Genomic DNA, 56822 nt, shown 5'->3' with positions numbered 1-56822 from the left:
TGGTTCCAGTTCGGCAGCTTCACCAAGCCGGACGGGTCGGTCGTGCACGGTGACATCAACATGTTCCTGGCGGGCGATCCGAACGCGGGCCAGTTCACGTCCGGGTTCTTCCCCATCATGATGTTCGCGCTGCCGGCCGCGTGCCTGGCCATGACGCACTGCGCGAAGCCGCATCGCCGCAAGGAGATCGGGGGGCTGATGCTGTCGATCGCGCTGACCTCGTTCGTCACGGGCATCACGGAACCGATCGAGTACTCGTTCGTGTTCATCGCACCGCTCCTGTACGCGATCCACGCGGTGCTCACCGGTGTCTCCATGGCGGTGACGTGGGGGCTCGGGGTGCATGACGGTTTCAGCTTCTCGGCCGGCCTGATCGACTACGTCATCAACTGGAACCTCGCCACGAGACCCTGGGCGATCATCCCGATCGGGCTGTGTTTCGCGGTCGTCTACTACGTGGTCTTCCGCTTCGCGATCACGAAGTTCGATCTGCGGACGCCGGGGCGGGAGCCGGAGGACGAGGTCGAGGACGTGACGAAGGCGTAGCGCGCGGGCGAGGACCCCGTGCCCAGTGAAGGGCCCCCGGCCGACCGGTCCGGGGGCCCTTCGGCGTGCTCCCGGTTCGCGTTCATAACGATCTGAGCCGAGCCTCCCGCTATCGCCGGGGCCACAAAACTGGCGGGTTCCTTATCTCACCTTCACCGTGCTACAACAGGTCTACACCACTGAGTGGTGTAGACCACGCGGATGCTGTCCATCCCTCGTGCACCCTCTTGCTCTCCCTTTCTCTCTCCCTTTTCGTCCCCGGCAGCACGCAGCACATGGAGGAACAATGACCACCGCCACAGCTCCGGCGGCCCCCACGAAGAGGTGGGGCTCCGGCCTGCTCCAGGGCCTGCAGAAGGTCGGCCGCAGCCTGCAGCTCCCCATCGCCGTGCTGCCGGCCGCCGGCATCCTGCTCCGGCTCGGCCAGCCCGACGTGTTCGGCGCCGACGGACTCGGCTGGGACAAGGTCGCCTCCGTGTTCGCCACGGCCGGTGACGCGGTCTTCGCCAACCTGCCGCTGCTGTTCTGCGTCGGCATCGCCATCGGCTTCGCCAAGAAGTCCGACGGCTCCACCGCCCTCGCGGCGCTGGTCGGCTTCCTGGTCTACAAGAACGTGCTCACCGCGTTCCCGATCACCGACGCCAAGGTCCAGGACGGCGCGGACGTCGCCGCGACCTACAACGACCCCAAGGTCCTCGGCGGCATCGTGATGGGCCTGATAGCCGCCGTCACCTGGCAGCGGTTCCACCGCACCAAGCTGCCCGACTGGCTCGGCTTCTTCAACGGCCGTCGCCTCGTCCCGATCCTGATGGCCTTCATCGGCACCGCGGTCGGCGTCTTCTTCGGTCTGGTCTGGGAGCCCGTCGGCGACGTCATCACCAACTTCGGCGAGTGGATGACCGGCCTCGGCGCGGTCGGCGCGGGCATCTTCGGCGCGATCAACCGCGCGCTGCTCCCGGTCGGCATGCACCAGTTCGTCAACACCGTCGCCTGGCAGGAGATCGGCTCCTACAAGGACTCCGCGGGCGCCCTCTGGCACGGTGACCTGCCGCGCTTCTTCCACGGTGACCCGACCGCCGGTCAGTTCATGACGGGCTTCTTCCCCATCATGATGTTCGCGCTCCCGGCCGCGGCCCTCGCGATCACGCACTGCGCCCGCCCCGAGCGCCGCAAGGCCGTCGGCGGCATGATGATCTCCCTCGCGCTGACCTCGTTCGTCACCGGCATCACGGAGCCGATCGAGTTCTCGTTCATGTTCATCGCACCGCTCCTGTACGTGATCCACGCGGTCCTGACCGCCCTGTCGATGGCGATCACCTGGGCGCTGGGCGTGCACCACGGCTTCAGCTTCTCCGCCGGTGCCATCGACTACTTCCTGAACTGGAACCTCGCCACCAAGCCATGGCTGATCATCCCGATCGGTCTGGTCTTCGCGGCGGTCTACTACGTGACCTTCCGCTTCGCGATCATCAAGTTCAACCTCGCCACCCCGGGCCGCGAGCCCGACGAGGAGGTCGAGGACCTCACCAAGGCGTGAGTCCTCGCACGGCGTGACACAGCACAGGGCCCCCGGAGCGGATCTGCTCCGGGGGCCCTGTGCTGCGTCCGACCGTCCTCAGATGTCGTACGTCGCCCGCGGTGTCGCCAGTTCCACCGGGCCGGTGAAGACCTCTCGGGCGTGGTCCAGGTTCGCCTGGGGGTCCGTCCACGGGGGGATGTGGGTGAGGACCAGGCGGCGCGCGCCCACACGGGTCGCGGTCTCGCCGGCCTCGCGGCCGTTGAGGTGCAGGTCCGGGATGTTCTCCTTGCCGTGGGTGAACGCGGCCTCGCAGAGGAACAGGTCCGTGTCCCGGGCCAGTTCGTCGAGCGTGTCGCACACGCCCGTGTCCCCGGAGTAGGTCAGCGACCGCCCGCCGTGCTCCACACGGATGCCGTACGCCTCCACGGGATGGCTGACCTTCTCGGTGTGCACCGAGAACGGGCCGATCTCGAAGGAGCCCGGCTTGACCGTGTGGAAGTCGAAGACCTCGCTCATGGAGGAGGCGGAGGGGGTGTCCGCGTACGCGGTGGTCAGGCGCTGCTCCGTGCCCTCGGGTCCGTAGACCGGGATCGGATCGCAGCGCCCGCCGTCATGGCGGTAGTAGCGCGCGACGAAGTACGCGCACATGTCGATGCAGTGGTCGGCGTGCAGATGGCTGAGGAAGATCGCATCGAGGTCGTAGAGACCGCAGTGGCGCTGCAGCTCGCCAAGGGCACCGTTGCCCATGTCGAGAAGCAGCCGGAAGCCGTCGGCCTCGACGAGGTAGCTCGAACAGGCCGATTCCGCGGACGGGAACGACCCCGAGCAGCCGACGACGGTGAGCTTCATAGAGCGGAAACCTCCGCGGGCGGGGAGTGAAGACGGGGGTCGTGACAGGGGTCTTACGGTCCGTCGAGCGTAAGGCGCGAAAGGGCGGGTCGCTCCTCCGTCGAGGGCTGTTGTGGGGGAACTCACCTGCGCTGTCACCGGTTCGGGGGCGTGCGGGCGTGGGCTCGGGCATCCCGGGTACCGTCGTACGCATGAACATGTCGTGGTGGCTCGCGCTGGCGGGTGTGGTGCTGCTCGCGGCCGTGGCGACGTTCGTGGACGGGTGGGGACGGGGGCGCAAGCCGTCCGCCCGACGGCGTCCCGCGCAGCGCCCCGGGCAGCGGCCCACTCGGCGTCCGCCCGGGCGGGCCGACGGTGTACGGCGTCCGTCGCGGCCTCAGCCCGCCGAGATCTGGTGGGCGAACGTGCCGTTCGAGGACGGGCCCGGCGCGAAGGACCGGCCCTGCCTGGTCCTGTCGGTACGCGGGCGCAAGGCCGTGGTCGCGAAGATCACGACGAAGTACCACGACGACGGGCGGGACGGGGTCATCGCGCTGCCCGCGGGGTCGGTGGGGGATGCGCGGGGGCGCACGAGTTTTCTTGAGACGGGTGAGTTGCGGGGGGTGCCCGTGCGGGAGTTCCGGCGGCGGGTGGGGGAAGTGGACGCGCGGGTCTGGGACCGGGTGCGGCACCTTGCCCGGTAGGGCGTGTTCCCGTCACCGACTCGGGGGCCGGCCCCCGAACCCCCCGGTCCTCAAACGCCGGACGGGCTGAAACGTATTCAGCCCGTCCGGCGTTTGAGGACACAGTGACGGGACGGGTAGGGGCGGCGGGGGCGAGAAAATCCCTACGCCCAGAGCTGCCCCTGCAGCGTCGCGATCGCTTCCTCCGTCGTCTCCGCCGTGTAGACGCCCGTCGACAGGTACTTCCAGCCGCCGTCGGCCACCACGAACACGATGTCGGCGGGCTCGCCCGCCGTCACGGCCTTGCGGCCGACGCCGATCGCGGCGTGGAGCGCGGCCCCCGTGGACACACCGGCGAAGATGCCCTCCTGCTGGAGGAGCTCCCGCGTGCGGGTCACCGCGTCGGCCGAGCCGACCGAGAAGCGGGTGGTCAGCACGGACGCGTCGTACAGCTCCGGTACGAAGCCCTCGTCGAGGTTGCGCAGACCGTAGACGAGGTCGTCGTAGCGCGGCTCGGCCGCGACGATCTTCACGTCGGGCTTGTGCTCGCGCAGGAACCGGCCCACGCCCATCAGCGTCCCGGTGGTACCGAGTCCAGCGACGAAGTGCGTGACGGACGGCAGGTCGGCGAGGATCTCGGGGCCCGTGGTCGCGTAGTGCGCGCCCGCGTTGTCGGGGTTGCCGTACTGGTAGAGCATCACCCAGTCGGGGTGCTCGGCGGCCAGCTCCTTCGCCACGCGCACCGCCGTGTTGGAGCCGCCCGCCGCGGGCGAGGGGATGATCTGGGCGCCCCACATGCCGAGCAGGTCCCGCCGCTCCTGCGAGGTGTTCTCGGGCATGACGCACACCATGCGGTAGCCCTTGAGCTTCGCGGCCATGGCGAGCGAGATGCCGGTGTTGCCGGACGTCGGTTCGAGGATCGTGCAGCCGGGTGTCAGCCGGCCGTCCTTCTCGGCCTGTTCGACCATGTGGAGCGCGGGACGGTCCTTGACCGAGCCGGTCGGGTTGCGGTCCTCGAGCTTCGCCCAGATACGGACGTCGGCGGACGGCGAGAGCCGCGGCAGGCGCACCAGAGGGGTGTTGCCCACCGCGGCCAGCGGGGAGTCGTAGCGCATCAGCGATCAGAGCCCGGCAGCCCGGTCAGACCATGCCGCCGGCGACGGCCGGCAGGATGGTGACGCTGTCGCCGTCGGTGAGCTTGGTGTTGATGCCGTCGAGGAAGCGGACGTCCTCGTCGTTCAGGTACACGTTCACGAAGCGGCGCAGTTCGCCCCCGTCCACGATGCGGGCCTGGATGCCCGTGTGGCGGCTTTCGAGGTCGGCGAAGAGCGCGGCAAGGGTCTCCCCGCCGCCCTCGACGGCCTTCTGGCCGTCGGTGTAGGTGCGGAGGATGGTGGGGATGCGGACCTCGATGGCCATGGTTGCGGGCTCCTGTCGGAAAGCGGAAGTCGGAAGGCGAGTCGGGTCTGGGTGGGCTTGCCTGAGGTTGCGCGGCGTTGCGCGAGGCGGTGCGTGCGGAGACCGTGCCGGGGCGGGCAGGGGGACGCCGGTCGCGGCCCCGCGCGGAGCCGAGGCTCTCACGGCCGTACGGCGGCAGGGTTCAGCGCGTACAGATGGCGCTCTGCAGCCTGCACAGGTCGACGTGCAGCCGCGCCACGAGCAGCATGCCCGGCGTCTTGTCGCTCACGTCGTGGGAAACCATGGGCTCATCGTATCGATTCCCGGTCCGGGTCCCGGAATGTGATCTCAGATAGTGGATGAATTCTGCCCGAAGTATGGGATCGGGCGGAATCCGGCGCGGACCGGACGTGAACCGGGGGGTCCGTGAGGGGGCTCAGTACGCCTCCACCACCGTGACCTCCTCCTCCGTGACCTCGCCGTCCACGATCCGGAACGAGCGGAACTGGAAGTCCCCGAGTCCGTCGGTGTCGGCGGTCGAGACGAGGACGTAGTGGGCGTTCGGCTCGCTCGCGAGGTTGATGTCCGTGCGGGAGGGGTGGGCCTCGGTGGACGTGTGCGAGTGGTAGACGACGACCGGTTCCTCGTCGCGGTCGTCCATCTCGCGGTACAGCTTGAGCAGGTCCCCCGAGTCGAACTCGTAGAACGTGGGCGACATCGCCGCGTTCAGCATGGGGATGAAGCGCTCGGGGCGGCCGGTGCCCTCCGGGCCCGCGATCACGCCGCACGCCTCGTCGGGATGGTCCTGGCGCGCGTGCGCGACGATCTGGTCGACGAGGGCCTGGGTGATGGTCAGCATGGGGCCAGGATAGGCAGACGGCAGCCCCGTACCGGAGAGTGGTACGGGGCTGCCCACATGCTGGGCGTCCGGGGCGACGAGGAGTGCCCCGTCCGGGACGGCAACCCGCGGATTGCCGTCAGTTGGCCTTCTCGAACTCCGGCTCGCGGCGCTCGGTGACCTGCGGGTTACGGGACTTCAGCACGGCCCAGCCGATGCCCAGCGCCGCGGCCCAGCCGGCCATCACGTACAGGCAGACGCGGGACTCGGCGTCGTACGCGATGAGGCAGGTCACGAAGAGCAGGAACACGACGGCGACCCAGCTGAACTTCGAGCCGCCCGGGGCCGGGAAGGGCGAGGCGGGCAGGCGGCCCGCGTCGACGGCACGGCGGTACAGGATGTGGCTGATGAGGATCATGAGCCAGGTCCAGATGCCGGCCGCGGTGGCCACCGAGACGACGTAACCGAAGGCCTTCTCCGGGACGATGTAGTTCAGGATCACTCCGACGCCCATGAAGAGCACGGAGAGAGTGATGCCGAACGCGGGCGTCCTGGTGGAGGACAGCTTGTTGAAGATCCTCGGGGCCTCACCGTTGTCGGCCAGGGTGCGCAGCATGCGGCCCGTGGAGTACATGCCGGAGTTGCAGGAGGACAGGGCCGCCGTCAGCACGACGAAGTTGACGATGCCGGCGCCCGCCGGGATGCCGATCTTCGCGAAGGCCGCGACGAAGGGGCTCACGCCCGGCGCGAACTCCGTCCACTTCACCACGCAGAGGATCACCGTGAGCGCGCCGACGTAGAAGAGGGCGATGCGCCAGGGCAGGGTGTTGATCGCCTTGGGGAGGGTCTTCTCCGGGTTCTCGGACTCGCCCGCGGTGACGCCGACGAGTTCGACGGCCAGGTAGGCGAACATCACGCCCTGGAGGGTCATCAGGGACGAGCCGATGCCCTTGGGGAAGAAGCCGTCGACGGCCCAGAGGTTGGACACGGCGGCGGTGTCGCCCGCGGAGCTGAAGCCGAAGGTGAGCACGCCGAGGCCGATCACGATCATGCCGATGAGCGCGGTGACCTTGACCATCGAGAACCAGAACTCGATCTCGCCGAAGAGCTTGACGGAGATCAGGTTCGCCACGAAGAGCACGACCAGGAAGACCAGGGCCGTGACCCACTGCGGGATCTGCGGGAACCAGTAGTTGACGTAGATCGCGGCGGCGGTGAGTTCCGCCATGCCGGTGACGACCCACATCAGCCAGTACGTCCAGCCGGTGAAGTAGCCGAAGAACGGGCCGAGGAACTCACGGGAGTACTCCGCGAAGGAGCCCGAGACCGGGCGGTAGAGCAGCAGCTCACCGAGGGCTCGCATGATGAAGAAGATGATGACGCCCGCGAGGGCGTACATGAGGATGAGGCTGGGGCCCGCCTTGGCGATGTTCGCCCCGGCTCCCAGGAAGAGGCCGACGCCGATCGCGCCGCCGATCGCGATCATCTGGACCTGACGGCTGCCGAGCCCGCGTTCGTAGCCTTCTCCGGGGGCGTCGCCGTCGGCGGCGCCGTTGCCGCCCTGCTCGTCGTCGTGCTTACCGACCTGCACCGAGGTCATGTCTGATGCGCCTTTCTCCATACCGGTCCGAGCCTTCGTCGGCTTCGGTCCGGTTTCCGAATCCCCCCGGATCACTGGAGTCGAGCGGGCTCCCCGAGCCCGCCGCACGGCCTTCCCGAGGCCGCGCGCGCCTGGCCGGCTGTGGCCGGATCAGTGGCGCACCCGGCAGGACGTGGGTGGTGTCCCGCCGAGCGATCGAGAAGATTTATCACGGCCGCAACATTCGCCGTTCGGGCCGCTTGTAGCGCATGCCACAGGAAGAAGCGGACATACGACACCCGGGCCCACATTGCAGGCCCGGGTGGTGATGTGATCGTTATCCGGATTTGAGCGTCCGCTGAGCAAACGTTCGATGCCCCGTCACCGACGGCTTCGCGTCAGGGCATCAACGTCTCGACCAGCGTCTCCTGCAGTCCGCCGAGCCACAGGTACGCCATCACCATCGGCTTGCGCGGGTCCTCGTCGGGGAGCCGGTAGAGAAGGTCCGTGTCCTCCTCGTCGACGACGTCCAGCCGGGAGCCGATCGCGAGGCGCAGGTCGTTGAGGCAGCTGAGCCACTGCTTCGATTCCTCGGACGTCAGCTTCAGGACCGCTCCCCCCTCCCCCACGGCCGCGACGCCGTCCAGGGAGCGGATCACCACAAGGGCGTTGTCCCGCTTGCCGGCGCGCAGGTCGTTCTCGGTGAAGCGGCGGAACTCCGAGGAGTACGCACGCTGCTCCTCGGCCTGCTCGGGCGAGGTGGCCTCGACGTCGGGGCCGCTGTACGCGTCCGGGAAGAGGCGCTTCAGCACGGGGTCCGAGGGCGGCTCGCTCGGCCCCTCCGCGAACAGTTCGGCGAGCGGGTCGTCGGAGACGTCCCCGCCGGGGCCCGGTCCGATGAGCTCCAGGAGCTGTACGGCGAGGGAGCGGATGATGGAGATCTCGACCTCGTCGAGCGCGACGGCCGCGCCGCCGCCGGGGAGCGGTTCGAAGTGTCCTGGCATCAGGTTGCGTCGCTACTTCCAGTGCTGCGCGGGCGTCGGGTGCTGCGCCGGCGTCGGGCGGGTGCCGGTCCTGCCGTGGCCGGTTCCGCGGTTTCCGGTTCCGCGGTCTCCGGTCCTGCGATGTCCGGTCTCACGGTCTGCGGTCTCGCGGTCCTCGGCCGGGTCATTTCCGGTCGTGCTGGAGGGTGGCCCACAGACCGTAGCCGTGCATGGCCTGCACATCGCGTTCCATCTCCTCACGGGTGCCGCTGGAGACAACGGCCCGGCCCTTGTGGTGTACGTCCATCATCAGCTTGGTGGCCTTGTACTTCGAGTACCCGAAGTACGACTGGAAGACGTAGGTCACGTAGCTCATCAGGTTGACCGGATCGTTGTGGACGATGGTCACCCAGGGGACGTCGGGCTCGGTTACGGCGAAGACCTCCTCAGCCGACTCGGTCTTTTCGGTCTCTAGGGGTGCGGGAGCCGTCACACGGCCCATGCTGCCACCACAGGCGGCTGCCCGGCCAAACGAGGCCCGCAAATCATGCGCATCGCGGGCGAGCCGCACATCACACGACCTAGAAATCGTCAGAGTGACGAGATAGGGGTAGCATCCCGGTCATGAACACTGCGGACCTGGGACTGCCGGTGGATGTGCCGTCGACAGCTCTCTTCACGGACCATTACGAGCTGACCATGCTGCAGGCCGCTCTCAAGGGCGGCACGGCCGACCGGCGTTCGGTCTTCGAGGTCTTCACCCGCCGTCTGCCCGAGGGCCGCCGCTACGGAGTCGTCGCCGGCACCGGGCGGGTCCTGGACGCGGTGGAGAACTTCCGCTTCGACGCGGACGTCATCGGCTTCCTGCGCGAGCGGAACGTCGTGGACGAGCCGACCCTCGAGTGGCTGTCCTCGTACCGCTTCGGCGGGGACATCTGGGGCTACCCGGAGGGCGAGGTGTACTTCGCCGGGTCGCCGGTCCTGCGCGTCGAGGGCTCCTTCGCGGAGTGCGTGCTCCTGGAGACCGTGATCCTCTCCATCCTCAACCACGACTCGGCCATCGCGGCAGCCGCCTCCCGGATGGCCTCGGCCGCGGGCGGCCGTCCCCTGATCGAGATGGGTGCCCGGCGCACCCACGAACTGGCCGCGGTGGCGGCGTCCCGCGCGGCGTACGTCGGCGGCTTCACCACCACCTCGGACCTGGCCGCGGGCTTCCGCTACGGCATCCCGACGGTCGGCACGTCCGCCCACGCCTTCACCCTCGTGCACGACACCGAGCGGGACGCCTTCCGCGCCCAGGTGGACTCGCTCGGCCGGGGCACCACGCTCCTCGTGGACACGTACGACGTCGCCGAGGCCGTGCGGCTGGCCGTCGAGGTGGCCGGGCCCGAGCTGGGCGCCGTCCGCATCGACTCCGGTGACCTGCTGCTCGTGGCGCACCGGGTACGGCAGCAGCTGGACGAGCTGGGCGCCACGAAGACCCGGATCACCGTGACCTCGGACCTCGACGAGTACGCGATCGCCTCGCTGGCCGCGGCGCCCGTGGACGCGTACGGGGTGGGCACCCAGCTGGTGACGGGTTCCGGGCATCCGACGTGCTCGATGGTCTACAAGATCGTCGCGCGTGCCGAGTCGGCGGACCCGAAGGCTCCGCTCCTGCCGGTGGCCAAGAAGTCCTCGGGCGGCAAGACGTCCATCGGTGGCCGCAAGTGGGCCGCGCGGCGGCTCGACGAGCACGGGGTCGCCGAGGCCGAGGTGATCGGCACAGGGGCGGTTCCCGCCGAGCTCGCCGACAACCAGCTCCTCGTGCAGCTCGTCAAGGGCGGCCAGGTCGTCGCCCGCGAACCACTGGACGTCGTACGCGACCGGCACGCGGCGGCCCGCGCGAACCTGCCCCTGTCGGCGACACAGCTGTCGCGCGGCGACGCCGTCATTCCGACCGAGTACGTGTGAGACCCGCGGGCCCGGCCGGCCGACGGCCCGGGCCCGTACGGGAGTGAACGGGCGACAAGCCGGGAAAGGGCACGGCAACGCCCGCGCCCTGAAAGGGCCCGACAACCCGCACGACACCACCGGCCTCCCCCGCGGAGCGCCGGTGCCGAGCCGAAGGACACCGCCCATGCGCCGCGCCCTGATCGTCGTAGACGTCCAGAACGACTTCTGCGAGGGAGGCAGCCTCGCGGTGCCCGGCGGGGCGGACGTGGCCGCCGCGATCACGGAACTGATCGGGCAGGCCCCCGCCGGCTACCGCCACGTGGTGGCGACGCGCGACCACCACATCGCTCCCGGGGGTCACTTCGCGGACAACCCCGACTACGTCCACTCCTGGCCCGCGCACTGCGTGGCCGGCACGGAGGGGGTGGGCTTCCACCCGAACTTCGCTCCGGCGGTCGCCTCCGGCGCGATCGACGCGGTCTTCGACAAGGGCGCGTACTCGGCCGCGTACAGCGGCTTCGAGGGCGCCGACGAGAACGGCGTCTCGCTCGGCGACTGGCTGCGTACGCGGGAGATCACCGAGGTCGACGTGGTGGGCATCGCCACGGACCACTGCGTGAAGGCGACTGCCCTGGACGCGGCGCGGGAGGGTTTCCGCACGCAGGTCCTGCTCGACCTCACGGCGGGCGTGGCCCCGGACACGACGACCCAGGCCCTGGACACCCTCCGAGAAGCAGGCGTGGAACTCACCGGCAAACCAGTGGTCTGACCCCGGCCCCGTAAGGGGCGCGGGGAACTGCGCGACAAGCCCCCACCGGCCCGCAGCCGACACGCAGGCCCGCAGCGCGTTGTCGTCCCGCTGCAGATCCGTCGTGGCCGGCCGCGCAGTTCCCCGCGCCCCTTACGGGGCCCAGGCCGACGCAGCCGACACGTACGCCCGCAACAGCACGCCCTCGGCCCGCCGCAGGCGCGTCGTGGTCGGCCGCGCAGTTCCCCGCGCCCCTGACGGGGCGCGCCCTACGGCGTCGGCGCCGCAGGGCGGCGCATCAGGGTGCGGATCGGGTGCCAGAGCTCCGAGGCCAGCGCGTCCACACCCGGCGCCGTGCGCCATATGAGGCCGTCGGGATGGTGCAGGACGGCCGTGACCTCGTCCGGCGTAGGAGGCTGCCCGTTGCCGCGCAGATACACCGCCCGCAACCCCAGGTTGCGCAGCCGCGTCAACGCGCGGGCCCGGTTGTGCGCATGCACCAGCACCCGCACCGAACCGGTGCCCGCGGCGAGCGGCCGGGGCAGGTTCAACGCCACCACGACAGTGCCGTTCGGCAGCTTGCAGAAGCCTCCTGCGGCCATTCGGTCATACCCCCGCGAGATCCGGTGTCAATAAGAGAGTCACAGGACGCACCTAAACACGATCGGCCGCGACCCGCCAGGGGGTCGCGGCCGATCATGGTTTGACCTGCGAAAACGTCTCCTACTACTTCGCGGCGGAGACCTTCACGGTGATCGTCGAGCCGTCGCGGGGCTCCTTGACGATCGCGATCTTCGTGTTGGTGTCAGTGATCTTGACACCCCCGGTCGGGTTGGCCGGGTCGTAGTACGTGTTCGTGCGGTCGTTGAAGATCCGGTTCCCCGGCTGCGACTTGATCTTCGTCGCGACGTCCGCCTTGTGGAGCGTGAGACCGTCCGTCCGGTACGAGCTGAACGGCGAGTCGTAGGACTGGATGCGGTTGCGCATCAGCGTGCCGTCGGACCACTTCAGCGCCGTCGGGTGGGCGTCCACCGGCAGCAGCAGGCCGGTGCCCTTGTGCTGGCTGACGTTGTTGTCACGCTGGGAGGTGTCCCACTTCCAGATCAACAGACCGTTCTGGTACGGGAAGTGCTCCACCCACGAAGGACGCGTGGACGCGAAACCGAAGTTGTACGGGCCGACCTTCAGGGTCTTGTCGTACGACACGTACTGACGGTTCTCCGCGATGTAGTACTGCGCGTAGTCGTTGGTGAAGGACGCGCCGATACGGGAGAAGCCGTTGGACTTCCACGCCGCGTCGGCGGTCTCGGCGTCGTCCGAGAAGACCGCGGAGCCGTCGGCGGTGACGGTGATGCGGTCCGCCGCGAAGCCCTTCTGGGCCACGCCACCGTCGGTGGAGTAGCGGAAGCGCAGGTCGAACTTCTGGCCCGCGTAGGCGTCGAGCGGGTACGACAGCTTCGTGTACGCGGCCGACGTGCCGGTCAGCGCGGGGCTGCCGCTGGCGTCACGCGGGATCGCCTGGCCGTCGACCGTTCCGTCGATGGCCGTCCACTTGGCGCCGCCGTCGGTGGAGACCTCGGTGTAGAGGTAGTCGAAGTCCGTCTCGATGTCGTAGTACCCGTCGAGGGTCAGCGTCGCCGCCGACTTGCCCGTGAGGTCCACGGAACGGGTCAGCGTGTTCTTGAGGTTGTTCGCGCTGCCGCTCCACCACTGGGTGGCGCCCTGCGCCGGGGGGACGACCTCGGTGGTGACCGCCTTCTTCGGCAGTTCGACCACCAGCGCCTGGGCTTTCTTGGTGTTGTACTCGGCCACACCCAGCGTGTGGGTGGAGCGCTTCGCGGCCTTCGCCGTGTCGTACTTCAGCCAGCCGAGCTGCAGCTTGTCCCAGGCGGTCATGTCGCCGGGCAGGTCGCCGATGGCGTTCTTGCCGGTGCCGAGCCACGAACCGGAGGACATCAGCGTCCAGAACGCGGTGGAGTTCTCCGCCGTGTTGGTCGTGTCGTAGTGGTCCGGCAGACCGAGGTCGTGGCCGTACTCGTGGGCGAAGACGCCGAGTCCGCCGTTCTCCGGCTGGATCGTGTAGTCGCCGACCCAGATGCCGGAGTCGCCGATCTGCGCCCCGCCCATCTTGTTGCCCGTGGGGCCGGTGGCGCCTGCGTCGGTGCCGAACGCGTACCAGCGGTGGGCCCAGATCGCGTCGTCGCCCTGGGCGCCGCCGCCCGCGGACTCGTCCTCACCGGCGTGCACGATCTGGAAGTGGTCGATGTAGCCGTCGGGCTCGTTGAAGTTGCCGTCGCCGTCGAAGTCGTTGCGGTCCCACTTGTCGTAGGCGGACAGCGCGGTCTTGATGTCGGCGTCGGACTTGCCGGCCGCCTTCTGGGCGTCGACCCAGGCGGTGACACCGTCGGCGACGGCGTTCCACGCGCAGGTGTCGGGGTCGCACTTGTTGGAGCCGTAGCGGGCCTCGTTGTAGGGCACCTTGACCCAGTCGGAGACCGTGCCGTCGATGGAGTAGCGGCCCGAGGACTGCTTCTCGTAGTACTTCTTCATCGACTCGACACCTTTGCCGGTGCCGAAGTAGAGGTCCTTGTAGTGCTTGGTGTTGTAGTCCGCCTTCCAGTCCGTGCTGTTGTCCTCGGCACGGTCCGGCTCGGCTATCTGGTTGTGCAGCGGCCCGGGGGTGCCGCCGTAGCGGCTGTCCACCTTGTCGCCGAACTCGACGAGGATCGTGAAGATCTCGTCGGTCTTCTCACGGCCGAGCTCCACGTACTTGCCGTTCTGGAGCTTCACGACCTGCGAACCGCCGCGCTTGACGGGCTTGGCGTCGCCGGAGATGACCCTCTTGAGGGCCTCCTCGCGCTGGGCCTCCTGACGGTCGGTCAGGGGTCCCTTCAGGTCGTGCTCGTGCTCGGCGTCGTCCCCGGCACGGGCCGGGTCCTGCCGGTTCGCGGCCGCGGCCGGCTGGTCGCCGGCGTCGGCGGCCTGCGCCACCGCGAAGGTCGAGAACGTGGCGGCTGCCGCGGTGAGCGCGACACCCACTGCGGCTGCTCTGAACGTCCATGGTCTGCTGGTCACTTGATGCAGTCCTCCCTCACGCCCGGGCGCGCGGAAGGAGGGTGTCCAGGTTATGGAGTCCGCGCGCGCTCTATGCGCGTCACAAGTGACGACATTCGATCGGAGTTGAAGGAGAAAAGACAGACCTTGACTTGGACAGGTCAAGTGAGCTATGCGTTCGCTGTCCGTCACCGGGTTCCGGTACCGGTCCGCTCACGGAGATCCGTGTACCGCTCAACAGGCGCGTTCAAAAGACGGGTTGGCAGAAGCCATGATTCCGTGCGCCCCCTGTGCTCCGGCACCGTGGGTTAGGTCACGCTTACTGCTCGTTCCCCTCGGGCAGACAGGCCAATAGAGTCGGTTGGCGGCGCGCCGGATTTCCGGTGATTTGCCAAGCGACACCGTTGTCGCAGCCTTGCTTCTTATTCGCACCTCCCCCATCGCGAGAGGCACCGGGGGGAGACCCCCACCCCGAGGACGGAACTGCCATGCCTCGTCCGACCGCCGCACAGCTCGCCTACGGTTCCTGCACCGTGCTCTTCTCCACGCTCGCCATGCTGCTGCTGTCACAGACGAGTTCGGGCCTGGGAGTCGTGATCATCGCGCTCTCCGCCCTCGTGCTCGGTCTCCTCGTGGCCATGACGGTTCCCACGCCGAAGCCCGCCGCGGCCGTGGCCACCACTCCTTCGCGCGTCGCCCTCGCGGACCAGCGTGTTCCGGATCAGCGTCTTCCGGAACCGCGGCTCTCGGCCCGGCGCGAGACCGTCGCCGCCGCGAGCGCGTCCGAGCCGATACGCGAACGCGCCTGAGTCCGCAGTCCGGTTCCGTCCGGACGAGCCCGGTTCACGCGGGCCCGTCCGGACGGAACCGGCTGTCCGGACAGCGGCTTTCACCGCTCACCGTCGGCCGCCCACCGTCGGCCGCTTGCCGCCCGGCTCCTGCTGTCCGGCTCCTGCCGTCCTGCTCCTGAACCGCCCGCCGTCCGTCGTCGGGCGGTTCAGCCGGTGCTGACCACCACGGTCTTGGCCGCCTTGTCGTGCAGCCCCTGCTTGTACGGCTTGTCGAAGAAGCTCCAGCCGCCGGCGATCGCGGTCCAGATGCACGCGCAGCAGAACGCGAACGGCACCCACAGCACCAGCGCGCGGACGAGTGCGGTCTGCACGGACGGCGTGGAGCCGTTGTCGAGGTTCGCCACCCGCAGATGCAGCCACTTCTTGCCGAGGGTCTGTCCCGACCTGGTGGTCAGGAAGGTGTCGTACCCGACGTAGAGCAGCAGGGCGATCAGGGACTGCCCGAAGGACTTGCCGTACTGGATCTTGTCCGTGTCCACGTCGTACTCGTTGACGCCGAAGCCCCATGTCAGCAGCCACACCACGATGAGGACGAGGACCATGTCGATGATCCGCGCGAGGACGCGTTTGCCGCTGTCGGCGAGCGGCGGCATCCCGGCGAGCGGATCGTTGCTGTACGGGCCGCCGCCGTAGGGGTCCTGGCCGGCACCGCCGTAAGGGGCACCGCCACCGCCGTAGGGGTGGCCGGCGCCGCCGCCGTAGGGCGGTGGTGCGGCGCCGTACGGGGAGCCGCCGCCCTGGTCGGGTGGTGGCTGCGGCGGCTGCGACTGCTGGGGCGGCGGCTGCTGCTTCTTGAACGGGTCCTCGTCCGGCGGCTTCTGGAACGGATCGTCGTCCGGAGGGGGCGGCGGCGGCTCGGTGGTCATGTCCCGAGTCGACCGCGAACCCCACGGCCGCGCCAACGGGGTGCGGCCGTCCGGGGTATCGGCCGAAGCGGCCGTCCGGAACAGTCCTCCGGTACGGCCGCCGGGTGCCGTCAGCCCGCGACGAACGTATGGGCCGCCTTGTCGTGCCAGCACTGCCGCCACGGGCGGTCGAACAGGCCCCACACGACACCCACGACACCGATGCCGAGAAGGCACGGGACGCTGTAGACGAGCCAGCGCCGCAGGGCCAGGCCGAACGACGGCGGGTCGCCTCCCTCGATGTCCCGTACCTGGAGGCCGAACAGCTTCTTGCCGAGGGTGCGGCCCCACTTGGCGTTGGGCAGCGCCTCGTAGAGGACGCCGAAGACGATCAGGACGGCGAGGACGATGCCGAGGTAGAGGGCGGTCGTGCCGTCCAGCAGCCACACCGTGACCGTCTCGCCGGAGAGCTTGGCCGCGTCGATCTTCTCGTTGACGTGGTCCAGCGCCCTGGTGCCCAGCGGAACCGCGGCCGCGCCGGTGACCGCGGCCAGCACGAGCGTGTCCACGAGCCGGGCGGCGAACCGCTTCCCGAGCCCCGCCGGACGCGCCTCGGCCTGGGAACGCACGACCGACTGGAACGGGTCCTCCCGCACCGGCTTCCACGGCACGACGGGCTGGTCCTCGTCCGCCCCGGCCAGCCGGTGCACCTGCTGGGCCCAGGACGGCTGGCCGCCACCGGGACCCGCACTCATCGGCGCCTGCGCCTGCGGAGTGACGGCCTGTGGCGGGACCGTCTGCGGGGGGACGGTGGGAGTGGACTGCTGCTGCGGGGCCGGGGCGGCGGGGGACGGCTGTGCCGGGGCCGTGGGCTGGGCCGCGCCCGTGGGCTGCTGGGCCGCGGCCGGCTGCGTACCGCGCTGCTGTCCCGACCGCTGCGGGGTCCGCCTGAAGCTCATCGTGCCCTCGGCGACGACGGGTTCGCGGGAACCGGGGACGCCGGAGGCGGGGCTGCCGGAGGCGGCGGCCCCCGTGCCCGGGGCCTGCGCGCGCGCCGCGCCGGACGCGCCCGCGACATGCGCGCGCCCGGCACCCATGGCACCGGCCGAACCCGTGGCGCCGGGCGAACCCGTGGGCCGGCGGAAGACCACCGTGCCGCCGGAGGGAGGAGGCATGGGCGCCCCCGGGTCCCGCTCGGAGTCGGCCCCCTGGAACGTGGCCGTGCCGTCCGTGTGGTCCGACCTGCCGTCGGGCTGCGCGGCCGACTGGACCGGGGATGCGGACTGGGGCTGCGGTGCGGCGGCCTGTGCCTGCGGCGTGGGCTGGGCCGGCTGTGCCGGTTGCGCGGACTCCGCCGGTACCCGCGGGTCCGGTGAGCCCCAGCGGACCCGGCGGTCCGGATCGCCGCCGAAGCCGGTCTGCCGGGAGCGGTCGGCACCCCACGCGGTGGCCGGTTCGGGGCGGCTGCCGTGCTGGGCCTCGGCGGGCGACGGGCCCGCGGCGGGCGGGTCCTCGTCGAAGAAGTGCGGGCCCGTCTCCTCCGTGGACACGGGTGCGTGCTGCGCGTTCGCGGCCGAGGGGGCCGAAGCGGGTGAGGCGGGTGAGGCGGGTGAGGCGGCAGGGTCGCCGCCGGGCGCCGGCCGGCTGGTGCCCGGCACCCATGCGGCACCGTTCCAGTACCGGACATATCCAGGAATGGACGGGTCCGGGTAGTACCCCTCGTGGGGCCTGTCGTCGCCGGGGGCCGGGGTTGGGGCGCTCATGTCCGTCGTCCCGTATCTGCTCGGGGGTCGTGTTGAGCGTCCACATCTATCAGACGGGCGCAACCGCCACTGCCGCTCCTGGTGTACCTACCCCCTTCGAGCGCGGTTCCCCCACCATTTCCGGCCTCGGCGCGGTATAGGCGCGACGGTCCGGGGACCCTGCGAAAAAAGTTCTCCGAACCGGCGTAATGCTGCGGCCTCCGCGGCCTCTCCACTCGTACGGGCCCGCTCCTCGGGTCCCGGCCACGAGAGGAAGCGGACCGCATGAGCAACGACGTGAACAACGATCTCAACGACGGCCGGAACGGCGGCAGGAACGACGACAGGAAGAGCGGCAGGGACAGCGGGCGGGAGAGCGACACCGTCGTGGTGGAACGGGAGCTGGAGCTCAAGCTGGTGCTGTCCCCCGAGCGCAGCATCCCCGTGCCGGCTCTGCTGAGTTACCGCAGCGACGATCCGTACGCCGTCCATGTCACCTTCCACATCGGCACCGACCACCCCGTGAGCTGGACCTTCGCGCGGGAACTGCTCGTCGAGGGGGTGTTCCGGCCGTGCGGGCACGGGGATGTACGGGCGTGGCCGACGAAGGTCGGCGGGCGCGGCGTCGTCCTGATGGCGCTGAGTTCGCCCGACGGGGACGCGCTGCTGGAAGCGCCCGCCGCGCAGGTGTCGGCGTGGCTGGAGCGCACGCTGCGGGCGGTCCCGCCGGGCACGGAGGCCGGGCGGCTCGGTCTCGACGACGGTCTCGACGAGCTGCTCGCGCCGACCCCGGCCGACGATCTGTGGCTGAGCGACCCGTGGCCCTCCGACGAGTCCAAGGACGGGGAGTGAGAGGGAGGAGGGGTGAGGGAGAGGAGAGAGGGGGAGGGGGGAGGTGGAGGGGTCTGTCAGAAGAGTTTTCCCGGGTTGAGGATGCCCAGGGGGTCGAAGGCCGTTTTCACCGCCCGTTGCATCTCGATGCCGACCGGGCCGATCTCGCGGGCCAGCCACTCCTTCTTGAGGACGCCCACACCGTGCTCGCCGGTGATCGTGCCGCCGAGTTCCAGGCCGAGGGCCATGATCTCGTCGAAGGACTCACGGGCGCGCCGGGACTCGTCGGGGTCGCTCGCGTCGAAGCAGACGGTCGGGTGGGTGTTGCCGTCGCCCGCGTGGGCCACGACGCCGATGGTCAGCCGGTACTTCTCGGCGATCCGGTCGACCCCTTCGAGCATCTCGGCGAGCCTGGAGCGCGGTACGCACACGTCGTCGATCATCGTCGTGCCCTTGACCGCCTCAAGGCCCGTGAGGGACAGCCGGCGGGCCTGGAGGAGCAGTTCCGACTCGGCCGCGTCCTCCGCCGGTACGACCTGGGTGGCGCCCGCCGCCTCGCACAGCGCGCCGACCGCGGCGAGGTCCGCGGCGGGGTCGAGCGTGTCGAAGGCGGCGAGGAGCAGTGCCTCGGTGCTCTCCGGGAGGCCCATGTGCGCCATGTCGTTGACGGCCTTCACCGTGGTGCGGTCCATCAGTTCGAGGAGGGACGGCACATGGCCGCCCTCCATGATCCGGCAGACCGCGTCGCAGGCCGCCGCCCCGGAGGGGAACTCCGCCGCCAGGACGAGCTGTTGGGGCGGTTGGGGTTTCAGGGCGAGCGTGGCCTGTACGACGATGCCGAGTGAGCCCTCCGAGCCGACGAACAGGCGCGTCAGGTCGTATCCGGCCACACCCTTCGCCGTACGGCGGCCCGTCGACATCAGGCGGCCGTCCGCCAGGACGACGTCCAGGCCGAGGACGTACTCCGCCGTCACTCCGTACTTCACGCAGCACAGGCCGCCCGAGGCCGTGCCGATGTTGCCGCCGATGGTGCACATCTCCCAGCTGGAGGGGTCCGGCGGGTAGTAGAGGCCGTGCTCGTTGACGGCGCGGGAGAGCGTGGCGTTGATGACGCCCGGCTCGACCACCGCGATCCGGTCCACGGGGCTGATCTCCAGGATGCGGTCCATCTTGATCAGGGACAGCACGATGCAGCCCTCGGAGGCGTTGGCCGCCCCGGAGAGGCCCGTGCGGGCGCCCTGCGGGACCACCGGGACCCGGAGGTCGGTCGCCGTGCGCATGACGTGCTGGACCTGTTCGACCGTGCGCGGCAGCACGACGACGGCAGGGGTGCCCGCCTCGCAGAAGCTGGCCATGTCGTTGGCGTACGAGCCGGTGACGTCCGGGTCGGTGAGGACCGCCTCGGCCGGCAGGCCCGTGAGGAGACGTTCGGTGAGGCGATCGCGGGGGCTGCCCACCGCCACGGTGTCTTCATCGGGTCGGGCTTCGATACGGCTCATGATCACAGCGTCGCACTCGGGGCCATCGGTGTGAACCCCGCCCGCGCGAGGCTTTCCGTGCCGGGGTGGTGGCCGGGTGTGCTCTTCGTATTGACGCACAGTGATCGGCATGGACAGCGGTGTGAAGCGTGAGGTTCTGATCCGGCGCGTGCTGGCCGGGGCCGTCGTGGGGTGCTTCGTGCTGGGGGGTGTGCTGGTCGTCATGCCCGACGGGGATCGCCGGCCGCCGCCCTCCCCCGGGCCCGTGGCGCGGGCCGTGACCGCGGTCGGGTCGGGGGCGCCCGCCTCGCTGCCCGATCTGGTCGCGCTGATCAGTGACCGCGAGGCGCATCTGCGGGCCCATCCGGGTGATGTGCGCTCGTGGGCCGAGCTGGGCGGCGCGTATGTGGAGCGGGGCGAGCGGACCGCCGAGCCGGGGTTCTATCCGAAGGCCGACGCCGCGTTGCGTACGTCGCTGAAGGGGCGGCCGAAGGGGAACACCGAGGCGTTCCGCGGGATGGCCGCGCTCGCCAACGCGCGGCACGACTTCCGGGCCGCGCGGGGGTGGGGGGAGGCGGCGGTGGCCTCCTCGCCGAAGCGGTGGTCCGTGTATCCGGCGCTGATCGACGCGTATCGGGGGCTCGGGGACTACAAGGGTGCTCGGCGGGTGCTGGCCAAGCTTGTCGAACTTCCCTCGGGGAGTGGGGTGTCGGGGGGCCGACCGGGAGCGCAGGTGTTGGTGCGGGCCGGGCTCGTCTACCGGGATCGGGGGTGGCGGGAGGATTCCGCCGCCGCCTTGTCCGATGCCGCGGCGCTCGCCGCCACCCCTGCCGAGCAGGCCGACTGTCTGGTGCGGGTCGGGGAGTCGGCCTGGGAGCGCGGGGAGGCCGCGGAGTCGCTGCGTGCGTTCGAGGCCGCGTTGCGGGCCGATCCCGGGGAGCATGCGGCGCTGGCCGGGCAGGGGCGGGCGCTGGCCGCGCTGGGGCGGGACTCGGAGGCGCTGCTCGCGTATCAGTCCGCGCTGGCGAAGCAGCCGTTGCCGCGGTACGCGCTGGAGCTGGGCGAGTTGTACGAGTCGCTGGGGCTCGGCGGGGCCGCGCGGGCCCAGTACGACGTGTTGCGGGCGCGGGTGCGGGAGGGGGACGCGGCCGGGGTGAACGAGGAGCTGGTGCTCGGGCTCTTCGAGGCCGATCACGGGGATGCGGGGGGTGCGGTGCGGCGGTTGCGGGGTGAGTGGGCCCGGCATCCTTCGGTGGCTGTGGCCGATGCGCTGGGGTGGGCGTTGCATCGGGACGGGAAGGACAAGGAGGCGGTCGGTTTCGCCACCCGGGCGACGGATCGGGTGCGTGGGGGTGGGGCTCGGGTCGCTCTGTACTCGTTTCACCGGGGGGTGATCGAGCGGGGGGTGGGGAACGACTCGGGGGCTCGGCGGCATCTTGGCGAAGCGTTGCGGATCAGTCCGGTGTTCTCGCCGTTGTTGGTGCCTGTGGCTCTGCGGGCGCTGGAGGAGTTGGGGGAGGCCGAGGCGCGGCCTGCGGGCGCGTTGCGGTAGGGGGTGGGTCGGGGCGGTCGGCCGTGGGGCGGTCGGCCGTGGGTCCGGGCGGTCGGCCGTGGGTCGGGGCCGTGCCGGTACGTCGAGTCCGCCGCCTCCCGGGTGTACCGCCCCAAGAATGGGAGCGACCGTCGATTGCAGGAGCCCTATGCGGCGGACTTCGACGTACCGGCACGGCCCGCTCCCGTTGTCTGCCGGGTGCGGGCCGTGCGTGGTGGAGGGCTCTGGATCAGAGGTTGCCCCGGCGGTCCTGCTCTCGTTCTATTGCCTCGAAGAGGGCCTTGAAGTTGCCCTTGCCGAAGCCCATGGAGCCGTGGCGTTCGATCATCTCGAAGAAGACCGTCGGCCTGTCCTGGACCGGCTTCGTGAAGATCTGCAGGAGGTAGCCGTCCTCGTCGCGGTCCACGAGGATCTTCAGTTCGCGCAGTGTCTCCACGGGGACCCTCGTCTCGCCCGCCCATTCGCCGAGGGTGTCGTAGTACGAGTCCGGGGTGTCGAGGAACTGGACGCCCGCCGCGCGCATCGTGCGGACCGTGTTGACGATGTCGTTGGTGTTCAGGGCGATGTGCTGGACGCCCGCGCCGCCGTAGAACTCCAGGTACTCGTCGATCTGGGACTTCTTCTTGGCGATGGCCGGCTCGTTGATCGGGAACTTGACCTTGAGCGTGCCGTCGGCCACGACCTTGGACATCAGGGCGCTGTACTCGGTCGCGATGTCGTCGCCCACGAACTCCTTCATGTTCGTGAAGCCCATGACCTCGTTGTAGAAGCCGACCCATTCGTTCATCCGGCCGAGTTCCACGTTGCCGACGCAGTGGTCGATGGCCTGGAAAGTGCGCTGGGCAGGGGGTTCGACGATCGGGGCGGCGGCTGTGTAGCCGGGGAGGTACGGGCCGTCGTAACCCGTGCGCTCCACCAGGGTGTGGCGGGTCTTGCCGTACGTGGCGATCGCGGCCAGGACCACCGTGCCGTGTTCGTCTTTCACGTCGTGCGGCTCGGTGAGGGGGGTCGCGCCGTGCTCGACGGCGTACGCGAACGCCGCGCGTGCGTCCGGGACCTCGATGGCGAGGTCGACGACTCCGTCGCCGTGCTCCGCCACGTGCTCGGCGAGGAAGGTGCCCCAGGGGGTGGCGGGCCTGATGACCGAGGTGAACACGAAACGGGCGGAGCCGTTCTCCAGGACGTAGCTCGCGGTCTCCCGGCTGCCGTTCTCCGGTCCGGAGTACGCGACGAGCTTCATGCCGAAGGCCGTGGAGTAGTAGTGCGCCGCCTGCTTGGCGTTGCCCACGGCGAAGACGACCGCGTCCATTCCCTTGACCGGGAAGGGATCTGCCTGTCGCGCGGTATGAGGGGTGTGGTGCGTGGTCTGAGTCATGGGCGCAGGCTCTCGCCCTTCAGCAAGGTGCGCAATTGTTTGCGATGTGGCTGGGCAATGTGTTCAGTGGAGGGCCGCTGCCCCTCTACTTCTTGTACAGGGTGACCACCTCGGAGGTGCTTGTGGGGATCGATCGTTTGGACGGGCGGCTTCTTGTGCTGCTCGCCGAGGAGCCCCGGATCGGGGTGCTGGAGATGTCCCGCCGGCTCGGTGTCGCGCGCGGGACCGTGCAGGCGCGGCTGGACCGGCTTCAGTCGAATGGAGTCATCCGGGGATTCGGTCCGCAGGTGGATCCCACGGCCCTCGGATATCCCGTCACCGCCTTCGCGACCCTGCAGATCCGGCAGGGGCAAGGGGCGGACGTACGGGCGCACTTGGCGACCGTGCCCGAGGTGCTGGAGCTGCACACGACCACGGGTGGCGGGGACATGCTGTGCCGGCTCGTGGCCCGGTCCAACGCCGATCTTCAACGGGTGATCGACCGGGTTGTCGGTTTTGATGGCATTGTCCGGGCCTCCACGGCGATCGTCATGGAGAACCCCGTTCCGCTGCGGATCATCCCGCTGGTGGAGCAGGCGGCCAGGGACGACGACGGCTGAACGACCGGGCTACCGAGTGAGGTGACAGCGATGAACTTCTGGGAGTACCTCGGCAGCCGTCATCAACAGCTCCTCGCCGACGCTTTCCAGCACGCCAGCGCCGTTTTCCAGTGCATGGTCGTCGCCACCGTCGTGGGGGTGGTGATCGGGGTCGTCACCTATCGAAGCGACTGGGCCGGGAACCTCGCCACGATCACCACGGCGACCCTGCTGACCATTCCCTCGCTCGCCATGATCGGTCTGCTGATCCCGGTGGTGGGGCTGGGTGTTCCGCCCACGGTCATCGCGCTGACCCTGTACGGGTTGCTGCCCATCGTGCGGAACTCGATCGTCGGGCTGCGCGGCGTCGACCCGTCGCTGGTGGACGCCGCGACCGGTATCGGGATGTCGCGGCTCGCCCGGCTCGTACGCGTGGAGCTGCCGTTGGCCTGGCCGCCGATCCTGACCGGGATCCGGGTCTCCACGCAGATGCTGATGGGCATCGCCGCCATCGCCGCGTACGCCTCCGGGCCCGGGCTCGGCAACGAGATCTTCCGCGGTATCGCCTCCCTGGGCAGCAAGAACGCGCTCAACCAAGTCCTCGCGGGCACGCTCGGGATCATCGTCCTGGCGCTGCTGTTCGATGCCGCGTACGTCCTCATCGGGCGGCTGACCATCCCTAGGGGGATTCGTGTCTGAGACAGCAGCAGAGACCGTGGAGGGGGCGCGGGAGGGTGGGGGTGGGCATGACGCCACCGGGGCCACCATTCGGCTGGAGAGTCTGAGCAAGCGGTATCCGGGGAGTTCCGATCCCGCTGTGGACAGCGTCAACATGGAGATCAACGCCGGTGAGCTGGTGGTGCTGGTCGGGCCCTCCGGGTGCGGCAAGTCCACCACGCTGAAGATGATCAACCGGCTGATCGAGCCCACGGGCGGGCGCATCCGCATCGGTGGCGAGGACGTCACCCACATGGACCCCGTGAAGCTGCGGCGCAAGATCGGGTACGCCATCCAGTCCTCGGGGCTCTTCCCGCACATGACCGTCGCCCAGAACATCGGGCTCGTGCCCAAGATGGTCGGCTGGTCGAAGGGGCGCGTCGCCGAGCGGATCGAGGAGATGCTCGATCTGGTGGGGCTCGATCCCGGTGAGTTCCACGGGCGTTATCCGCGGCAGTTGTCCGGAGGGCAGCAGCAGCGGGTGGGCGTGGCGCGGGCGTTGGCCGCCGATCCGCCTGTGTTGTTGATGGACGAGCCGTTCGGTGCCGTCGATCCCATCACTCGTGATCATCTGCAGGATGAACTGATCCGGCTGCAGCACGAGTTGCACAAGACGATCGTCTTCGTCACGCACGACTTCGACGAGGCCATCAAGCTCGGTGACCGGATCGCGGTGCTGCGGGAGCAGTCGCACATCGCGCAGTTCGACACCCCGGAGGCGATCCTCACCAACCCCGCCGACGACTTCGTGTCCGGGTTCGTGGGCGCGGGGGCCGCTCTGAAGCGGCTGAACCTGACGCGCGTACGGGATGTGGAGATCACCGACTATCCGACGGTGACCGTCGACGACCCGCTGCAGGACATCTTCAACAAGATCCGGGCGAGCGGTACGAACGAGATCCTGCTGCTCGACCGGCGGGGGCGGCCCTACAAGTGGCTGCGGCGCGGGGATCTCATGCGGGCGCGGGGCTCGCTGGCCAGGGCCGGCACGCTGGTGAACGACACCGTGACCCGGGACGCGACGCTGCGGGACGCGCTGGAGGCCGTGCTCACGGACAACGCGGGGCGGGTCGTGGTGACCGGGCGGCGCGGCGAGTACACCGGCGTGGTGGACATGGAGACGCTGATGAACTCCGTGCAGGAGATGCTGGAGGCCGACCGGCTCGACGCGATGGAGCACCAGCACGACCTGGAGGAGGCCCGCACCGAGCAGACCCGTCATGAGCAGACACGTCACGAGCAGGAGGGCGTGGGTGGCGGCGGCGACGGGGAGGCGCAGGCGTGAGCACCCCTGAAAGCGGTCGTGACGGCGGCTCGGGGCCCCGGGACGCCCCTACGGGGCCCGAGGATGTCCGTACGGGACCCGGGGACGTTCGTACGGGACCCGGAAACGTCCGTACCGGCTTCGGGGACGCCGGTCCTGAGGCCGGGCGGGAGGCCGCCTTCGACGAGGACCTCTCCGCGGTGGCCGCCAAGTCCCCCGCACCCAGGATCAGTTGGCTGAAGCTGACGCTCCTGCCGACCGTGCTCGTCGTCGGGCTGCTCTGCACCTGGCTCTGGTTCCGCCAGGCGGATCTCGACCCGCTCTCCGAGAACGCGCTCAGCAACGGGCAGGTGTGGAAAGCCCTGCGCCAGCACATCGAGCTGACCGTGATCTCCACCTTCTTCGTGCTGATCATCGCGATCCCGCTGGGCATCCTGCTGACGCGCGGCGCCTTCCGCAAGGCGACCCCGGTGTTCATGACCTTCGCCAACATGGGACAGGCGACGCCCGCGATCGGGCTGCTCGCCCTGCTGGTGATCTGGCTGGGCATCGGCCGGAAGGCGGCCCTGATCGGCATCATCGCGTACGCCGTCCTGCCCGTCCTGTCGAACACGATCGCCGGGCTGAAGGCGAACGATCCAACGCTCCTGGAGGCCGCCCGGGGCATCGGCATGTCCCCGCTGGGCGTGCTGAGCCGCATCGAACTCCCGCTGGCCGTACCGCTGATCCTCGCCGGGGTACGGACCGCGCTCGTCCTGAACGTGGGCACGGCGACGCTCGCCACATTCGGCGGAGGCGGCGGTCTGGGTGTGCTGATCACGACCGGGATCACCAATCAGCGGATGCCGGTGCTGGTCCTCGGCTCGATCCTGACCGTCGCGCTGGCGCTGCTGGTCGACTGGCTGGCGTCCCTGGCCGAGCTCCTGCTCAGTCCACGCGGCCTGGAGGCGGGCTCATGAGGCGGGTTACGTCGGTTACGGGTCCGGTGGCGGCGTTGGCCCTGCTGGCGGCGGTGTCCGGGTGCGGGCTGACCAGTGGTTCGCCCATGGTCGACGACGTGAAGCCGGGGTCGGTCGGGAAGGGGCAGCCGCTCAAGGGCGCCGATCTCACCGTGACGTCCAAGGAGTTCACCGAGCAGCTCATCCTCGGCGCGATCATGGGCATCGCCTTCCAGGCGGCCGGCGCCGACGTCCTCGACCGCACGGGCATCCAGGGGTCCATCGGCTCCCGGGAGGCGGTCAAGAACGGGGACGCGGACGCCGGTTACGAGTACACGGGCACCGCCTGGATCACCTACCTGGGCAACAGCGACCCCATCGCGGATCCGCAGAAGCAGTGGGAGGCCGTGCGCGAGGCCGACCTGAAGAACGGGCTGACCTGGCTGCCCCCTTCGAAGCTGAACAACACGTACGCGCTCGCCATGAACCAGGCCAACTACAAGAAGTACGGCACGAAGACGCTCTCCGAGGTGGCCGCCCTCTCCAAGAAGGACCCCAAGGCCGTCACGCTCTGCGTGGAGAGCGAGTTCGCCAACCGGGCGGACGGGCTGCCGGGCATGGAGAAGGCCTACGGCATGAAGGTGCCGAGCGGGAACATCACGCAGATGGACACCGGGATCATCTACACCCAGGTGCGGAAGGGCAGTTGCACCTACGGGGAGGTCTTCACCACCGACGGGCGCATCAAGTCCATGAACCTCGCCGTGATGGCGGACGACAAGAAGTTCTTCCCCAACTACAACGTGGCTCCGCAGATCAACACGAAGGCCCTGAAGAAGTACCCGGCGATCGCCGAGGTCCTGGCCCCGATCACGAAGCGGCTCGACAACGACGTGGCGCAGGAGCTGAACGCCAAGGTGGACGTCGACGGCGAGGATCCGCACGCGGTGGCGCTGGACTGGATGAAGAAGGAAGGGTTCGTGAAGGACGGCTGAGCGGCGGGTGAGCGGCGGGCACGCTGTTCGCGGGCGGGGCTCAGCAGGAGGGGACGGAGCCCTTGCCCTTCTCCAGCGCCACCAGGGAGTCGACGGCGCCCTTGAGGGTCGTCACCGGGATGAGGCGCAGCCCCTTCGGCAGCTCCGACTTCGCGTCCGAGCACTCCGCCTTCGGGACCAGGAAGACCGTGGCGCCGTCGCGGCGGGCCGCCTGCGTCTTGAGGGCCACTCCCCCGACCGCGCCGACCTTCCCGCCGGCGTCGATCGTTCCCGTACCCGCGATGACCCGGCCGCCCGTGAGGTCGCCGCCGCTGCCGTCGCCGTCCAGCTTGTCGACGATGCCGAGGGAGAAGAGGAGTCCGGCGCTCGGGCCGCCCACGTCGGCGAGCTTCAGCGTGACCTCGATGTCGTCCGACCGCTCGCCGAGCTGGTTCAGGGCCGCCTCGGTGGCGGTGTCCTGGGACTTCTTCATCTCCTCGGCGTTGTACTCCTCGATCTCCTCGACGTTGTCGCCGCTCGGGTAGACCGAGTCGCGCGGCATCACCGCACGGTCCGTACGGAACCAGCCGTCGAGCACGTCGCCCAGGCCGATGCTCGCGTCCGGGCCCGTCGCCTCGATGGTCGTCATCCGCAGCTGCCCGCTCGTGTCACGGGCCTTCGCACCGGAGATCGTGATGACCGGGTCACCCTTGTTCTCACCGAGCACATCGGCCGTCATCCCGGGCTGCGCCAACGAGAACGGCAGGGGCGCGAACACGGCCACGGCGAACAACCCCACGACAGGCAGACCGCACAAGGCGACGGCCTGAAGGCGGGAGAGACGGGAGAGACGAGGGAGACCGGAGAGACGAGAAGCCACGGGATCAATCTAACGGAGAGCAATCGATCACTCTCAGGGGCACGGCTCCAGCGGCACGGGCAACGCCGCCGTCTTTGGCTTTCAGGGGCGCGGTCCTCAGCTTTTAGGGGCGCGGGGAACGGCGCAATCTTTTGGCTTTCAGGAGCGCGGGCAACCGCGCAGCCTTCGGCTTTCAGGAGCACGGGCAACGGCGCGGTCCTCGGCTTTCAGGGGCGCGGGGAACGGCGCAGTCTTTCGGCTTCAGGGGCGCGGGGAACTGCGCAATCTTTTAGGGGCGCGGGGAACTGCGCGACCAGCAACAGCGGACCCGCAGCCGACCCACGCCCCCACCCCGGCCAGGGCACCGGCCACGGCACCGGCCAGGGCCCTCCCAGGGCCAGGTCAACGAAGTGCGTCAGCCACTTCCCGCGCGGCGTCGACAACCCGCGGCCCCACCCGCTCAGGCACCGCGTCGGCCAACATCACCACGCCCACACTCCCCTCCACCCCCGTCACACCGATCAGCGCCGCCGCGGCCCCACTCGCCCCGGCCTCCAGCTCGCCGTGCGTGAGCGTGTAGCCGACCTCACCGTCCGCACCTCCGGCCCGCGCGGCGAGGATCGCCTTCCCGGCGGCCCCCCGCTCCAGCGGATGCCGGAACCCGGCGCGGTAGGCCACGTGATAGTCGGTCCACGTCGGCTCGACCACGGCGACGGCGAGCGCCTCCGTACCGTCGACCAGCGTGAGATGGGCGGTCGCCCCGATGTCCTCGGCCAGCGACCGCAGCGCGGGCAGCGCGGCCTCGCGGACCAGCGGATGCACCTGGCGGCCGAGCCGCAGCACCCCGAGCCCGACCCGGGCACGGCCGCCCAGGTCACGGCGGACGAGGGCGTGCTGTTCGAGCGTGGCGAGCAACCGGTACACAACGGTCCGGTTGACTCCGAGTTTGTTGGACAGCTCGGTGACGGTCAGACCGTGGTCGGTGTCGGCGAGCAGCTTGAGGACGCGCAGTCCCCGGTCGAGCGTCTGGGAGGTTTCCGCGGTCACGACGCCCACTCCTTAGTGGTGAGAGTCGGCGACCCCCTACGTGGCGGATGCGTCACCGGTCCCATCGGCGACGCGCGTCAGAGGCCGCCGGTCGGCTGCGGCCCGGGTACTCCCGGGCGGGCACCGGCTGCGCTCCGCGGCGGCGCTGCCACGGGGCGTGTGCGTAGCGGGGACAGTAGCGAGCTGGTTCGCTCAGCGGAAGGCTCCGTCCAGAATCCGGTCATGCGCAGGTACGGACCGTTCCTGGTTACCCACGGTTTGCTCCCGTTCTGGCCGGATGTGGGCGCCGCGGGCAACTCGACGTGCACCACCTCTGCACAGAGCGCGCACGCCTCCCGAAGGGGCGCGCACACGCGCGAGCGCCGGTGCCATCAGGGCACCGGCGCTCGTGTCGACGTACAGGCGTGTTCGGGCGTGTTCGGACGCGTACGGCCGTGTGGGTTCCAGCATGCGGACGCGTGAGGCCCCGAGGCGCGTCAGGGGTGGGTGGTCACCGCATGCGGGTCGCCCATTCCTGCACCTTCTCGATCCGCTGGCGCAGCTGCCCGGCGGTCGCCTCCGCGCTCGGCGGGCCGCCGCAGACGCGGCGCAGCTCGGTGTGGATCACGCCGTGGGGCTTGCCGCTCTGGTGGACGTACGCGCCGACCATGGTGTTGAGCTTCTTGCGCAGCTCCAGCATCTCCTTGTGGGAGACCACGGGGCGGCGCTCGGCGGGCAGTTCGAGGAGGTCGGCCTCGTCGTCGGGCTTCTTGCGGCTGTGCGCGATCTGCCGGGCCTGGCGCTTCTGGAGGAGGAGCTGGACCTGGTCGGGTTCGAGGAGCCCGGGGATGCCGAGGTAGTCCTGTTCCTCCGCGCTTCCCGGGTGGGCCTGCATCCCGAACTCGGCGCCGTCGTAGAGGACCCGGTCGAAGACGGCCTCGGACTCCAGCGCCTCGAAGGAGAACTGCTCCTGCTCGCCGGTGTCCTCGTCCTGCTCCTTGTTCGCCTCCTCCATCTCCTTCTCGGATTCGGCGTACGGGTCCTCCTCGCTCTCCTTCTTGGGCTTGTCGAGGGCGTGGTCGCGCTCGACCTCCATCTCGTTGGCGAAGGTGAGGAGGTCGGGGACGGTCGGCAGGAAGACGGAGGCGGTCTCGCCGCGCCGCCGGGACCGTACGAAGCGGCCGACGGCCTGGGCGAAGAAGAGCGGGGTGGAGATCGTGGTCGCGTACACGCCGACGGCCAGGCGCGGTACGTCGACGCCCTCGGACACCATCCGGACGGCGACCATCCAGCGGTCCTCGCTGTGGCTGAACTCGTCGATCCGGTTGGAGGCGCCCGTGTCGTCGGAGAGGACGAGGGTGGCCTTGTTGCCGGTGATCTCGCGGATGAGCTTGGCGTAGGCGCGCGCGGAGTCCTGGTCGGAGGCGATGACGAGGGCGCCGGCGTCCGGGATGCCCTTGCGCACCTCGGTCAGCCGCTGGTCGGCGGCGCGCAGCACGCTGGGCATCCACTCGCCGCGCGCGTCGAGGGCCGTGCGCCAGGCCTGGCTGATGGCGTCCTTGGTCATCGGCTCGCCGAGCCGGGCGGCGATCTCGTCCCCGGCCTTCGTACGCCAGCGCATGTTGCCGCTGTAGGAGAGGAAGATGACGGGCCGCACGACGCCGTCGCCGAGTGCGGAGCCGTAGCCGTAGGTGTAGTCGGCGGAGGAGCGGCGGATCCCGTCGTTGCCCTCCTCGTACGCGACGAAGGGGATGGGGTTCGTGTCGGAGCGGAACGGCGTACCGGTGAGGGCGAGCCGGCGGGTGGCGGGCTCGAAAGCCTCCAGGCACGCCTCGCCCCACGACTTGGAGTCACCGGCGTGGTGGATCTCGTCGAGGATGACGAGGGTCTTGCGCTGCTCGCAGCGGTTGCGGTGGAGCATGGGCCGCACGCCGACACCGGCGTAGGTCACGGCGACGCCCTGGTACTCCTTGCTGAGCGGGCCCGCGCTGTACTCGGGATCCAGCTTGATCCCTATGCGCGCGGCCGCCTCCGCCCACTGCTTCTTCAGATGCTCGGTCGGCGCGACCACGGTCACCTGCTGCACGACATGGTGGTGCAGCAGCCATGACGCGAGCGTCAGCGCGAAGGTCGTCTTGCCGGCGCCGGGCGTGGCGACGGCAAGGAAGTCACGCGGCTGCTCCTGGAGGTACCGCTCCATCGCCCCCTGCTGCCAGGCGCGCAGCTTGTTGGCGGTGCCCCAGGGGGCCCGGCCGGGGAACGCGGGCGACAGATGGTGCGAGGACGCGGCGCTGGCGACGGAAGAGGCGGGCACGAAGGGCCCTCCAGTGAGGGTGTCGGGGGACGACGGGCGGGCGGTAGTCACGGTCTCCGTGGGGTGGTCGAGCCGCTCGGCCACGTATGACGACGGCTGCGTATGACAACCGGGCCACCCTACCGGCGCCCCGTGAACGTCAACGCGCGGACGACGCGGGGACCCTCCGGGATGGGACTCAGCTCACATCGGCCCGCCCCGGCTCACTCCGGCTCGTCTCAGCCCGCCGAAGGGACCCGCAGCCGCGTGGTCACCCACGCTCCCACCAGTGCCACCGCCGCCATCGGCAGGAACACCACCACGAAGGCCGCCGGGTGGCCGCCGGAGGCCTGGGTGGCCGCGTGGGTGACCGTGCCGCCGCCGAGCGCCGCGAAGGCCGCGCCGCCCGCGGCGAGGAGCAGGACGTTGGCGAGGCCGTCGGACATCTGGAGGGCGGCGGAGTTGTTGCCGGCCTGGCCGGGGGCGGAGAGATGGAGCAGCAGGACGCTGGTGGAGGAGATCACCAGGCCCATCCCGAAGCAGCCGAACGCCCAGGCCACCGCCACCGTCCACACCGGCACCCCGTCGATCAGCACGGTCGGCGCGGCGGCTATGGCTGCCGCGGTCAGCACCATGCCCAGCATCATCAGCCGCTCCCGGTACGGCTCCACGCGCGCCCTCGCCTGCACGAAGGAACCCAGCGCCCAGGTGCCGCCGCCGGCCGCGAGGGAGAACCCGGCGAGTGTCGGCGACAGGCCCCGCTCGGTGACCAGCATCAGCGGCACGAACGACTCCGCCGCGATGAAGGAACCGGCGGCCACGCCGCGCAGCAGCACCACGGACGGCAGTCCGCGCGCCGCCAGGTAGGTGCCTCGCGGCAGCAGCCCGAGGACCGCCGGGACGAGCAGCGCGGCCCCCGCCACCCCCGGGACCAGGGACAGCCACCGCAGGTCCTGGGCGGCGTACTGCAGCAGGCCCGCGCCCGCGGAGATGCCCAGTGCCAGCCGGATGCGCCGCCGGTCGAAGGGCGCGGGGAGGGTCCCCTCCTCCGGTCCGGACGCCCGCCTGCGTATCTGCGGCAGCGCGAGCGCCAGCGGCAGAAGGACCAGCACCGGTACGCCGACGAAGACCCAGCGCCAGCCGAGGTGCTCGGTGACCGCGCCGGAGGCGAGGGGGCCGACGATGGACGGAACCACCCAGCTCGCCGCGAACGCCGCCATGATCGACGGGCGCAGCCGTGCGGGGTAGGCCCGTCCCACGACCACGTACAGCGCGACGATCACCAGTCCGCCGCCCAGGCCCTGTACGGCCCGGCCGAGGATGAACAGCCACATGGCCCCGGCCGTCCCGGACAGCAGCAGCCCCGCCGCGAAGGCGCCTATCCCCGCGGTGAGGGACCCCAGCGGGCCGGCCCGGTCGGACCACTGCCCGGCCAGCACCATGCCGAACAGGCTCGTCGTGAAGTACCCGGAGAACGCGAACGCGTACAGCGAGATCCCGTCCAGCTCCCGCGCCGCCACCGGCATGGCCGTCCCGACGGCCGTCGCCTCGAAGGCGATCAGCAGCACGACGGACACGATCCCGATGCTCAGCGCCCGGTACGGACTGCTGAGCACGCCGTCCGGGGCGACGTCTTCGATCGGTGCGCTCGGGGTGGCGGCGACGCCGGTGTCGCCCGGTTCCAGGGAGGTCATGTTCGCCAGGGTAAGGGGCAAGAACGACCTTGACCCCTGTCGGAAGACGGCCCCGACCTGAGACCTTGGTCGTACGACCCCGCCCCGCCCTTTGTGAACGCGGCATGGCAGTCCCGTTGCAGCACCCACGACACCCTTGGCCACGCCCACCCCGGCCCGTACGGTCGACACAACGAGTCCGGAACGACGGACTCAAGCTTGGCCGTGTGCCCGAGTGGCTTAGGGACTCGCCTGCAAAGCGAGGCACGTGGGTTCAATTCCCGCCACGGCCTCTGGTCCGGTGTCGGGGTCGGCTGCCTTCGGGTGGTCGGCCCTGCGTCGTGTGCGGGCAGTCAGCGCGGCCCTGGGCGTCTCAGAGCACCCCTCCCGCCTCGTCCTGGAACATCTCCGTCCAGTAGTGCCACTCCGACCCCGGGGCGGTGCCTGTGGGGTCGACCGTCGACAGGGTCTGCGTCATGGTCGTGGCGAGCTGGTCGTAGGCCTCCTCCGTCAGTTCGTGGGAGAGGGACTCGTCGATCGTCCGCTCGCGGTGGAGCAGCCACAGGGTGAAGGCCAGGGTCGAGACGTCCGTGTTCAGGGCGTACAGCGTGGCGTCGGGCTCGCTCCAGTCGAGGATCGCGCCCGTCTCGCCGTCCACGATCAGGCTGTTGTCCTCGATCAGGTGACCCAGGCGGATCAAGTGGTGTGCGTCGCGCGGGAGTTGGTCGGGGGTGAACACGTCCGGGCGCTCGTCCTCGTAGTACTCGGCGAGCGTCGGCAGCGGTACGTCCGTGTCCAGCTGGAACAGGAAGCCGTCCTCGGGCAGGCCCGTCTCTCGCAGGAAGTGCCGCGTCGGCTCGTGCGCGAGGGCGGCGGGGAAGTCGACGTCCTCGAAGCGCACCACCCGGCCGTGCCCGAACTCCTGGTCCAGCAGGCGGGCCGGGAGGTCGAGGGTCAGTGCGGAGTCGGCCGGCGCGCCCGCGACCAGGGCCATCGGGCGGATCAGCGCCGCCATCTTCCAGAACGGCGGGACCTCGCCGTCGACGCCCTCCTCGAACAGCGCCAGCAGCTGCCGCGACATCGCGGTGACGGCCTTCGGGCCGAACCGGCCCTCGTAGGAAGCGAACTGGCCCCTCCTCGCGGACATCTCGTCCGTCGCCGTCACGAAGTCCGTGAGCGTCCGGAGGGAGGGGGCGAGCGGGACGCGGTCCATCAGGTCGGGGCGGTCGTGGAGGAAGAACGTGGTGGACACCTCGCCCGTCGCTCCGTCGAGCAGCACCGACTCCGTCTCCGGGCCGGCGGGGTCCCGCAGCGCGCCGATCACCAACTGCTCGCGCAGTTCGGGCGGGAGGGCGGCCGGGTCTCCCGTCGAGTCCCCCACCGTGCGCAGTCCGTCCTCGCGCAGGGCCTCGAAGGTCAACAGGCCGCTGTCACCCGGCAGTCCGGGTCCCGTCAGCCAGCGGCGCGTCGGTGGGTGCGTGACGTACGGGTCCAGTGCGTCCTCGTGCAGAGTGATCTTCTCGGTGCCGATGCCGGTGTCGGTGTTGATGTCGGTGCCGCTGTTGGTGCCGATGCCGGTGTCCGTCGTGCCCATCGTTCCCCCGCGGATCGTTGTTCGCAGTCCCCCCGGCAGGACCGGGCCGGGCGGCACGCAGCCATGCGCCCAGGCATGCCGCCACGCACGCCGAGGCATCCGGATGCGCCTCGAAACACCCGGAAACGGCCCGCCGCCCAGCGGTCCTCCCCCACTGACCAGAACACTACCCGGCACCACTGACAACGCCCCTGGATCGCGCTGACCAGCGGCTTCTCACGATCTCCCGCTGACTCGCCGTCAGCCCCGCCCGAATCCCGCCGAGTCCCGCGGGCCGGCTCGGCGGACGCGGGCCGACTCCGGGCCCGCTCCGGACCGCCAGGATCGCGTCCCCGTCAGACAGACGCGCGCGCAGGACCGCACCGCCGTCCACCACTCACCCGGCGTCCGGCACGTACCTCACTGCGTCGCCGTCACCACGGCCGCCTGAGGCCTTATCGGCAGCCGGTTCACGGGGCGTCCCGTGGCCGCCCGGACCGCGGACGCGACCGCCGCGGGGGACGTGACGACCGGTACCGCGCTGACGGCCTTCGCTCCGAAGGGCGCGACCACGTCGCGCTCCTCGACGAGCTTGACGATGCGGATGTCGGGGGCGTCGAGGGCGGTCGGCAGCGAGTACCCGGTGAGGTCGGGATGGCGGACGAGCCCGCGCGCGGTGCGCAGGTTCTCCGTGAGGGCGGCGCCGATGCCCTGGGTGACGCCGGCCTCGATACGGGCGGTGAGCTGCGCGGGGTTCAGGATGCGGCCCACGTCCTGGGCGAGCGCCAGTTCGACCACGCGTACCGAGCCCAGCTCGATGTCCACGTCCACCACCGCGCGGATCGCGCAGAAGGCGAGGCCCACGAAGGCGTCGCCCTGGCCCGCGCCGTCCAGCGGCTCGGTGGGGTGCGGGCGGCACTGCGCGGTCGCCCACAGCTCCTTGCCGTCCATCGCCTCGGCGACGGTCGTCGACAGCACGCCGTCGTACGAGGTGATCTTGCCGTCGGTGATCTGGAGCAGCTCGGTGGACATGCCGAACTTGTGGGCCAGGGGCTGCAGCAGCTGCGTACGGACCATCTTGGCGGCCCGTTCGACGGCGCCGCCGGACACCCAGGTGTGCCGGCCGCGGGCACTGGGGCCCGCCGGGGGCTGGTCGGTGTCCACGGAGGCCACATGGACCTCTTCGATGCCGAGCGTCTCCTGGACGATCTGCCGGGCCAGCGTGGTGAAGCCCTGGCCGGTCTCCACGGCCGCGCAGAGCACGGTGGCGATGCCGTCGTGGACCTTCACGGTGGCCGTCGAGACCTCGTCGGTGCCCTCGGCGCCGAGCATGTGGACCATCCCCAGGGCGTAGCCGACGCCCCGCCGTACGGCGCCGGGTTCCCCTGCGCCCTCGGGGCCGCCGGGGAGCAGCCACTCGTCCTCGGGGGTGTCCTTGGGGAGGGCGGGCAGCGGGTGGTCCTGGACGGCCTGGAGCAGTTCGGCCACGGGGGCCGGGCAGGTGACGGTCTGGCCGGTCGGCAGGACGTCCCCGGTGGCCAGTACGTTGCGCAGGCGCAGCTCGGCCGGGTCGACGCCGAGCTTCTTGGCCAGCTTGTCCATCTGGGCCTCGTAGGCGGCGCACACCTGCATGGCGCCCTCGCCGCGTACGTGTCCGGAGGGCGGGTTGTTGGTGCGTACGGCCCAGCCCTCGATGAAGGCGTTCGGGACGACGTAGGGGCCGCAGGCGAAGGAGACGGCGGCGGCGAGGGCCTCCGAGGAGGTGTCCGCGTACGCGCCCGCGTCGAGGAGGATCTGCGCCTCGACCTTGATCAGCCTGCCCTCGGCGTCCGCGTGGTGGCGGTAGCGCAGCAGGGTGGGGTGCCGGTGGACGTGCCCGAGGAAGGATTCTTCGCGGGTCGCGGTCAGCTTGACCGGGCATCCGGTCTTGAGGGCGAGCAGCCCCAGGGGGAGCTGGAAGCCCTGGTCCTCGCGGTCGGCGGTGGCGCCGGGGACGCCGGTGACGACGACCTTCACGCGCTCCGGCTCCAGGCCGTAGCAGGCGGCGGCCGTGTCGCGGTCGGTGTGCGGGTCGGTGGAGGCCACGTAGAGCTCGACCCCGCCGTCGGGGCGGGGCACGGCGAGGCCGGCCTCCGCGCCGATCGGGGCTGGGTCCTGGCGGCCGATGCGGTACAGGCCCTCGACGACGATGTCCCCGGCCGCGTCCGGGTCGCCGTGGCGCAGCGGGATGTGGCGGATGAGGTTGCCGTCGGGGTGCAGGGGCTCGGCTTCGAAGGCCTGCTCCGGGTCGGTCACCGGGTCGAGGATCTCGTACTCGACGATGACGGCCGCGGCGGCCATGCGCGCGGTGTCGGGGTGGTCGGCGGCGACGGCCGCGATGGCCTCTCCGTGGTGGCGCACGACGTCGGAGGCGAAGACCGGCCGGTCGGCCCTGCCGCGGCCGAGCAGCGCGGTGCCGGGCACGTCCTCGTGGGTGATGACGGCCTGGACGCCGGGCATCTCGCGCGCGTGGGTGGTGTCGACGGACAGGATGCGCGCGTGCGGGTGCGGTGATCTCAGGACGGCGGCCCACAGGAGGCCCTCGGCCCACAGGTCCGCCGCGTACGGGAAGGTGCCCTCCGTCTTGGCGCGGGCCTCCGCGGACGGCAGGGACACGCCGAGACCGTGCGGCGGCGGTTCCGGTGCGGTGCCGGGCTGCGCGGTGGTCGCGGTGGCGGTGTCGTTGCTCACGCCTGGCCTCCGTCCTGGCCGTACGGCTGCTCGTGGGGCTGGTTGGACTGGTGGGGCTCGAACGCGGACGGGTTGACGCCTCCGCCGCCGGGGCCCGCCTGGTGCGGGATACGGGCCTCGTCGCCGTCCGAAGAGTTCTCGGCGGCAGTGTGGGCCTCCCGCTCGGCCACGACGTCCCGTACGGCGTCCAGGACGCCCCGGTAGCCGGAGCAGCGGCACAGGTTGCCGCACAGGGCCTGGCGGGTCTCCAGGTCGGTCGGCGCGGGGTTGCCCTCAAGGAGGTCGTGCACGGTCATCGCCATGCCCGGGATGCAGAAACCGCACTGCACGGCACCGCACCTGGCAAGGGCCCGCTGGACGTCCGAGGGCTGCCCGTCGGCGGCGAGGCCCTCGACGGTGCGCACCTCGCTCCCTGCGGCGGTCACGGCGGGCACCAGGCAGGACGCGACGAGCCGGCCGTCCACCTGGACGTTGCAGGCGCCGCACTCGCCCTGCGAGCAGCCGTCCTTGGCGCCCGCGAGGCCGAGGCGCTCACGCAGTACGTACAGCAGCGATTCGCCGATCCAGGCGTCCGTCACGGGCCGCTCGACGCCGTTCACCCGCAGGACGTACGAGGCGAGGGGGTGGTCGTTGTGCGGGGCGATGCCCTGGGGGTCGTCGGACCCGGACTCCTCGGCGGCCCCGGTGTCCGTGAAGGACGCGGTGGACCCGTCGGACGGGGCGTCGGGAGTCTCTTCGCCGGGCTCCTCCGTGGAGGCCGCCTCCGGGTCGCCCGCGGGGTCGTCCGCGAACTCCTGGTGGTCGTGCCGGGACGCGGCCCCGGAGGGCTCGTCGCGTCCGTCGTCGCGGCCCTGGTCGCGCTCCACGGAGACGGCGATCTCGTCGGCGTGCGCTCCGGAGACGTCGATGATCTCGGCGGCGCCGTGCTCGGCGGGGGCGTGCGGCCCGGTCGCGTCGGCGGGCTGCTGCTGCTCGGCCGGCTGCTGGGCCCAGGGCTCGTTGGCCCACGGCGCGGCCGCTCCGCCCGGCAGCGTGGCGGGCGGACTGCCGCCCCACTGCTCGACGAGCGAGGACGTGGTGAACTCGCCGGACTCGTCCGGCAGATCACCGTCGGCGAGCGGGATGGACCACTGTCCGGTGACGTCCTGACCCGAGGGGTCGTGTCCCGTCCCGTCGTGTCCGTGCGGGCCCTGGCCGCCCTGTGCGGGCTGGTCGAAGTCCCACTGGCCGGTGGACCCGGGGTTGTACGCGAACTGGTCCTGGGGGGCCTGCAGGTGCTCTTCGGGGAGGGCGTTCGGGTCGGGCCACCGTACGTCCTGCCGCTGACCGTGGCCGGCCGCCTCGGGCGGTGCGCCCCAGGAGCCGGCGGACCCGGGGTCGTTCTCGGCACCCGTGCCGGGCGCGACCGTTATCGGCGGCGGTACGTAGCCGTGGCCGGGCGCGGCGAGCGGCGAGTCCGCGAGGAGGGCGTCGATGCCCCCTTCGGGGAGCTTGACGAAGGCGGTGGCGCCGTCGTCGTAGTCGCCCTGGGGCAGCGGGTCCCAGCGGCTGCCCGCGCGGGGCCCGCCCTCACCGTGCTGATCTCCGTGCTGGTCGTCGGTCACGACAGTGCCCTCCCCAGTGCTCGTCGGGCCAGCGCGGCGACAGTGCGCCGCAGGTGCAGTACGGCGGGTGGCAGCGGCGGGACGGAACCGTCCTCCTCGGGGGCCGCGTCGGGGATGCAGGCCGCGGCGACGTACTCGCCGAAGGCGGCCAGCGCCTCGGGCACGATCGCGCGGTTGTTGTCCCAGTCGATCAGCGAGGCGACCCACTGTTCGGCGTCCAGGGGGCGCAGCGGCATCGGCGCTATGGCACCGACGGCGCACCGCACTCCGCGCCTGGCGGGGTCGAGGACGAGCGACACGGAGGCGATGGCGCGCCCCGGGCCGGTCCGTCCGGTCGCCTTCAGGAAGACCTGGGGCGCGTGCAGCAGCGGCACGCGCACGTACCCGATGAGTTCGCCGCCGCGGAGCATCTCCATGCCCGCGAGCAGGTGCGACACGGGGATCTCACGGCGGGCGCCGCCCGGGCAGGCGATGATGAGGGTCGCTTCCAGCGCGGCCAGCACCGGGAGCGCGTCCCCGGTGGGCGACGCCGAGGCGATGTTGCCGCCCAGGGTGCCCGCGTTGCGGATCTGCGGGGGTCCGGCGGCCCGCGCGGCGGCCGCGAGGGCCGGGATGAGGGCGGCGAAGTCGGGGCGCCCCATACGGGCGTGGGTGAGGCCCGCGCCGAGGAGCGCGTGGCCGTCCTGGTACTGCCAGCCGCGGATCTCGCTGATGCGGCCGAGGCCGACGAGTGCCGCGGGCCTCAGCTGTCCGGAGTTGACGGCGGCCATGAGGTCGGTGCCGCCGGCCACGGGAACGGCGGCGGGCATGGCTGCGAGCGCCGCCACGGCCTCGTCGAGTGAGGCGGGCAGCGTCACGGCGTGCGCCGCCTGCGGTGCGTGCGTGGTCAAACCGGCTGCCCCTTCCCGCTGCCCCACCTGGTCCCACCTGTGTTGCCGTACGGTACGTGCTGACAGGGCGGACGTGGCAACTCTGGCACATCTTCCCGGTTCCCCGACGCGGGGGTCCGCTAGGAGGCATTCCTACCCGCCACCAGCGGATGGTCCGTTTTCGCACCACATCGCCCGCCGGAGTCAATTGGCGGTTTTCGTAGCCTCTTGGGTGTCTTTCTCCGCGGGGGCCGCCGTCCCGCGGTGCCGCGCCGGACGACACCCTCCGGGAGCCGCCTCACACGTTCGGGGGCGGCCCCTCGATCGGGCGTCCGAGCACCCCGGGGCGCCGCTGCCAGGGCAACGGCCCGGCGGGTGGCCGGTAGGCGACTCCCAGGGCGTCAAGTCGCGCGTAGTGCGCGGTCATTCGCTCCTCGAAATCCGCGAAGTCGCGTTCCGCGGGCGGGGGCAGGGCGCTCCAGGCGACCTCCGCGAAGGCCACGAGCCGCGGGAACGCCTGGTAGTCCACGCGGGCCCGGTCCTCCATCACCTCGGTCCACAGGTTGGCCTGAGTGCCCAGCACGTGCCGCGCCTGAGCGGGGGTCAGCTCCGGTGGAACGGGTTCGAAGCGGTAGACGTCCTCCAGGGTGCGCACGAAACCGATGGGCACGGGCTCGTCGGGTCCTTCGGCCTGCCGGTGGTCGAGGTACACCTGCTGCTCGGGGCACATGACGACGTCGTGGCCGGCCCGTGCCGCCGTGATGCCGCCCCGGTAGCCGCGCCACGAGGAGACGGCGGCGCCGGGGGCGAGTCCACCCTCCAGGATCTCGTCCCAGCCGATCAGCCGGCGTCCTCGCGCGCTCAGCCAGTCGTCGAAGTGGCGGATGAACCAGGACTGCAGTTCGTCCTCGTCCGCGAGGCCCAGTTCGGTGATCCGCGCCTGTGCGGCGGGGGACGCCTTCCACTGGTCCTTGGCGCACTCGTCGCCGCCGACGTGGATGAACTCCGAGGGGAACAGGCCGAGGAGTTCCTCGAAGACGCCCTCGTAGAAGCGAAGGGCGTTGTCAGTGGGTGCGAGTACGTTTTTGGAGACGCCCCAGGTGTCCCAGACGGAGAGGGAGTGCGTGTCGATGACATCGGTGTTGCCGAGTTCCGGATATGCGGCGATGGCGGCCTGCGAGTGCCCCGGGATGTCGATTTCGGGGACGACGGCGATATGCCGTTCGGCGGCGTACGCGACGATCTCGCGGATGTCGTCCTGGGTGTAGAAGCCCCCGTGCGGCTTCTCCTCCCAGTCGGGCGAGGCGCGATGACCGAATTTGGTGCGTGCCCGCCATGATCCGGTCTCCGTGAGCTTCGGATACCGCTTGATCTCGATACGCCAGCCCTGGTCGTCCGTGAGGTGGAAGTGGAAGACGTTGAGCTTGTGCGCGGCCATCAGGTCGAGTTGGCGCAGGACGCCGTCCTTCGGCATGAAGTGCCGCGAGACGTCGAGCATCAGACCGCGCCAGCCGAATCGCGGTGCGTCCTCGATGGTCCGGTTCGGGACGACGTGGGTGACGCCCGGCCGGACGGGTGCCCGCCGGAAGGCTTCGGGGCCGATGAGCTGACGCAGTGTCTGGGCTCCCCAGAACACTCCGGCGCCGCTTCCGCCGCGGATCTCGATGCCCCGTCCGGAATCGGCGTCGAGTACGTAGGCCTCCGGCGGGAGGGACTCGTCGATACGCAACCGCACGGTGTTCGGGACGTTTTCCGCACCGGTCGCGCTTTCGGTGCCGGACGTGTTTTCGGGGCCGCCGGTGCTTTCGGGGGCGGGCGGCAGCGAAAGCCCCAGGGCGGCGCCGAGGGTGAGGCGCAGCCAGCGTTCGGTGGTACCCGTGCCGGGGCCCGCGGACAGGGTGGTGGCCGCGTCGAGCGGCACCCCCGGGCGGGCGGACTCCCGTACGGAGCGGGGCGCCGGGATCACCCCGGCCGGGGCGTCGGGGGTCGGGGCCACGGGTGTCGCGTCGCTCACGTCAGTCCTTCACCGCGCCGCCGAGTCCGGAGACCAGGCGCCGCTGTACGAGTACGAAGAAGATCAGTACGGGAATCGTCATCACCGTGGAACCGGCCATCACGCCGCCCCAGTCCGGGTCGTCGGGCTTGTAGAAGACGAGGAGGGCCATCGGCAGCGTGGACTGCGAGGTGTCGCTGATGATGAAGGATTTGGCGAACAGGAAGTCGTTCCAGGCGGAGATGAACGAGAACACGCTGGTGGCCACGAGCCCGGGAAAGACCAGCGGGAAAAGGATCTGCCACAGGAACCGCGTCCGGCTCGCCCCGTCGATGTGGGCGGCCTCCTCCAGCGCCTCGGGGACGGCCTTCACGAAGCCGCGCAGCATCCAGATCGCGAAGGGCAGGGAGAAGGCGATGTGCGGCAGGATCAGCGCGCCCAGGGTGTTGAGCTGACCGAAGTCCCGCATCTGGAAGAAGAGGGGGATCGTCAGTGCCTCGACGGGCACCATCTGGGCGACCAGGAACATGATCAGCAGGGTGGTCCGGAAGCGGAAGCGGAATCGTGTCACGGCGGTCGCGGCGAGAAACGCGATGAGCGCCGAGACGGCGACGACGGTGACCGCCACGACAAGACTGTTGAGGAAGTAACGGCCGAATTCCTGCTGCCCGAAGACCCGCCGGAAGGAATCCAGCGACGGCGAGAGCGTCCAGGGCCGGGGCTCGCTCGACTCGATCTCCCCGGCCGGTTTGAAGGCGCTGAGCACCATCCAGTAGAGGGGGAATGCGACCACCGCCGCGATCAGCAGCGCCGAGACCTCGGCGGCCAGCCGCCACGGCCGTCGCACGGAACGGCGTACGAGATTTCGCACGAATCCGGTCCGCACCGAATCGCCGGACGTCACGGAACTCACAGCTCTTCCCCCTGCCTTCGCAGCAGCCTCAGATAGACGAGCGTGACCGCCAGCAGAATCAGCAGCATCACCACTCCGATCGCCGACCCGAGGCCGTACTGGGAGGACGCGAACGCCTTTTGGTACGCGTACACGTTCAGGACGAGGTTCTGGCCCGCGATGCCGCCGCCGTTCGTCATGACGTAGATCTGGGTGAAGACCTTGAAGTCCCAGATGACCGACTGGATGGTGACGACCACGAGGATCGGGCGGAGCATCGGCGCGAGCACCGAGCGCCAGATCCGCCACTGGGAGGCGCCGTCCAGGGAGGCGGCCTCCAGGACCTCGGAGGGCACGGCGCGGATTCCGGCGTACACGGTGACCATCACGAACGGGAAGGAGCACCAGACGACTTCGAGCAGGACGAGGGCGAAGGCGCTGTACCGGCCGTACGTCCAGGAGTGGTCGCCGAGTCCCAGGACCCGGTTGACCGGGCCGAAGTCGGGGTCGAACAGGAGCAGCCACACCGTGGACCCGGTGACCGCGGGGGTCGCCCAGGCGCCGAGTGCGGCGAGCATCAGGGCGAGCCGGGGGACGGCACGGACACGTGTCAGGAGGACGGCGAGCCCGCAGCCGACCGCCAGGGTCGACACGACGCACGCCGACGCGAACACCACGGTGGCGAGCAGCACTTGCCAGAACTGCTCGTCGCGGAAGAGCGTCGCGTAGTTCCCGAAGCCCTGGAAGGACGTCGGTTCCCCGCCGCTGACCTGTGCCTGGGTGTACTCCAGGAACGAGATCAGCCCGAGCTGGTAGACGGGGTAGACGAGCAGGCCGCCGATGACGACGAGCGCGGGGGCGAGGTAGAGCCAGGGCGTCCAGCCGCCGCGGGCGAGCGGGGATCTGCGGCCCGTCGCGGGGCCGCGGCCCGGCCGGGGCGCCATCACGGCGGTCCCGGCCGACGAGCCCCGCGCGACGGGTCCGGCCGCCGGGGGCGGCCCGGGGGCGGCCTCCGGGGCGGACACCGCGAGCGGCCGGTCGGTCATCCGGCTCATCCGGCGGAGCTGAACGCGTCGTTCATCTTCTTCGCCGCGTCCTTGGAGGCGGCCTCCACGCCCTTACGTCCGCTGACGACCTCCTGGAACATCGTCGGCAGGACCAGGGACGCGTCGATCTGCGACCAGGCGGGCGAGGCCGGGACGAACTTGGCGCCGGAGCCCAGGGTCTTCACGAAGGGCTCGACGAACGGCTCGCGCTTCGCGACGTCCTGGCGCACGTCCGTGAACGTCGGCAGGAAGCCCATCGCGTCGAAGAGCGCGCCCTGCGTCTTCTTCGACGCGAGCTGTTCCATCAGGTCGACGGCGAGGGTGCGGTGGGTGGTGCTGTTGAGCACGCCGAGGTTGTTGCCGCCCGCGAAGGCGGGGGCGACCTCACCGGACTTCACCCCGGGCAGCGGGACGACCTTGTACTTGCCCTTGACCTTGCCCGCCTCGATCGCCGCGTGGCTGAAGTCGCCGCCGATGGCCATGCCGGCCTTGCCGGAGGCGAACGCCGTGACGGTGTCGTTGCCGCCCATGCCCGCGCACTTGGCGGCCGGACAGTTGTCGTCGCCGAAGAGCGAGGTGTACGCCTTGATGCCCTTCTGGGCCTCGGCGCTGTCGATGGTCGAGGCGTACGAGCCGCCCTTGCCCTCGGCCAGCTCACCGCCGTTGGACCAGATGAACGGCATCGCGCCGTACGTGTAGGCGCCGCCGACCGCGAGACCGTACAGGTCCGGCTTCGCCTGCCGGATCTTCTTGGCCGTGCTGATCAGCTCGGCCTGTGTCCTGGGGACTTCGAGGTCCAGGTCCTCGAAAATGTCGGTGCGGTAGTAAAGGGCGCGCACACCGACGAAGTACGGGGCTCCGTAGATCTTGCCGTCGACCGTGACGGACTGCTTGGCGGTCGGGTCGGTGTCCTTGGACTCGCTCCAGTCCGTGAACTCCTCGCTGACGTCCGCGAGTCCGCCGTCCTTGACGTACCCGGCGGTGTCCGTGTTGCCGTACTCGATGAGGTCGGGCGCGCTCTTGGGGTCGTTGAAGGCGGCCTTGATCTTCTCGGCGCGGGTCTCGACGGGGATGTACTGGACGTCGACCTTCGTGCCCTTGTGGGCCTTCTCGAAGGCGGTGACGACACCGTCGACCACCTTCTCCTTCGGCGCGTTGGTGACCTCCTGGAAGAGCCACACCCGCAGGGTGCCGCTCTTCTCGTCCTTGCCACCGGAGTTGTCGGACGACTCAGGGGCGCAGGCGGTCGCCGTGAGCCCGGCGACGACGAGGGCGGCGATCGGGGCGGCCATACGGGCAGAGAGGGGTGCGAGCTTCATGGGGGCGTCCTCCGGGGCGCGTTGCAGCATCTGCAATGGTGGTTTTGCGCTGCACAACACCCGGGAGGCTATGGAGTACATGAACATGCCCACAAGAGGTCTCAACCACTCTGTGACCGGCAGAAGCACTCCGTGCAACGGGCTCCCCGGACAAAGGCCCCGGATACGCCGCATACACCGACCGCGCCGCGAGCCCCGCCGGTCAGCCGGACACGACGGAGCCGCGGCGCCCCGCACCGGGGCGCCGCGGCCGTACTCCGTCGTATTCGAGCCACGCGGCGCACCGCGCGCCACGGGAGAGCGCCCCACGGCGTCGCGGGGCGTGGGGTACCGAGGCGTGGGAGACCACTAAGGCCACGGGAGCGCTACTTGCCGCCGTCCTTGCCCTTACCGCCGCCGCCCTTGCCGTCGTCGCCGCCGGCACCCATGGACTCGTAGATCTCCTTGCACATGGGACACACGGGGTACTTCTTCGGGTCCCGGCCCGGGACCCACACCTTGCCGCAGAGTGCGACGACGGGCGTACCGTCGAGCGCGCTCGCCATGATCTTGTCCTTCTGGACGTAGTGGGCGAAGCGCTCGTGGTCCCCGTCGCCGTGCGACGTCTGCGGCGTCGGCTCTACGAGGGTTCCCGTCCCAGTGCCTCGCTGGGGCTGGGTCTCAGGCTCAAGAGTGCTCATGAACGCAAGAGTACTGAAGGCGGGGGACATCAGTTGAGCGAAGGGTCGTCCGGGTACGTGGCCACCATCGCCAGTTCGTTGCGCTGACGGCGCAGCACCTCGCGCCACAGCCGTTCCGGAGCGGGCGAGGAGACGTCACCGGGCTCGGACTCGACGACGTACCAGGCGCCCTCGCCCAGTTCGTCCTCCAGTTGCCCCGGCCCCCAGCCCGCGTACCCCGCGAAGATCCGCAGGGAGCCGAGCGCCGAGGCGAGCAGCTCCGGCGGGGCCTCCAGGTCCACGAGTCCGATCGCCCCGTGCACCCGGCGCCAGCCGAGCGGCGCGCGCTCCCCGGAGGCGCCCCCAGGGATCACCGCCACCCCGAGCGCCGAGTCCAGGGAGACCGGGCCGCCCTGGAACACGACCCCGGGCTCCCCCGCGAGTTCCGCCCAGCCCGCGAGGATGTCACCCACGTCCACGGGGGTCGGGCGGTTGAGGACGACACCCAGCGAGCCCTCCTCGTCGTGGTCGAGGAGCAGCACCACCGCGCGGTCGAAGTTGGGGTCCGCAAGGGCGGGTGTGGCCACGAGCAGCCGCCCTGTGAGCGAGGACACCTCCGTCATGCGTGACATGATCCCGCATCTTCCCCGCGGACGGGGAGGCAATACCCGTAACCACGTGAATGCAGCTCAGGGCGTACTGGTGCAGGTGGAGCGCACAGGGGCGCCGGTGACCCCGCGTGTCCGATTAGGCACGGTTCGTGTTGTGGCAAAGCTATGACGTGCCTGAGAGCCCCTCGGGCTTACTGAAGGGGGGTGGGGGGCCATTACCCTTGCTTCTTCGCCTCTGTCCCACCAATCGGAACGCGAGATACATGACCGTCAACGGCTCAGACGACGTACTCCTTGTCCACGGCGGAACCCCGCTGGAGGGTGAGATCCGTGTCCGCGGTGCGAAGAACCTCGTACCGAAGGCCATGGTTGCCGCACTGCTCGGCAGTGCTCCGAGCCGGCTGCGCAATGTCCCGGACATCCGCGACGTGCGGGTCGTACGCGGACTGCTGCAGCTGCACGGGGTGACGGTCCGTCCGGGTGAGGAGCCGGGCGAGCTCATCATGGACCCGTCGCACGTGGAGAGCGCCAACGTCGCGGACATCGACGCCCACGCGGGCTCGTCGCGCATCCCGATCCTCCTGTGCGGCCCGCTGCTGCACCGCCTCGGCCACGCGTTCATCCCGGGCCTCGGCGGCTGCGACATCGGCGGCCGGCCGATCGACTTCCACTTCGAGGTGCTGCGGCAGTTCGGCGCGACGATCGAGAAGCGCGCGGACGGCCAGTACCTGGAGGCTCCGCAGCGGCTGCGCGGCACGAAGATCGAGCTGCCCTACCCGTCCGTCGGCGCGACCGAGCAGGTGCTCCTGACGGCCGTCCTCGCGGAGGGCGTCACCGAGCTGGCGAACGCGGCGGTCGAGCCGGAGATCGAGGACCTGATCTGCGTCCTGCAGAAAATGGGCGCGATCATCGCGATGGACACCGACCGCACCATCCGCGTCACGGGCGTCGACAAGCTCGGCGGTTACACCCACGCGGCCCTGCCGGACCGCCTGGAGGCCGCCTCGTGGGCTTCCGCGGCCCTGGCGACCGAAGGCAACATCTACGTCCGCGGCGCCCAGCAGCGCTCGATGATGACGTTCCTCAACACGTACCGGAAGGTCGGCGGCGCCTTCGAGATCGACGACGAGGGCATCCGCTTCTGGCACCCCGGCGGCCAGCTCAAGTCGATCGCGCTGGAGACGGACGTCCACCCGGGCTTCCAGACCGACTGGCAGCAGCCCCTCGTGGTCGCCCTCACCCAGGCCACCGGCCTCTCGATCGTCCACGAGACGGTGTACGAGTCCCGCCTCGGCTTCACGTCCGCGCTGAACCAGATGGGCGCGCACATCCAGCTCTACCGCGAGTGCCTGGGCGGCTCGCGCTGCCGCTTCGGCCAGCGCAACTTCCTGCACTCGGCGGTCGTGTCCGGCCCCACCAAGCTCCAGGGCGCCGACCTGGTCATCCCCGACCTGCGCGGCGGCTTCTCGTACCTCATCGCGGCGCTGGCGGCCCAGGGCACGTCCCGGGTGCACGGCATCGACCTGATCAACCGCGGCTACGAGAACTTCATGGAGAAGCTGATCGAGCTTGGCGCGAAGGTGGAGCTGCCGGGCAAGGCACTCGGCTGACGATCAGCCCGGCCGGCGTTCGAGGCCGTCTTTCAGCGAACCACGATGGGGCGGTACCCGGAACTCCGGGTACCGCCCCATCAGCGTTCTCAGCGAAGCGCTTGGCGCTTACTTGCCCTTGGCGGCTTCCTTGAGCTTGCTGCCCGCGGAGACCTTGACGCTGTAGCCGGCCGGGATCTGGATCGGGTCACCGGTCTGCGGGTTGCGAGCGGTACGAGCGGCACGGTGGGTGCGCTCGAAGGTCAGGAAGCCGGGGATGGTGACCTTCTCGTCGCCCTTGGCGACGATCTCACCGACGGTCTCGGCGAAGGCGGCCAGAACGGCGTCGGCGTCCTTGCGGGTCACCTCGGCACGGTCGGCCAGGGCGGCCACCAGCTCACTGCGGTTCATGTTGTTACTCCCGTGTTCTTCTTGCCGTTGAGGCGTGCCACGCGGCGGACCGCATATCGGGCACGTCGAAGCCGATGCTGCCAGGGTCCTCGGCGGTCCCCGGACCCGGGTCCGTGGCCGGACCCTCGCGCCCGAAGACGCATCCTGCCCCCACCTGCGGCGGGAAAGCCAATCCGGCACCCCTGGGAGTCACACGAAAAGCGCCACGGCCTCGAAATGGTGACGCTCCGTCCGCTCCCGGCAGCGGACCGCAGGCCCGGTTGAGGCCCTGGCGGGCCCGCAGGGACCGAGTCATGGCCGCCACCCTAGAGGCGGGCCTGCGCCGTGTGTCCGGCGACGCGCCGGTTTGGGCACGGGGTGGTAACCGTCACAGCGGCCACCTCTACGGGGCTCCGCCCCGAACCCCCGCCGCGCCGACCTTCGTCCGCGGGCCGGTGGGGGCGGGTCGCGCAGTTCCCCGCGCCCCTGAGGGCGGGGCTGCGCGCTCGTCCTCAAACGCCGGCCGACCTGAAAGGCAGGGGCGCAGCCCCGCCTTCCAGGGGCACGGGGAACGGCGCGACCAGCCCCCACCGAGCCCGCAGACAGAGCTTCCACCCCATGCGCGCAAGCGCGATGCGGGGCCCGGGGCGCAGCCCCGCTGTTCAGGGGCGCGGGGAACGGCGCGACCAGCCCCCACCGGGGCCGCAGACGAAGCCTTCCAGCCCGTCCGGCGTCTGAGGACGAGCGCGCAAGCGCGTCCCAGGGGCGCGAGGAACTGCGCGACCAGCCCCCACCGGGGCCGCGGACGAAGCTGCGAGCGTGGCGGGGGTCTGGGGGCGCAGCCCCAGGAGTGGTGGGGCGGGGCTTCCTCAGACCGTGACGCCTGCCGCCTTCGCCGCGTCGCGGACCGCCCCCGCCACCGCACCCGCGACCTTGTCGTTGAACACGCTGGGGATGATGTAGTTCGCGTTGAGCTCGTCCTCGGTCACGACCTCCGCCAGCGCCGTTGCGGCCGCAAGCATCATCTCGGTGTTGACCGTGCGGGACTGCGCGTCCAGGAGCCCGCGGAAGACGCCCGGGAAGACCAGCACGTTGTTGATCTGGTTCGGGAAGTCGGAGCGGCCGGTGGCCACGACCGCGGCGGTCTGCCGGGCGACGCCCGGGTCGACCTCGGGGTCGGGGTTCGCGAGCGCGAAGACGATCGCGTCGTCGGCCATCGCGGCCACGTCGTCGCCGTCGAGCACGTTCGGGGCGGACACGCCGATGAAGACGTCCGCGCCGCGCACGGCCTGCTTGAGCGTGCCCGTGACGCCCTCGGGGTTGGTGTTGTCGGCGATCCACCGCAGCGGCGAGTCCTCGGCGGCCTTGACCAGGTCCTCGCGGCCCGCGTGCACGACACCGTGGATGTCGGCCACGACGGCGTGCTTGACGCCCGCGGCAAGCAGGAGTTTCAGGATGGCCGTACCGGCCGCGCCCGCGCCCGACATGACGACGCGGATGTCGCCGATCGACTTGCCGGTCACGCGCAGCGCGTTCGTGAGCGAGGCGAGGACGACGATCGCTGTGCCGTGCTGGTCGTCGTGGAAGACGGGGATGTCGAGGGCCTCGCGCAGGCGGGCCTCGATCTCGAAGCAGCGCGGGGCGGAGATGTCCTCCAGGTTGATGCCCGCGAAGCCGGGGGCGATCGCCTTGACGATCTCCACGATCGCGTCGGTGTCCTGGGTGTCCAGGCACAGCGGCCAGGCGTCGATCCCGGCGAACCGCTTGAAGAGCGCGGCCTTGCCCTCCATCACCGGCAGGGCGGCCTTGGGGCCGATGTTGCCGAGGCCCAGCACCGCGGAGCCGTCGGTGACGACGGCGACGGAGTTGCGCTTGATGGTCAGGCGGCGGGCGTCCTCGGGGTTCTCGGCGATCGCCATGCAGACCCGGGCCACACCGGGTGTGTAGATCATCGAGAGGTCGTCACGGTTGCGGATGGGGTGCTTGGACGCCATCTCGATCTTGCCGCCGAGGTGCATCAGGAACGTACGGTCGGAGACCTTGCCGAGCGTGACGTCCTCGATGCCGCGGAGCTGCTCGACGATCTCTTCCGAGTGCTTCGTGGAGGACGCCGCGATGGTGACGTCGATACGGAGCTTCTCGTGGCCGGAGGCCGTCACGTCGAGGCCGGTCACCGAGCCTCCGCTGGACTCCACGGCGGTGGTGATCTGGGAGACCGCGGTTCCGCTCGCGGGCACCTCCAACCGGACCGTGATCGAGTAGGAGACGCTGGGCGCCGTTGCCATGGCCGACTTCCTCTGCTTTCACCGAAGTACTGCTAGTGCTGCGAGTACTGCTGGTTCGCGGGTTTGCCGTCCGATCGTCGCACCTACCGCGGAGTACGTGGTAGCCGCCCCGGATTGCGAACCTTTTGTTCACCACGTTCACCACGTTCACCACGAAAGAGGTCCACGTCACCGGGTGACGTGGACCTCTTTCGTGCGACTGCTGCTGTCGCTCACGTTCAATGACACCGACCCGCCATGCTCGCCTCGCGGCAAGTGGTCGCTCGTAGCGACGAAGGTTGGGCCCGGGGGCTTGGATCGGGCCGGTGTCACGTCAAAGGTAACAAACGATCCCCGTAAGGCAATTCCCGCACCGTGGGTTCACAGGGAAGCTTTACGCGGACGGGCCCCGCGGTTCACCGGGACGGGCCCCGCGATTCACGGGACCCGGTCCCCCTCAGTCCCGCAGCAGGTCCGGCACCCCGTCCGCGTCCGGCTCGTCCCGGGCCGCCGAGACGATGGTGAGCTGCTGGGTCGCCCGGGTCAGGGCCACGTACAGCACCCGCAGCCCGGCCGGTGACTCGTCGGCGATCTCCGCGGGTGAGACGACCACCGTGGCGTCGTACTCCAGGCCCTTGGCCTCCAGGCTGCCGAGGGCCACCACACGGTCCCCGAGCCCGGCGAGCCAGCGTGCGGCCTCGCCGCGCCGGTTCATGGCGACGACGACGCCGACCGTGCCGTCGACCTGGTCGAGCAGCCGGGCGGCCTCCTCCCGGACGGTCCTTGACAGGGTCTCCCGCGCGCCGCCGGAGCCCTGGCCACCTGAGCCCTGACCGCCCGCAGCGCCGCCCGCGGGCACCGCCGTGACGAAGCGGGGCTGCACGCCCGTCGAGCGGACCGCGCGCGGCGACTCGGAGCCGGGCATGGCGAGGGCCAGCACCTTGGCGGCGAGCGCGGCGATCTCGGCCGGGTTGCGGTAGTTCACGGTGAGCGTGAAGCGGCGGCGCGGACGGCTGCCGAGGGCCTCGTCACGGGCCTCGGCGGCCTCGTCCGGATGCGACCAGGACGACTGGGCGGGGTCGCCGACCACGGTCCAGGTGGCGTGCCGGCCGCGGCGGCCGATCATGCGCCACTGCATGGGCGTGAGGTCCTGTGCCTCGTCGACGATGACGTGCGCGTACTCCGTACGCTCCTGGGCCAGCCGTTCGGCCCGCTCGCGCTGCGTCTCCTCGCGCTGGGGCATGAGCTCCTCCAGGCCCGTCAGCTGGTCGAGGGGGTCGAATTCGCGCTTCTTGCGGGGGCGGGTCGGGGTGCCGACGATCGCCTCCAGTTCGTCGAGCATGGCCACGTCGTGCACGGAGAGCCCGTCCCGCTTGAGGGAGCGGGCGACCCGGCGCACCTCGCCGGGGTTGAGGATCCGCCGTGCCCAGCGCCCGAGGCGCCGCTCGTCGGCCATCGCCGCCAGTACGGCCCGCGGGGTCAGCTCGGGCCACCAGGCGTCGAGGAAGGCGATGAAGGCGTCCTCGGAGCTGACGTCCTCGTCGAACGACGAGCGCAGTTCGGCGGCCAGCTCGGGGTCGGTGTGCCGGGAGCCCGCGCCGGAGCGCGACCAGAGGGCGTCGAGCAGCAGCTTGCGGGCGCGCGGGCGCAGCAGGTTCACGGGCGCGGTCCCGGAGAGCGCGTTGTTGCGGATGCGGTCCAGTTCGGGCGCCTCCAGTTCCAGCCGGCGCCCGAAGGCGACGACACGGAGCCGGGTGGGGGTGGCGGCGGGGGCCCGCGTGCCGGTCTCGTCGTCCTCCTCGCCGTCCTCGCCCTCGTCGCCGAACGAGAGCTGCCCGGCCGAGAGCTGCCCGGCCGGGGCGGGGGCGCTGTTCCCGCCGGGCGCGCCCGGCGTCTCCAGTGCCCCGCGCGCCGCCTGCCGCAGCACCTTGAGCATCCGGTAGGAGCCCTTGGCGCGGGCGACGGCGGGTGCGTCGTACTGCGTGGCCTCGGCGCCGTCGACCAGGGAGCCGACCGCGCGGATGGCGACCTGGCCCTCCTCGCCGAGGGACGGCAGGACGCCTTCGGTGTACGCGACGAGCAGGGGCGTGGGCGAGACGATCAGGATGCCGCCCGCGTACCTTCTGCGGTCCTGGTAGAGCAGGTAGGCGGCCCGGTGCAGGGCCACCGCGGTCTTCCCGGTGCCGGGGCCGCCCTCCACGTACGTGACGGACGCGGCGGGGGCTCTGATGACGAGGTCCTGCTCGGCCTGGATGGAGGCGACGATGTCCCGCATGGTGTGGCTGCGGGCCTGGCCGAGGGCGGCCATCAGGGCGCCGTCGCCGATCACCGGGAGTTCGTTCCCTGCGAGGGTGGCCGTGAGTTCCGGGCGCATCAGGTCGTCCTCGACCCCGAGGACCTTGCGGCCCTTGGAGCGGATGACCCGACGGCGTACGACCCGGCCGGGGTCGACCGGGGTGGAGCGGTAGAACGGCGCGGCCGCGGGGGCCCGCCAGTCGATCACCAGCGGCGCGTACTCGGCGTCGAGGACGCCGATACGGCCGATGTGGAGGGTCTCCGCGATGTCGGCGGTGTTGTCGGGGCGGACGGCTCCCTCGGCGGGTTCGACCGCCGTGTACGCGCCGTCCGGGCCCTTCTTGCCGTCCTTGCCCTGGAGGAGGTCGATCCTTCCGAAGAGGAAGTCCTCGAACTCGTTGTTGAGGCGGTTGAGATGGATCCCCGCCCGGAACACCTGCGCGTCGCGCTCCGCGAGTGCCCCGGGCGTGCCGACCTGGCCGCGCTGGGCGGCGTCGTTCATCAGGAACTCCGCCTCGTGGATCTTTTCCTCAAGACGCTGGTACACCCGGTCGAGGTGTTCCTGTTCGACGCCGATCTCCCGGTCGCGTACGGAGTCGCCTACCGGATCGAGCGCCATTTCCTGCTGAACCTGAGCGGCCACCGGGCCCCCTTCTGACGTGCATGGCAGCCGTCAACCGTACGCGAAGGGGAGCCCGTCAGGCTACGTTTCCGCTCTTGATCCACTTACCGGTCGACTTCGCGCCGGCTTTCCCGCCGGCCCGCACGTGACCTCGTCGGCCGGTTCACGCGTCGACCTCGACCAGTTTGTCGCCGTCGAAGGTGACGACCTCGAAGTGGTCGATGTCGGCGTCGCTCATCGCCACGGCGCCCTGCAGATAGAGCGGATTCCTGGCCAGCTCGGTGGCGGCGCCCTTGATTCCGTAGCCCCACTTCGGGACGGTCCAGGTGGTCGCCGTCTCCCGCTCGCCGCTCTTGCTGACGGCGACCAGAGAGCACTTCTGCGGGCCCTTGACGTTCTTCAGCTGGAGGGCGATACCCGTGCCGTAGGGCTTGCTCTCCATGCCGACCGCGGCGTTGACCTGGGTGCTCGCGTCGGTGGCCTCGACCTTGTCCTTCATCCCCGTGAACACCTGCTTGGCGGGGCTGACGGACGCCAGAGGCTTGGCCTCCTGCGCGGTGTCGCCGCCGGCGGTGGCCGCGATCGCGGCGATCGGGCCGCCGATGATCAGCGAGGCCGCGAGCCCGAAGAACAGACGCCTGCTCTTCTTGGCCTTGACGCGCCGCTCGACCACTTCGCCGACCAGCCGGTCGGAGAGCTGTGGGCTCGGGCGGACGGCCAGTGTCTCGCCGATGGCCGGTGTGCCCCGTGTGCCCGGCAGATCCGCGAGGGCGGCGAGCATCGGCTCCATGCCCGCGAGTTCGTCGAGCTGCTGCCCGCACCACTCGCAGGTGGCCAGATGCGCCTCGAACTCGGTCGCCTCGGCGTCGTCGAGGATGCCCAGCGCGTAGGCCCCTACCGTCTCGTGCAGATCTCCCTGCCCTTGCGAACTTTGCATGGGTCCAGGACTACCCGTTCCGTATCCCCCGTATGTGCTCATGCCGTCACCCCCCGCTCCTCCAGTGCGAGCTTCATCGAACGCAGGGCATAGAACACCCGTGAGCGCACCGTGCCGCTGGGTATCCCCAGGGTTTCGGCGGCTTCGTTTACGGTACGCCCCTTGAAGTACGTCTCGACCAGTACCTCCCGGTGCGCGGGGGTCAGGTCGTCGAGCGCGTCAGAGAGTGTCATCAGCCACAACGCCTTGTCGATCTCGTCCTCCGCGGGAATGACCTCCAGCGGCGACGGGTCCACCTCCTGCGGCCGGGCCTGCCGGCTGCGGTGCCCGTCGATGACGATGCGCCGAGCGACCGTCACCAGCCAGGGGCGTACCGAACCGGTCGCTCGGTTGAGCTGACCGGCGTTCTTCCACGCGCGGATGAGCGTCTCCTGCACGACGTCCTCCGCCCGCTGCCGGTCCCCGGCGACCAGCCGCAGCACATAGGCGAGCAGGGGCCCCGCGTGTTCCCGGTACAGCGCACGCATCAGCTCCTCGTCGGGTTCCGAGGGCTGGGACATGCGATGTCGGGCCCTCGGCGATCGTTCATCGGCCACGGCGGAATCCTTGCGCACGCCTACCTCCGGTGTCCGGGGGATCCCCCAGTCGGTCGCTCATCTCCGGATACGGGTGCGGGCGTTGCGCTGTTCAAAGTGAATGGAATTCTTTGTGAGGAGCGTGAGGATTTCTCCTCCTCATCTGCTCCACAAGTGCTTCACGAGGGATCCACGGCAGATCCTAAGCCCGTGCGAGGGCTGCTCTGCGCCGGTGCCTGGCCACCCGCTCACGGTTTCCGCACACCTCACTGGAGCACCACCTGCGACGACGCCCTCTGGACGTATCCAGGTAGACGATGGGGCAGTTGTCTCCCTCACACTGCCGGATGCTCGCACGGGCGGCCGGATCCGTGAGGAGCTCCACCGTGTCACGGGCGACCGCCGCGAGGAGCGCCGCGCAGGTCGGCGGGGAGCACAGGGCGCGTACGAGCGAGCCGCCCGCGTCCCACACCGCCAAGGGTACGGGCGGTGCGGCGCGGGCGAGTTCGTTGACCCGGGCCAGCGCGACGACGAAGGACCGCGAGTCCCTGGACGGCTCCTGGCGTACCAACTGTCCTATATGGCCGCGCAGTTCACGAAAGCCCACGATCCAGGAGGAGTCGGCCGACGCGAGGGGCGTACCCGCCGGGACGAGTCCGGATCCGGTGATCCAGGCCCGCAGCGGCTCGGCCGAGTCGAGCCGTTCCTCGGGGTGCGTGGTCGCCAGGAGATCGAGACAGATCCGCCCGGAGTCGAACCGCAGCTCGTACGGGGCCGTGGCCGTGCCCAGTGCCATGTGCCTGTCACCGCCTTGGGGTTGCCGCCAGGAGGGGCCGGTGAGGGATCGCGGGAGGTGCGTGGAAGGTGCGTGGGAGGTCGTGGGGTGGGGGTCCGCCAGAGGGCCGCGCGTGGCCCTTGAGGGGGCCGCGCAGGGCTCGTACCCCTACAGTGCCTTCCCCCGCGCGCGGCGGGAAGCCCCACGCCGCCCCGTACCCGCCCGCGCCGTCCGGCCACCGGCCCCGCGCCGGCCGGGCGTTGGACGTCCGCTTATGCCGGTGCGCGTCCGAACCATGTCGTCCGGGTCCCGCCCGGCGCTTGACTCGACGGCATGACGACCGACGCAGAGAACGGGACAGCGGAGAGCGGCAGGGAGCGGGGCAGGGCCGCCGGGGGTGTGCTGGCCGCGGCCGCGGTGGCCATGGGGCTGATCGCCGGGCTGTTCTACGCGTTCGCGTGCAGCATCATGCCGGCGCTGGCCCGCAGCGACGACCGTGTGTACGTCGAGGTCATGCAGAACATCAACGACGTCATCCAGAACCCGGTGTTCTTCCTGAGCTTCCTCGGCGCGCTGCTGCTGACGGCGGTCTCCGCCTGGCAGCTGCGCGCCTCACCGCGGGTGCGCGTGTGGGTGTTCGGGGCGCTCGTCGCGTACGGGCTGGCGTTCCTGCTCACCGTGGTCGTGAACATCCCGCTGAACGACGGCCTCATGGACGCCGGGAATCCGGCGACGATGGCCGACCCGGCGGCCGTGCGCGAGGAGTTCGAGGACCCGTGGGTGGCCTGGAACGCCGTACGGGCCGTGCTGTGCACGCTCGCGCTGACCCTGCTGGCACGAGCGCTGACGCTGTACGGCCGCCACGTCCGCCCCGGACGCCGGACATAGGCGTACGCGCCGGACGCAGGCGCACGTGTCAGACGTAGAGGTACGTGTCAGATGTCGGCGTACGTGTCAGATGTCGGCGTACGC

Annotated in this window: 49 protein-coding genes and 1 tRNA gene (1 of these 50 only partly in view); 16 read left to right on the top strand and 34 right to left on the bottom strand. The window is 70.5% G+C overall.

Annotated elements, in window-relative coordinates:
• Both ACZ60E_RS17505 and ACZ60E_RS17500 read left to right on the top strand, forming a co-directional pair.
• Positions 1-546, top strand: partial view of a PTS transporter subunit EIIC gene (locus tag ACZ60E_RS17505; RefSeq protein WP_384805191.1) — the end only. 741 nt of this gene lie to the left of the window's left edge; only the last 546 of its 1287 coding nucleotides appear in the window; the start codon falls outside the window, past its left edge; the stop codon is at positions 544-546.
• A gap of 286 nt (positions 547-832) precedes the next feature.
• Complete coding sequence (locus tag ACZ60E_RS17500) at positions 833-2083, top strand: PTS transporter subunit EIIC (RefSeq protein ID WP_385833413.1); 1251 nt, start codon at positions 833-835, stop codon at positions 2081-2083.
• A 78-nt stretch (positions 2084-2161) separates the two neighbouring features.
• Here the strand turns inward: ACZ60E_RS17500 and ACZ60E_RS17495 are convergent, their stop codons facing one another.
• Complete coding sequence (locus ACZ60E_RS17495) at positions 2162-2914, bottom strand: MBL fold metallo-hydrolase (RefSeq protein ID WP_469441369.1); 753 nt, start codon at positions 2912-2914, stop codon at positions 2162-2164.
• Positions 2915-3105: 191 nt separating this feature from the next.
• Between ACZ60E_RS17495 and ACZ60E_RS17490 the strand changes: the two genes are divergently transcribed.
• Positions 3106-3597, top strand: a complete 492-nt coding sequence (locus ACZ60E_RS17490) for a type II toxin-antitoxin system PemK/MazF family toxin (RefSeq protein WP_384805197.1) — start codon at positions 3106-3108, stop codon at positions 3595-3597.
• A 143-nt stretch (positions 3598-3740) separates the two neighbouring features.
• On the opposite strand, the gene ACZ60E_RS17485 is transcribed toward ACZ60E_RS17490, so the two are convergent.
• From ACZ60E_RS17485 to clpS, 7 genes are all read right to left on the bottom strand, one after another.
• Positions 3741-4691 carry a PLP-dependent cysteine synthase family protein gene (locus ACZ60E_RS17485; protein ID WP_453793505.1) on the bottom strand — a complete coding sequence of 317 codons (951 nt, stop codon included), beginning with the start codon at positions 4689-4691 and terminating at the stop codon, positions 3741-3743.
• Between the two features lie 25 nt (positions 4692-4716).
• Complete coding sequence (locus ACZ60E_RS17480; RefSeq protein ID WP_189775146.1) at positions 4717-4995, bottom strand: MoaD/ThiS family protein; 279 nt, start codon at positions 4993-4995, stop codon at positions 4717-4719.
• A gap of 181 nt (positions 4996-5176) precedes the next feature.
• Entirely contained in the window at positions 5177-5278 is a 102-nt protein-coding gene (locus tag ACZ60E_RS17475; protein WP_313904860.1) for a putative leader peptide, read from the bottom strand.
• A 132-nt stretch (positions 5279-5410) separates the two neighbouring features.
• Positions 5411-5833 (bottom strand): M67 family metallopeptidase, encoded by a 423-nt coding sequence (locus ACZ60E_RS17470; protein ID WP_210882244.1) that lies wholly within the window; start codon positions 5831-5833, stop codon positions 5411-5413.
• A 118-nt stretch (positions 5834-5951) separates the two neighbouring features.
• Complete coding sequence (locus ACZ60E_RS17465; RefSeq protein ID WP_384805201.1) at positions 5952-7412, bottom strand: amino acid permease; 1461 nt, start codon at positions 7410-7412, stop codon at positions 5952-5954.
• Positions 7413-7789: 377 nt separating this feature from the next.
• A complete protein-coding gene (locus ACZ60E_RS17460) occupies positions 7790-8395 on the bottom strand; it encodes a DUF2017 domain-containing protein (protein ID WP_107015979.1) in 606 nt (201 codons plus the stop codon).
• Positions 8396-8558: 163 nt separating this feature from the next.
• Positions 8559-8876 carry an ATP-dependent Clp protease adapter ClpS gene (gene clpS / locus ACZ60E_RS17455; protein WP_469441365.1) on the bottom strand — a complete coding sequence of 106 codons (318 nt, stop codon included), beginning with the start codon at positions 8874-8876 and terminating at the stop codon, positions 8559-8561.
• A gap of 122 nt (positions 8877-8998) precedes the next feature.
• Between clpS and ACZ60E_RS17450 the strand changes: the two genes are divergently transcribed.
• Together ACZ60E_RS17450 and ACZ60E_RS17445 are read left to right on the top strand one after the other, a co-directional pair.
• Positions 8999-10327, top strand: coding sequence for a nicotinate phosphoribosyltransferase (locus ACZ60E_RS17450; protein WP_384805204.1), 1329 nt, complete (start codon positions 8999-9001; stop codon positions 10325-10327).
• A 166-nt stretch (positions 10328-10493) separates the two neighbouring features.
• Complete coding sequence (locus ACZ60E_RS17445) at positions 10494-11078, top strand: nicotinamidase (protein WP_384805206.1); 585 nt, start codon at positions 10494-10496, stop codon at positions 11076-11078.
• A 248-nt stretch (positions 11079-11326) separates the two neighbouring features.
• Here ACZ60E_RS17445 and ACZ60E_RS17440 read toward each other — a convergent pair whose 3' ends face one another.
• Positions 11327-11659: a hypothetical protein gene (locus ACZ60E_RS17440; RefSeq protein ID WP_384805208.1), complete on the bottom strand. Its 333-nt coding sequence runs from the start codon at positions 11657-11659 to the stop codon at positions 11327-11329.
• Positions 11660-11783: 124 nt separating this feature from the next.
• A complete protein-coding gene (locus ACZ60E_RS17435; RefSeq protein WP_469441361.1) occupies positions 11784-14132 on the bottom strand; it encodes an immune inhibitor A domain-containing protein in 2349 nt (782 codons plus the stop codon).
• Between the two features lie 467 nt (positions 14133-14599).
• Here ACZ60E_RS17435 and ACZ60E_RS17430 point away from each other — a divergent pair, with 467 nt between their 5' ends.
• Complete coding sequence (locus tag ACZ60E_RS17430) at positions 14600-14920, top strand: hypothetical protein (protein ID WP_469441359.1); 321 nt, start codon at positions 14600-14602, stop codon at positions 14918-14920.
• Positions 14921-15108: 188 nt separating this feature from the next.
• Here the strand turns inward: ACZ60E_RS17430 and ACZ60E_RS17425 are convergent, their stop codons facing one another.
• Both ACZ60E_RS17425 and ACZ60E_RS17420 read right to left on the bottom strand, forming a co-directional pair.
• Positions 15109-15828, bottom strand: a complete 720-nt coding sequence (locus tag ACZ60E_RS17425) for an RDD family protein (protein WP_469441357.1) — start codon at positions 15826-15828, stop codon at positions 15109-15111.
• 110 nt (positions 15829-15938) lie between these two features.
• Positions 15939-17570, bottom strand: coding sequence for an RDD family protein (locus ACZ60E_RS17420; RefSeq protein WP_469441355.1), 1632 nt, complete (start codon positions 17568-17570; stop codon positions 15939-15941).
• A gap of 264 nt (positions 17571-17834) precedes the next feature.
• Here ACZ60E_RS17420 and ACZ60E_RS17415 point away from each other — a divergent pair, with 264 nt between their 5' ends.
• Positions 17835-18401 carry an SsgA family sporulation/cell division regulator gene (locus ACZ60E_RS17415; RefSeq protein ID WP_469441354.1) on the top strand — a complete coding sequence of 189 codons (567 nt, stop codon included), beginning with the start codon at positions 17835-17837 and terminating at the stop codon, positions 18399-18401.
• 56 nt (positions 18402-18457) lie between these two features.
• On the opposite strand, the gene ACZ60E_RS17410 is transcribed toward ACZ60E_RS17415, so the two are convergent.
• Positions 18458-19885 carry an FAD-binding oxidoreductase gene (locus ACZ60E_RS17410; protein WP_384805300.1) on the bottom strand — a complete coding sequence of 476 codons (1428 nt, stop codon included), beginning with the start codon at positions 19883-19885 and terminating at the stop codon, positions 18458-18460.
• A gap of 103 nt (positions 19886-19988) precedes the next feature.
• Between ACZ60E_RS17410 and ACZ60E_RS17405 the strand changes: the two genes are divergently transcribed.
• On the top strand, positions 19989-21410 hold the full coding sequence (locus ACZ60E_RS17405; protein WP_469441353.1) for a tetratricopeptide repeat protein: 1422 nt from the start codon (positions 19989-19991) through the stop codon (positions 21408-21410).
• Between the two features lie 229 nt (positions 21411-21639).
• On the opposite strand, the gene hppD is transcribed toward ACZ60E_RS17405, so the two are convergent.
• A complete protein-coding gene (gene hppD / locus ACZ60E_RS17400) occupies positions 21640-22785 on the bottom strand; it encodes a 4-hydroxyphenylpyruvate dioxygenase (RefSeq protein ID WP_469441351.1) in 1146 nt (381 codons plus the stop codon).
• 122 nt (positions 22786-22907) lie between these two features.
• Between hppD and ACZ60E_RS17395 the strand changes: the two genes are divergently transcribed.
• From ACZ60E_RS17395 to ACZ60E_RS17375, 5 genes are all read left to right on the top strand, one after another.
• Positions 22908-23384 carry an Lrp/AsnC family transcriptional regulator gene (locus ACZ60E_RS17395; protein WP_107016413.1) on the top strand — a complete coding sequence of 159 codons (477 nt, stop codon included), beginning with the start codon at positions 22908-22910 and terminating at the stop codon, positions 23382-23384.
• Between the two features lie 30 nt (positions 23385-23414).
• Positions 23415-24062: an ABC transporter permease gene (locus ACZ60E_RS17390; RefSeq protein WP_107015967.1), complete on the top strand. Its 648-nt coding sequence runs from the start codon at positions 23415-23417 to the stop codon at positions 24060-24062.
• 16 nt (positions 24063-24078) lie between these two features.
• Positions 24079-25365 (top strand): betaine/proline/choline family ABC transporter ATP-binding protein, encoded by a 1287-nt coding sequence (locus ACZ60E_RS17385; protein WP_469441793.1) that lies wholly within the window; start codon positions 24079-24081, stop codon positions 25363-25365.
• Positions 25366-25544: 179 nt separating this feature from the next.
• On the top strand, positions 25545-26303 hold the full coding sequence (locus ACZ60E_RS17380; RefSeq protein WP_384805302.1) for an ABC transporter permease: 759 nt from the start codon (positions 25545-25547) through the stop codon (positions 26301-26303).
• On the top strand, positions 26300-27277 hold the full coding sequence (locus ACZ60E_RS17375) for a glycine betaine ABC transporter substrate-binding protein (protein WP_384805224.1): 978 nt from the start codon (positions 26300-26302) through the stop codon (positions 27275-27277). Before ACZ60E_RS17380 ends, ACZ60E_RS17375 begins: the two co-directional genes overlap by 4 nt.
• Positions 27278-27317: 40 nt before the next feature.
• On the opposite strand, the gene ACZ60E_RS17370 is transcribed toward ACZ60E_RS17375, so the two are convergent.
• From ACZ60E_RS17370 to ACZ60E_RS17355, 4 genes are all read right to left on the bottom strand, one after another.
• Entirely contained in the window at positions 27318-28136 is an 819-nt protein-coding gene (locus tag ACZ60E_RS17370) for a S16 family serine protease (RefSeq protein ID WP_384805226.1), read from the bottom strand.
• A gap of 381 nt (positions 28137-28517) precedes the next feature.
• Positions 28518-29162 carry an IclR family transcriptional regulator gene (locus ACZ60E_RS17365; protein ID WP_384805228.1) on the bottom strand — a complete coding sequence of 215 codons (645 nt, stop codon included), beginning with the start codon at positions 29160-29162 and terminating at the stop codon, positions 28518-28520.
• Positions 29163-29652: 490 nt separating this feature from the next.
• Positions 29653-31455 carry a DEAD/DEAH box helicase gene (locus ACZ60E_RS17360; RefSeq protein WP_384805230.1) on the bottom strand — a complete coding sequence of 601 codons (1803 nt, stop codon included), beginning with the start codon at positions 31453-31455 and terminating at the stop codon, positions 29653-29655.
• 218 nt (positions 31456-31673) lie between these two features.
• Entirely contained in the window at positions 31674-33128 is a 1455-nt protein-coding gene (locus tag ACZ60E_RS17355; RefSeq protein ID WP_384805232.1) for an MFS transporter, read from the bottom strand.
• A gap of 200 nt (positions 33129-33328) precedes the next feature.
• Between ACZ60E_RS17355 and ACZ60E_RS17350 the strand changes: the two genes are divergently transcribed.
• Positions 33329-33400: transfer RNA gene (locus tag ACZ60E_RS17350), tRNA-Cys, on the top strand.
• A gap of 80 nt (positions 33401-33480) precedes the next feature.
• Here ACZ60E_RS17350 and ACZ60E_RS17345 read toward each other — a convergent pair.
• From ACZ60E_RS17345 to ACZ60E_RS17300, 10 genes are all read right to left on the bottom strand, one after another.
• Positions 33481-34701, bottom strand: a complete 1221-nt coding sequence (locus ACZ60E_RS17345; protein ID WP_469441347.1) for an SUKH-4 family immunity protein — start codon at positions 34699-34701, stop codon at positions 33481-33483.
• A gap of 399 nt (positions 34702-35100) precedes the next feature.
• The gene (locus ACZ60E_RS17340; RefSeq protein WP_384805240.1) at positions 35101-37410 is read right to left on the bottom strand and encodes a xanthine dehydrogenase family protein molybdopterin-binding subunit; all 2310 of its coding nucleotides are present in this window, start codon (positions 37408-37410) and stop codon (positions 35101-35103) included.
• Positions 37407-39014 (bottom strand): (2Fe-2S)-binding protein, encoded by a 1608-nt coding sequence (locus tag ACZ60E_RS17335; RefSeq protein ID WP_469441341.1) that lies wholly within the window; start codon positions 39012-39014, stop codon positions 37407-37409. Before ACZ60E_RS17335 ends, ACZ60E_RS17340 begins: the two co-directional genes overlap by 4 nt.
• Complete coding sequence (locus ACZ60E_RS17330; protein WP_107015942.1) at positions 39011-39904, bottom strand: FAD binding domain-containing protein; 894 nt, start codon at positions 39902-39904, stop codon at positions 39011-39013. Before ACZ60E_RS17330 ends, ACZ60E_RS17335 begins: the two co-directional genes overlap by 4 nt.
• 277 nt (positions 39905-40181) lie before the next feature.
• The gene (locus ACZ60E_RS17325) at positions 40182-41897 is read right to left on the bottom strand and encodes a beta-N-acetylhexosaminidase (RefSeq protein WP_469441338.1); all 1716 of its coding nucleotides are present in this window, start codon (positions 41895-41897) and stop codon (positions 40182-40184) included.
• A gap of 1 nt (position 41898) precedes the next feature.
• A complete protein-coding gene (locus ACZ60E_RS17320) occupies positions 41899-42780 on the bottom strand; it encodes a carbohydrate ABC transporter permease (protein WP_384805306.1) in 882 nt (293 codons plus the stop codon).
• Between the two features lie 5 nt (positions 42781-42785).
• Complete coding sequence (locus ACZ60E_RS17315) at positions 42786-43712, bottom strand: carbohydrate ABC transporter permease (RefSeq protein ID WP_469441790.1); 927 nt, start codon at positions 43710-43712, stop codon at positions 42786-42788.
• A 107-nt stretch (positions 43713-43819) separates the two neighbouring features.
• Complete coding sequence (locus ACZ60E_RS17310; protein ID WP_469441337.1) at positions 43820-45133, bottom strand: extracellular solute-binding protein; 1314 nt, start codon at positions 45131-45133, stop codon at positions 43820-43822.
• 365 nt (positions 45134-45498) lie between these two features.
• The gene (locus tag ACZ60E_RS17305; protein ID WP_314411964.1) at positions 45499-45813 is read right to left on the bottom strand and encodes a DUF3039 domain-containing protein; all 315 of its coding nucleotides are present in this window, start codon (positions 45811-45813) and stop codon (positions 45499-45501) included.
• 29 nt (positions 45814-45842) lie between these two features.
• Complete coding sequence (locus ACZ60E_RS17300) at positions 45843-46415, bottom strand: YqgE/AlgH family protein (RefSeq protein ID WP_210882211.1); 573 nt, start codon at positions 46413-46415, stop codon at positions 45843-45845.
• A gap of 251 nt (positions 46416-46666) precedes the next feature.
• On the opposite strand from ACZ60E_RS17300, the gene murA reads away from it, so the two are divergent.
• A complete protein-coding gene (gene murA, locus ACZ60E_RS17295; RefSeq protein WP_189775097.1) occupies positions 46667-48013 on the top strand; it encodes a UDP-N-acetylglucosamine 1-carboxyvinyltransferase in 1347 nt (448 codons plus the stop codon).
• A gap of 108 nt (positions 48014-48121) precedes the next feature.
• Here murA and ACZ60E_RS17290 read toward each other — a convergent pair whose 3' ends face one another.
• The 6 genes from ACZ60E_RS17290 to ACZ60E_RS17265 all read right to left on the bottom strand — a co-directional run bounded on the left by ACZ60E_RS17290 (position 48122) and on the right by ACZ60E_RS17265 (position 55871).
• Positions 48122-48403: an HU family DNA-binding protein gene (locus ACZ60E_RS17290; RefSeq protein WP_007382399.1), complete on the bottom strand. Its 282-nt coding sequence runs from the start codon at positions 48401-48403 to the stop codon at positions 48122-48124.
• 848 nt (positions 48404-49251) lie between these two features.
• Positions 49252-50667, bottom strand: coding sequence for an NAD-dependent malic enzyme (locus ACZ60E_RS17285; protein ID WP_267028814.1), 1416 nt, complete (start codon positions 50665-50667; stop codon positions 49252-49254).
• A gap of 436 nt (positions 50668-51103) precedes the next feature.
• Entirely contained in the window at positions 51104-53584 is a 2481-nt protein-coding gene (locus ACZ60E_RS17280; RefSeq protein WP_469441333.1) for a HelD family protein, read from the bottom strand.
• 142 nt (positions 53585-53726) lie between these two features.
• A complete protein-coding gene (locus ACZ60E_RS17275; RefSeq protein WP_384805251.1) occupies positions 53727-54500 on the bottom strand; it encodes an anti-sigma factor family protein in 774 nt (257 codons plus the stop codon).
• Between the two features lie 38 nt (positions 54501-54538).
• Positions 54539-55060 carry a sigma-70 family RNA polymerase sigma factor gene (locus ACZ60E_RS17270; protein WP_010039908.1) on the bottom strand — a complete coding sequence of 174 codons (522 nt, stop codon included), beginning with the start codon at positions 55058-55060 and terminating at the stop codon, positions 54539-54541.
• A 217-nt stretch (positions 55061-55277) separates the two neighbouring features.
• Positions 55278-55871, bottom strand: coding sequence for a CGNR zinc finger domain-containing protein (locus tag ACZ60E_RS17265; RefSeq protein WP_469441331.1), 594 nt, complete (start codon positions 55869-55871; stop codon positions 55278-55280).
• A 402-nt stretch (positions 55872-56273) separates the two neighbouring features.
• Here ACZ60E_RS17265 and ACZ60E_RS17260 point away from each other — a divergent pair, with 402 nt between their 5' ends.
• Complete coding sequence (locus ACZ60E_RS17260) at positions 56274-56738, top strand: anthrone oxygenase family protein (protein WP_469441787.1); 465 nt, start codon at positions 56274-56276, stop codon at positions 56736-56738.
• Positions 56739-56822: the final 84 nt, after the last annotated feature.

It is taken from the genome of Streptomyces sp. NPDC102514, from assembly GCF_055584525.1.
This window is presented reverse-complemented; position numbering and strand designations above follow the sequence as displayed.

What these genes read in the sequence shown, in the direction of transcription:
- ACZ60E_RS17425 (WP_469441357.1), bottom strand. Translation starts at nt 15,828, where the DNA reads ATGACCACCGAGCCGCCGCCGCCCCCTCCGGACGACGATCCGTTCCAG.
- ACZ60E_RS17440 (WP_384805208.1), bottom strand. Translation starts at nt 11,659, where the DNA reads ATGGCCGCAGGAGGCTTCTGCAAGCTGCCGAACGGCACTGTCGTGGTG.
- ACZ60E_RS17285 (WP_267028814.1), bottom strand. Translation starts at nt 50,667, where the DNA reads ATGGCAACGGCGCCCAGCGTCTCCTACTCGATCACGGTCCGGTTGGAG.
- ACZ60E_RS17275 (WP_384805251.1), bottom strand. Translation starts at nt 54,500, where the DNA reads ATGCAAAGTTCGCAAGGGCAGGGAGATCTGCACGAGACGGTAGGGGCC.
- ACZ60E_RS17500 (WP_385833413.1), top strand. Translation starts at nt 833, where the DNA reads ATGACCACCGCCACAGCTCCGGCGGCCCCCACGAAGAGGTGGGGCTCC.
- ACZ60E_RS17495 (WP_469441369.1), bottom strand. Translation starts at nt 2,914, where the DNA reads ATGAAGCTCACCGTCGTCGGCTGCTCGGGGTCGTTCCCGTCCGCGGAA.
- ACZ60E_RS17300 (WP_210882211.1), bottom strand. Translation starts at nt 46,415, where the DNA reads ATGACGGAGGTGTCCTCGCTCACAGGGCGGCTGCTCGTGGCCACACCC.
- ACZ60E_RS17305 (WP_314411964.1), bottom strand. Translation starts at nt 45,813, where the DNA reads ATGAGCACTCTTGAGCCTGAGACCCAGCCCCAGCGAGGCACTGGGACG.
- ACZ60E_RS17290 (WP_007382399.1), bottom strand. Translation starts at nt 48,403, where the DNA reads ATGAACCGCAGTGAGCTGGTGGCCGCCCTGGCCGACCGTGCCGAGGTG.
- ACZ60E_RS17390 (WP_107015967.1), top strand. Translation starts at nt 23,415, where the DNA reads ATGAACTTCTGGGAGTACCTCGGCAGCCGTCATCAACAGCTCCTCGCC.
- ACZ60E_RS17430 (WP_469441359.1), top strand. Translation starts at nt 14,600, where the DNA reads ATGCCTCGTCCGACCGCCGCACAGCTCGCCTACGGTTCCTGCACCGTG.
- ACZ60E_RS17460 (WP_107015979.1), bottom strand. Translation starts at nt 8,395, where the DNA reads ATGCCAGGACACTTCGAACCGCTCCCCGGCGGCGGCGCGGCCGTCGCG.
- ACZ60E_RS17405 (WP_469441353.1), top strand. Translation starts at nt 19,989, where the DNA reads ATGGACAGCGGTGTGAAGCGTGAGGTTCTGATCCGGCGCGTGCTGGCC.
- ACZ60E_RS17260 (WP_469441787.1), top strand. Translation starts at nt 56,274, where the DNA reads ATGGGGCTGATCGCCGGGCTGTTCTACGCGTTCGCGTGCAGCATCATG.
- ACZ60E_RS17270 (WP_010039908.1), bottom strand. Translation starts at nt 55,060, where the DNA reads ATGTCCCAGCCCTCGGAACCCGACGAGGAGCTGATGCGTGCGCTGTAC.
- ACZ60E_RS17490 (WP_384805197.1), top strand. Translation starts at nt 3,106, where the DNA reads ATGAACATGTCGTGGTGGCTCGCGCTGGCGGGTGTGGTGCTGCTCGCG.
- ACZ60E_RS17375 (WP_384805224.1), top strand. Translation starts at nt 26,300, where the DNA reads ATGAGGCGGGTTACGTCGGTTACGGGTCCGGTGGCGGCGTTGGCCCTG.
- ACZ60E_RS17445 (WP_384805206.1), top strand. Translation starts at nt 10,494, where the DNA reads ATGCGCCGCGCCCTGATCGTCGTAGACGTCCAGAACGACTTCTGCGAG.
- ACZ60E_RS17470 (WP_210882244.1), bottom strand. Translation starts at nt 5,833, where the DNA reads ATGCTGACCATCACCCAGGCCCTCGTCGACCAGATCGTCGCGCACGCG.
- ACZ60E_RS17475 (WP_313904860.1), bottom strand. Translation starts at nt 5,278, where the DNA reads ATGGTTTCCCACGACGTGAGCGACAAGACGCCGGGCATGCTGCTCGTG.
- ACZ60E_RS17465 (WP_384805201.1), bottom strand. Translation starts at nt 7,412, where the DNA reads ATGACCTCGGTGCAGGTCGGTAAGCACGACGACGAGCAGGGCGGCAAC.
- ACZ60E_RS17265 (WP_469441331.1), bottom strand. Translation starts at nt 55,871, where the DNA reads ATGGCACTGGGCACGGCCACGGCCCCGTACGAGCTGCGGTTCGACTCC.
- ACZ60E_RS17480 (WP_189775146.1), bottom strand. Translation starts at nt 4,995, where the DNA reads ATGGCCATCGAGGTCCGCATCCCCACCATCCTCCGCACCTACACCGAC.
- ACZ60E_RS17345 (WP_469441347.1), bottom strand. Translation starts at nt 34,701, where the DNA reads ATGGGCACGACGGACACCGGCATCGGCACCAACAGCGGCACCGACATC.
- ACZ60E_RS17415 (WP_469441354.1), top strand. Translation starts at nt 17,835, where the DNA reads ATGAGCAACGACGTGAACAACGATCTCAACGACGGCCGGAACGGCGGC.
- ACZ60E_RS17450 (WP_384805204.1), top strand. Translation starts at nt 8,999, where the DNA reads ATGAACACTGCGGACCTGGGACTGCCGGTGGATGTGCCGTCGACAGCT.
- ACZ60E_RS17310 (WP_469441337.1), bottom strand. Translation starts at nt 45,133, where the DNA reads ATGAAGCTCGCACCCCTCTCTGCCCGTATGGCCGCCCCGATCGCCGCC.
- ACZ60E_RS17355 (WP_384805232.1), bottom strand. Translation starts at nt 33,128, where the DNA reads ATGACCTCCCTGGAACCGGGCGACACCGGCGTCGCCGCCACCCCGAGC.
- ACZ60E_RS17420 (WP_469441355.1), bottom strand. Translation starts at nt 17,570, where the DNA reads ATGAGCGCCCCAACCCCGGCCCCCGGCGACGACAGGCCCCACGAGGGG.
- ACZ60E_RS17315 (WP_469441790.1), bottom strand. Translation starts at nt 43,712, where the DNA reads ATGGCGCCCCGGCCGGGCCGCGGCCCCGCGACGGGCCGCAGATCCCCG.
- murA (WP_189775097.1), top strand. Translation starts at nt 46,667, where the DNA reads ATGACCGTCAACGGCTCAGACGACGTACTCCTTGTCCACGGCGGAACC.
- clpS (WP_469441365.1), bottom strand. Translation starts at nt 8,876, where the DNA reads ATGGGCCGTGTGACGGCTCCCGCACCCCTAGAGACCGAAAAGACCGAG.
- hppD (WP_469441351.1), bottom strand. Translation starts at nt 22,785, where the DNA reads ATGACTCAGACCACGCACCACACCCCTCATACCGCGCGACAGGCAGAT.
- ACZ60E_RS17485 (WP_453793505.1), bottom strand. Translation starts at nt 4,691, where the DNA reads ATGCGCTACGACTCCCCGCTGGCCGCGGTGGGCAACACCCCTCTGGTG.